Source organism: Microbulbifer zhoushanensis, from assembly GCF_021729055.1.
GTDB lineage: Bacteria > Pseudomonadota > Gammaproteobacteria > Pseudomonadales > Cellvibrionaceae > Microbulbifer > Microbulbifer zhoushanensis.
In genome coordinates this window covers 115343-172709 of record NZ_JAJSAO010000007.1, presented here as the reverse complement: position 1 = coordinate 172709, position 57367 = coordinate 115343, and the positions used below count along the sequence as shown (strand labels likewise).

Annotated in this window: 53 protein-coding genes (1 of these 53 only partly in view); 17 read left to right on the top strand and 36 right to left on the bottom strand. The window is 63.3% G+C overall.

Annotation, left to right across the window (positions count from 1 at the left end; genetic code table 11):
* The first annotated feature begins 19 nt into the window (after positions 1 to 19).
* Positions 20 to 481 carry an EVE domain-containing protein gene (locus tag LVD10_RS15435; protein ID WP_232940769.1) on the top strand — a complete coding sequence of 154 codons (462 nt, stop codon included), beginning with the start codon at positions 20 to 22 and terminating at the stop codon, positions 479 to 481.
* Positions 482 to 513: 32 nt separating this feature from the next.
* On the opposite strand, the gene LVD10_RS15430 is transcribed toward LVD10_RS15435, so the two are convergent.
* From LVD10_RS15430 to bioD, 5 genes are all read right to left on the bottom strand, one after another.
* A complete protein-coding gene (locus tag LVD10_RS15430; protein ID WP_232940768.1) occupies positions 514 to 768 on the bottom strand; it encodes a hypothetical protein in 255 nt (84 codons plus the stop codon).
* Between the two features lie 70 nt (positions 769 to 838).
* Positions 839 to 1507: a nitroreductase family protein gene (locus tag LVD10_RS15425; RefSeq protein ID WP_232940767.1), complete on the bottom strand. Its 669-nt coding sequence runs from the start codon at positions 1505 to 1507 to the stop codon at positions 839 to 841.
* The gene (locus tag LVD10_RS15420) at positions 1507 to 1692 is read right to left on the bottom strand and encodes a DUF3094 family protein (protein ID WP_232940766.1); all 186 of its coding nucleotides are present in this window, start codon (positions 1690 to 1692) and stop codon (positions 1507 to 1509) included. The genes LVD10_RS15425 and LVD10_RS15420 overlap by 1 nt, the downstream gene beginning before the upstream one ends.
* 175 nt (positions 1693 to 1867) lie before the next feature.
* A complete protein-coding gene (locus LVD10_RS15415; protein WP_232940765.1) occupies positions 1868 to 3649 on the bottom strand; it encodes an acyl-CoA dehydrogenase C-terminal domain-containing protein in 1782 nt (593 codons plus the stop codon).
* A 181-nt stretch (positions 3650 to 3830) separates the two neighbouring features.
* The gene (gene bioD / locus LVD10_RS15410) at positions 3831 to 4514 is read right to left on the bottom strand and encodes a dethiobiotin synthase (RefSeq protein ID WP_232940764.1); all 684 of its coding nucleotides are present in this window, start codon (positions 4512 to 4514) and stop codon (positions 3831 to 3833) included.
* 324 nt (positions 4515 to 4838) lie between these two features.
* Between bioD and LVD10_RS15405 the strand changes: the two genes are divergently transcribed.
* Positions 4839 to 5324: a L,D-transpeptidase family protein gene (locus tag LVD10_RS15405; RefSeq protein ID WP_232940763.1), complete on the top strand. Its 486-nt coding sequence runs from the start codon at positions 4839 to 4841 to the stop codon at positions 5322 to 5324.
* A gap of 16 nt (positions 5325 to 5340) precedes the next feature.
* Here LVD10_RS15405 and bioC read toward each other — a convergent pair whose 3' ends face one another.
* From bioC to bioB, 3 genes are read right to left on the bottom strand one after another with little or no spacing between them, the layout of a single operon-like run.
* On the bottom strand, positions 5341 to 6948 hold the full coding sequence (gene bioC, locus LVD10_RS15400; protein WP_232940762.1) for a malonyl-ACP O-methyltransferase BioC: 1608 nt from the start codon (positions 6946 to 6948) through the stop codon (positions 5341 to 5343).
* Positions 6945 to 8168: an 8-amino-7-oxononanoate synthase gene (gene bioF / locus LVD10_RS15395; protein ID WP_237064201.1), complete on the bottom strand. Its 1224-nt coding sequence runs from the start codon at positions 8166 to 8168 to the stop codon at positions 6945 to 6947. The genes bioC and bioF overlap by 4 nt, the downstream gene beginning before the upstream one ends.
* On the bottom strand, positions 8165 to 9229 hold the full coding sequence (gene bioB / locus LVD10_RS15390; RefSeq protein WP_233006714.1) for a biotin synthase BioB: 1065 nt from the start codon (positions 9227 to 9229) through the stop codon (positions 8165 to 8167). Before bioB ends, bioF begins: the two co-directional genes overlap by 4 nt.
* 150 nt (positions 9230 to 9379) lie before the next feature.
* Between bioB and LVD10_RS15385 the strand changes: the two genes are divergently transcribed.
* The 6 genes from LVD10_RS15385 (at position 9380) to LVD10_RS15360 (ending at position 14912) form a co-directional block, all read left to right on the top strand.
* A complete protein-coding gene (locus LVD10_RS15385; protein ID WP_237064199.1) occupies positions 9380 to 10042 on the top strand; it encodes a ComFC family protein in 663 nt (220 codons plus the stop codon).
* A gap of 162 nt (positions 10043 to 10204) precedes the next feature.
* Complete coding sequence (locus LVD10_RS15380) at positions 10205 to 11350, top strand: beta-ketoacyl-ACP synthase III (protein WP_237064197.1); 1146 nt, start codon at positions 10205 to 10207, stop codon at positions 11348 to 11350.
* Between the two features lie 364 nt (positions 11351 to 11714).
* The gene (alaE, locus tag LVD10_RS15375; protein WP_232940758.1) at positions 11715 to 12233 is read left to right on the top strand and encodes an L-alanine exporter AlaE; all 519 of its coding nucleotides are present in this window, start codon (positions 11715 to 11717) and stop codon (positions 12231 to 12233) included.
* Positions 12230 to 12934: an aspartate/glutamate racemase family protein gene (locus LVD10_RS15370; RefSeq protein WP_237064196.1), complete on the top strand. Its 705-nt coding sequence runs from the start codon at positions 12230 to 12232 to the stop codon at positions 12932 to 12934. The genes alaE and LVD10_RS15370 overlap by 4 nt, the downstream gene beginning before the upstream one ends.
* Before the next feature lie 180 nt (positions 12935 to 13114).
* Complete coding sequence (locus LVD10_RS15365; protein ID WP_232940756.1) at positions 13115 to 14467, top strand: response regulator; 1353 nt, start codon at positions 13115 to 13117, stop codon at positions 14465 to 14467.
* A 79-nt stretch (positions 14468 to 14546) separates the two neighbouring features.
* Complete coding sequence (locus LVD10_RS15360; RefSeq protein ID WP_232940755.1) at positions 14547 to 14912, top strand: DUF4870 family protein; 366 nt, start codon at positions 14547 to 14549, stop codon at positions 14910 to 14912.
* Between the two features lie 80 nt (positions 14913 to 14992).
* Here the strand turns inward: LVD10_RS15360 and LVD10_RS15355 are convergent, their stop codons facing one another.
* The 8 genes from LVD10_RS15355 to LVD10_RS15320 all read right to left on the bottom strand — a co-directional run bounded on the left by LVD10_RS15355 (position 14993) and on the right by LVD10_RS15320 (position 24681).
* Positions 14993 to 16249, bottom strand: a complete 1257-nt coding sequence (locus LVD10_RS15355) for a DUF945 family protein (RefSeq protein WP_237064195.1) — start codon at positions 16247 to 16249, stop codon at positions 14993 to 14995.
* A gap of 90 nt (positions 16250 to 16339) precedes the next feature.
* Positions 16340 to 17236 (bottom strand): hydroxymethylglutaryl-CoA lyase, encoded by an 897-nt coding sequence (locus LVD10_RS15350; RefSeq protein ID WP_232940753.1) that lies wholly within the window; start codon positions 17234 to 17236, stop codon positions 16340 to 16342.
* A 2-nt stretch (positions 17237 to 17238) separates the two neighbouring features.
* On the bottom strand, positions 17239 to 19236 hold the full coding sequence (locus tag LVD10_RS15345) for an acetyl/propionyl/methylcrotonyl-CoA carboxylase subunit alpha (protein ID WP_232940752.1): 1998 nt from the start codon (positions 19234 to 19236) through the stop codon (positions 17239 to 17241).
* A gap of 68 nt (positions 19237 to 19304) precedes the next feature.
* Positions 19305 to 20099 carry an enoyl-CoA hydratase/isomerase family protein gene (locus LVD10_RS15340; RefSeq protein WP_237064194.1) on the bottom strand — a complete coding sequence of 265 codons (795 nt, stop codon included), beginning with the start codon at positions 20097 to 20099 and terminating at the stop codon, positions 19305 to 19307.
* A 63-nt stretch (positions 20100 to 20162) separates the two neighbouring features.
* Complete coding sequence (locus LVD10_RS15335) at positions 20163 to 21770, bottom strand: carboxyl transferase domain-containing protein (protein ID WP_232940750.1); 1608 nt, start codon at positions 21768 to 21770, stop codon at positions 20163 to 20165.
* Between the two features lie 90 nt (positions 21771 to 21860).
* On the bottom strand, positions 21861 to 23030 hold the full coding sequence (locus LVD10_RS15330) for an isovaleryl-CoA dehydrogenase (protein ID WP_232940749.1): 1170 nt from the start codon (positions 23028 to 23030) through the stop codon (positions 21861 to 21863).
* A 25-nt stretch (positions 23031 to 23055) separates the two neighbouring features.
* Complete coding sequence (locus LVD10_RS15325) at positions 23056 to 23487, bottom strand: MerR family transcriptional regulator (RefSeq protein ID WP_232940748.1); 432 nt, start codon at positions 23485 to 23487, stop codon at positions 23056 to 23058.
* 132 nt (positions 23488 to 23619) lie between these two features.
* The gene (locus LVD10_RS15320) at positions 23620 to 24681 is read right to left on the bottom strand and encodes a hypothetical protein (protein WP_232940747.1); all 1062 of its coding nucleotides are present in this window, start codon (positions 24679 to 24681) and stop codon (positions 23620 to 23622) included.
* A 159-nt stretch (positions 24682 to 24840) separates the two neighbouring features.
* Between LVD10_RS15320 and serB the strand changes: the two genes are divergently transcribed.
* Positions 24841 to 25902, top strand: a complete 1062-nt coding sequence (serB, locus tag LVD10_RS15315) for a phosphoserine phosphatase SerB (protein WP_237064193.1) — start codon at positions 24841 to 24843, stop codon at positions 25900 to 25902.
* A gap of 27 nt (positions 25903 to 25929) precedes the next feature.
* On the opposite strand, the gene LVD10_RS17975 is transcribed toward serB, so the two are convergent.
* The 5 genes from LVD10_RS17975 to epmB all read right to left on the bottom strand — a co-directional run bounded on the left by LVD10_RS17975 (position 25930) and on the right by epmB (position 33656).
* Positions 25930 to 26055, bottom strand: a complete 126-nt coding sequence (locus tag LVD10_RS17975) for a hypothetical protein (RefSeq protein ID WP_255701128.1) — start codon at positions 26053 to 26055, stop codon at positions 25930 to 25932.
* Positions 26056 to 26373: 318 nt separating this feature from the next.
* Complete coding sequence (locus LVD10_RS15310) at positions 26374 to 28356, bottom strand: M1 family metallopeptidase (protein ID WP_237064192.1); 1983 nt, start codon at positions 28354 to 28356, stop codon at positions 26374 to 26376.
* A gap of 139 nt (positions 28357 to 28495) precedes the next feature.
* Positions 28496 to 30583 carry a GGDEF/EAL domain-containing response regulator gene (locus LVD10_RS15305; RefSeq protein WP_232940744.1) on the bottom strand — a complete coding sequence of 696 codons (2088 nt, stop codon included), beginning with the start codon at positions 30581 to 30583 and terminating at the stop codon, positions 28496 to 28498.
* Between the two features lie 160 nt (positions 30584 to 30743).
* Positions 30744 to 32453: a cyclic-di-GMP receptor FimW-related protein gene (locus LVD10_RS15300; RefSeq protein ID WP_232940743.1), complete on the bottom strand. Its 1710-nt coding sequence runs from the start codon at positions 32451 to 32453 to the stop codon at positions 30744 to 30746.
* A 165-nt stretch (positions 32454 to 32618) separates the two neighbouring features.
* Entirely contained in the window at positions 32619 to 33656 is a 1038-nt protein-coding gene (gene epmB / locus LVD10_RS15295; protein ID WP_232940742.1) for an EF-P beta-lysylation protein EpmB, read from the bottom strand.
* A gap of 114 nt (positions 33657 to 33770) precedes the next feature.
* Here epmB and efp point away from each other — a divergent pair, with 114 nt between their 5' ends.
* Positions 33771 to 34343, top strand: a complete 573-nt coding sequence (gene efp, locus LVD10_RS15290; protein WP_232940741.1) for an elongation factor P — start codon at positions 33771 to 33773, stop codon at positions 34341 to 34343.
* 106 nt (positions 34344 to 34449) lie between these two features.
* Entirely contained in the window at positions 34450 to 35403 is a 954-nt protein-coding gene (gene epmA, locus LVD10_RS15285) for an EF-P lysine aminoacylase EpmA (RefSeq protein ID WP_237064191.1), read from the top strand.
* Between the two features lie 15 nt (positions 35404 to 35418).
* Here epmA and LVD10_RS15280 read toward each other — a convergent pair whose 3' ends face one another.
* The 11 genes from LVD10_RS15280 to acs all read right to left on the bottom strand — a co-directional run bounded on the left by LVD10_RS15280 (position 35419) and on the right by acs (position 45569).
* Entirely contained in the window at positions 35419 to 36219 is an 801-nt protein-coding gene (locus tag LVD10_RS15280) for a GNAT family N-acetyltransferase (protein WP_237064189.1), read from the bottom strand.
* A 161-nt stretch (positions 36220 to 36380) separates the two neighbouring features.
* Complete coding sequence (cysE, locus tag LVD10_RS15275; protein WP_232940738.1) at positions 36381 to 37211, bottom strand: serine O-acetyltransferase; 831 nt, start codon at positions 37209 to 37211, stop codon at positions 36381 to 36383.
* 49 nt (positions 37212 to 37260) lie between these two features.
* Entirely contained in the window at positions 37261 to 38247 is a 987-nt protein-coding gene (locus LVD10_RS15270) for a serine/threonine protein kinase (RefSeq protein WP_237064187.1), read from the bottom strand.
* Between the two features lie 77 nt (positions 38248 to 38324).
* A complete protein-coding gene (locus LVD10_RS15265) occupies positions 38325 to 38717 on the bottom strand; it encodes a DUF6632 domain-containing protein (RefSeq protein ID WP_232940736.1) in 393 nt (130 codons plus the stop codon).
* A 97-nt stretch (positions 38718 to 38814) separates the two neighbouring features.
* Positions 38815 to 39747: a DUF6999 family protein gene (locus LVD10_RS15260; protein ID WP_232940735.1), complete on the bottom strand. Its 933-nt coding sequence runs from the start codon at positions 39745 to 39747 to the stop codon at positions 38815 to 38817.
* On the bottom strand, positions 39747 to 40427 hold the full coding sequence (locus LVD10_RS15255) for an iron-containing redox enzyme family protein (RefSeq protein ID WP_232940734.1): 681 nt from the start codon (positions 40425 to 40427) through the stop codon (positions 39747 to 39749). Before LVD10_RS15255 ends, LVD10_RS15260 begins: the two co-directional genes overlap by 1 nt.
* Before the next feature lie 4 nt (positions 40428 to 40431).
* Entirely contained in the window at positions 40432 to 41559 is a 1128-nt protein-coding gene (locus LVD10_RS15250; RefSeq protein ID WP_237064185.1) for a 3-oxoacyl-[acyl-carrier-protein] synthase III C-terminal domain-containing protein, read from the bottom strand.
* A 123-nt stretch (positions 41560 to 41682) separates the two neighbouring features.
* Complete coding sequence (locus LVD10_RS15245; protein ID WP_232940732.1) at positions 41683 to 42060, bottom strand: VOC family protein; 378 nt, start codon at positions 42058 to 42060, stop codon at positions 41683 to 41685.
* Between the two features lie 160 nt (positions 42061 to 42220).
* Positions 42221 to 42760, bottom strand: a complete 540-nt coding sequence (locus LVD10_RS15240; protein WP_237064184.1) for a GNAT family N-acetyltransferase — start codon at positions 42758 to 42760, stop codon at positions 42221 to 42223.
* Between the two features lie 66 nt (positions 42761 to 42826).
* Complete coding sequence (locus LVD10_RS15235) at positions 42827 to 43246, bottom strand: hypothetical protein (RefSeq protein ID WP_232940730.1); 420 nt, start codon at positions 43244 to 43246, stop codon at positions 42827 to 42829.
* A 385-nt stretch (positions 43247 to 43631) separates the two neighbouring features.
* Entirely contained in the window at positions 43632 to 45569 is a 1938-nt protein-coding gene (gene acs, locus LVD10_RS15230; RefSeq protein ID WP_232940729.1) for an acetate--CoA ligase, read from the bottom strand.
* A 318-nt stretch (positions 45570 to 45887) separates the two neighbouring features.
* Between acs and LVD10_RS15225 the strand changes: the two genes are divergently transcribed.
* A complete protein-coding gene (locus LVD10_RS15225; RefSeq protein ID WP_232940728.1) occupies positions 45888 to 46241 on the top strand; it encodes a cupin domain-containing protein in 354 nt (117 codons plus the stop codon).
* Between the two features lie 19 nt (positions 46242 to 46260).
* On the opposite strand, the gene LVD10_RS15220 is transcribed toward LVD10_RS15225, so the two are convergent.
* From LVD10_RS15220 to panC, 4 genes are all read right to left on the bottom strand, one after another.
* On the bottom strand, positions 46261 to 47184 hold the full coding sequence (locus tag LVD10_RS15220) for a histone deacetylase family protein (protein WP_237064183.1): 924 nt from the start codon (positions 47182 to 47184) through the stop codon (positions 46261 to 46263).
* A 50-nt stretch (positions 47185 to 47234) separates the two neighbouring features.
* On the bottom strand, positions 47235 to 49058 hold the full coding sequence (locus tag LVD10_RS15215) for a GNAT family N-acetyltransferase (protein WP_237064182.1): 1824 nt from the start codon (positions 49056 to 49058) through the stop codon (positions 47235 to 47237).
* A gap of 313 nt (positions 49059 to 49371) precedes the next feature.
* Positions 49372 to 49758 (bottom strand): aspartate 1-decarboxylase, encoded by a 387-nt coding sequence (panD, locus tag LVD10_RS15210; RefSeq protein ID WP_232940725.1) that lies wholly within the window; start codon positions 49756 to 49758, stop codon positions 49372 to 49374.
* A 14-nt stretch (positions 49759 to 49772) separates the two neighbouring features.
* Positions 49773 to 50621 carry a pantoate--beta-alanine ligase gene (gene panC, locus LVD10_RS15205; RefSeq protein WP_232940724.1) on the bottom strand — a complete coding sequence of 283 codons (849 nt, stop codon included), beginning with the start codon at positions 50619 to 50621 and terminating at the stop codon, positions 49773 to 49775.
* A gap of 322 nt (positions 50622 to 50943) precedes the next feature.
* Here panC and LVD10_RS15200 point away from each other — a divergent pair, with 322 nt between their 5' ends.
* From LVD10_RS15200 to speB, 5 genes are all read left to right on the top strand, one after another.
* Entirely contained in the window at positions 50944 to 51717 is a 774-nt protein-coding gene (locus LVD10_RS15200) for a DUF6515 family protein (RefSeq protein ID WP_237064181.1), read from the top strand.
* 434 nt (positions 51718 to 52151) lie between these two features.
* Positions 52152 to 54074: a biosynthetic arginine decarboxylase gene (gene speA, locus LVD10_RS15195; protein WP_232940722.1), complete on the top strand. Its 1923-nt coding sequence runs from the start codon at positions 52152 to 52154 to the stop codon at positions 54072 to 54074.
* Between the two features lie 145 nt (positions 54075 to 54219).
* Entirely contained in the window at positions 54220 to 55413 is a 1194-nt protein-coding gene (locus LVD10_RS15190) for a saccharopine dehydrogenase family protein (protein WP_232940721.1), read from the top strand.
* 81 nt (positions 55414 to 55494) lie between these two features.
* On the top strand, positions 55495 to 56688 hold the full coding sequence (gene nspC / locus LVD10_RS15185) for a carboxynorspermidine decarboxylase (RefSeq protein WP_237064180.1): 1194 nt from the start codon (positions 55495 to 55497) through the stop codon (positions 56686 to 56688).
* A 73-nt stretch (positions 56689 to 56761) separates the two neighbouring features.
* On the top strand, positions 56762 to 57367 hold the 5' portion of the coding sequence (speB, locus tag LVD10_RS15180; RefSeq protein WP_232940719.1) for an agmatinase. It continues 270 nt past the right edge of the window; the window shows 606 of its 876 coding nt (coding positions 1–606); it begins with the start codon at positions 56762 to 56764; the stop codon falls past the right edge of the window.

Genomic DNA, 57367 nt, shown 5'->3' with positions numbered 1-57367 from the left:
GACTGCCGCAGGAGCCCCCGTGAACTACTGGCTTTTCAAGTCCGAACCCGATGAATACAGCCTGCAGGACCTGGCCGCTGAGCCGGACCGCACGGGACGCTGGGACGGGATCCGGAACTACCAGGCGCGCAATTTCCTGCGGGACCGGGTGCGGGAAGGGGACGGGGTGCTGTTTTACCACAGCGCCTGCCGGGTGCCGGCCGTGGTGGGCACCGCCGTGGTGGTCCGGGAGGCCTACCCGGATCCGGCCCAGTTCGACCCCGAATCAGCCTATTTTGACCCCAAGGCGACGCAGGAAAAACCGCGCTGGTTTTGCGTGGATATACGCTGGCAGGGAGAATTCGCGCGGCCGGTGCCGCTGGCGACGATCAAGGCCGACCCCGACCTGCAGGAAATGGTGCTGGTAAAGCAGGGACGCCTGTCGGTGCAGCCGGTGGCCGCGGGTGAATGGCGCCACCTGCTGCGAATGGGACGGGGCTGATCCCCGGCGCCGCTTATTGGGCAGGGGCCGGTTCAGCGGGGGCCAAGGACATCCCCCGGTGTGGGTTGCTGGTTGGAGGGACCGTCGCAGGAACAGCCCCGGCGGCCGGTTGAGGTCTCCCACTCGCGGTAATTCTCCCCGCGACACTGCATACGCAGGCTCTGGCAATGGGAGCTGTAGCGAATCCGGCTGTCACTGGCATTCTCCAGGAATATCTGTGCCAGGCTGCTACAACCGCCCAGGCCCATCACAAGGCCCAGCGTGAGAATAAATTTTCTTATTTTCATAGTTTAAAGGCCCATTATGCTCTTGCCAGCTGACTATAGCCCGGCCGGGGCACCGCAGACCAGCAGTGGGCTAGACAAAGTCCGCGATTTCCCCCAGCGGCTTCTTGTCGATGGCCGGCACCTCCGCCCCCTCGGCCGGCAGGCCCGCCACCAGGATCATATACGGCTTTTCCGTGGCCGGGCGCCCGAGGATCTGGTTGAGGAACCTCATCGGGCTGGGTGTGTGGGTGAGTGTCGCGACGCCGGCGTTGTGGAGGGCGGCGATCAGCATACCAGTGGCAATGCCCACCGATTCGGATGTGTAGTAATTCTTGCGCCGCTCGCCGTCCCCGGCACTGGTGAATTTTTTCAGGAACACCACGATCAGGTAGGGCGCCGTCTCCAGGAAGGGTTTGTGGGCGTCGGTGCCCAGCGGCTCCAGGGCCTGCAGCCACTCCTCCGAGGCACGACGCTGGTAAAATTCACGCTCCTCCTCTTCCGCCGCCAGGCGGATCCTGCGCTTGATCTCCGCACTCTCGGCCACCACGAAATGCCAGGGCTGCATATTGGCCCCGCTGGGGGCGCTGCCGGCAGTGCGGATCGCATCCTCGATGACCGCACGGGGCACCGGCGCGGCACTGAAGTCGCGCACCGTGCGCCGCCGGCGCATCAACTGGTAAAACGCGCTGGCGCGGCTGCACATCTCTGTCTCACCCAGCGGCTCAAACTGCAGCGGCACAAACTCACCCGGGGCCCCCATCAGACCACCCCCTTGGTGCTGGCAATAAAGAGGCTGAGCAATGAGAGCAGGGTCAGCACCCCCACGATCACACCGAGCAACAGCAGCGGGCGGAACGGCTTGCGCTCAGTCTCGTTGACGCCGCTGTGGAGGAATCTGTCGACCCGTGCCTGGTCCTCGTCGGAAAGTTTTTTCTTATCGTTCATGGGATATTTCGCCTGTTGTTATGCCCCCGGGTCCGCGCGGAGAGTTCAGGAGCAGTTTAGGAGAAAGCCGCTGACGGTAAAAGCGGCCGGCAAGCAGGCAAAAAAAAGCCCCGCTGGGCGGGGCTGGCAAGGCTGCTTGGAAACAGGTCGAGGGGGCCGCTTACAGCGGGGCTGCCTACAGCAGCTCCTCCTCGATATCCATCAGGCTGTGGCTGCCGGCATCGACACTGGCGGCCAGTCCGCGGGTGCGCGGCAACAGGCGCTGGAAATAGAAGCGCGCGGTCTTGACCTGTCCTTTGTAGAAGCTGTCCCCATCCACTTTAGGCAGGGCCACGGCGGCAGCCTTGGCCCACATAAAGGCGTAGGCCACGTAACCGAACAGGTGCAGGTACTCCACCGAGGCGGCGCCCGGCGCGTGGGGGTCGGCCTTGGCGGCCTCGATGATCTTTCCGGTGACATCCCGCAGCCGCTGGAGCTCTTCCGCCAGCGGCTGTACGAACTCGGCCAGGTGTTCGTTATCGATGTGCGTGTCGACGAACGCCTGCACGTCGTCGGCAAACAGGTTGAAGAAGGCCCCGCCGTTGGCGACGGTCTTGCGGCCCACCAGGTCGAGAGCCTGGATACCGTTGGTGCCCTCGTAAATCTGGGTAATGCGCACGTCGCGCACCAGCTGCTCCTGGCCCCATTCGCGGATATAGCCGTGGCCGCCAAACACCTGCTGGCCGGTCACGGTGCAGTCCAGGCCCATATCGGTGAAGAAGGCCTTGGCTACCGGGGTGAGCAGGGCCACCATCGCTTCCGCGTTTTTCTTCTCATCACCCTCACCGAACTTGGCGATATCCAGCCACTGCGCCACGTAAGTGGACAGGGCGCGGCCGCCACCGATCAGCGCTTTCTGGGTAAGCAGCATGCGGCGCACATCCGGGTGTACGGTGATCGGGTCAGCGGCCTTGTCGGCCTGCTGCGGGCCCGCCGGGGAGCGGCTCTGGATACGCTCGCGGGCGTACTCCAGCGCGTTCTGGTAAGAGCGCTCGGAGGCGCCCAGGCCCTGGATGCCCACACCCAGGCGCTCGTAGTTCATCATGGTGAACATGGCCGCCAGGCCCTTGTTCACCTCGCCCACCAGCCAGCCGGTGGCGCCGTCGAAGTTCATCGCGCAGGTGGCGGAGGCCTTGATGCCCATCTTGTGCTCGATGGAACCGCAGTTGACCGCGTTGCGCTCGCCCAGGCTGCCGTCCTCGTTCACCAGGAACTTCGGCACCAGGAACAGGGAGATCCCCTTGGGTCCCTTCGGCGCATCGGGCAGCTTGGCCAGCACCAGGTGGATGATGTTCTCGGACAGGTCCTGGTCGCCGCCGGTAATAAAGATCTTGCTGCCGGTGACCTTGTAGCTGCCGTCGTCCTGCGGCTCGGCCTTGGTACGGATAATGCCCAGGTCGGTACCGGCGTGGGGCTCGGTCAGGTCCATGGCACCGGACCAGGTACCCTCGTACATCTTCGGCAGGTACTTCTGCTTCAGCTCCTCACTGCCGTGGGCATCGAGCGCCAGGCAGGCACCGGCAGTCAGCACCGGGTAGAGGGCGAAGGAGATATTGGCGGAGTTGATCATCTCCTCGACCTGTGCGCCCAGCATTTTGGGCATGCCCATGCCGCCGTATTCCGGGTTGCCCAGCAGTGCGCCCCAGCCGCCCTCACAGAAAGTGGCATAGGCTTCCCTGAAGCCCGCCGGAGTAGTGACCACGCCGTCGTCCCACTGGCAGCCCTCTTCGTCGCCGGAGCGGTTGATCGGGTCCAGGGTGTTGGCGGCGAGCTTGGCCATTTCCTCGAGAATCGCGTCAGCGGTCTCGCGATCCACCGCGCCGGCCAGCCCGGGCAGGCGTGCCCAGAGCTCATCCGCAGCAAAAACTTCGTGCAGCAGGAAGTTCATCTCCCGCAGGGGGGCCTTGTAGTCAGCCATGCTCCGTGTGCCTCATTCAGTTGTTTCAAACAGCCGTTTGAATCTAGGCGCGCAGCAGGGACTTGTCAACTGTCTTTGCATGCACCGGAGGCGCGGACAGGCAGATGGGGGGATGCGGGCTCTCGACCGGATACCCGCAGCCCGGGCCAGTGGACTCCAGCGGGAACCCACTGGCCCGTGCTCAGGAAAGGAGCGGATCCAGGCCCAGGTGCTCCGCAGCGACACGGTAGTCGGCCGCCTCATCGAACGGCACCACCCCGAGCAGCGGGGCCGGCAGGAGGTGGTGCAGTGTGGCCAGGTTTTCTTCCGGGCGCGCCATGCCCTCGCGGGCAAAGTTGGCCACCCAGCCGGCCAGCTGCAGGCCATCACGGCGTATCGACTCTGCAGTCAGCAGTGCGTGATTGATGCAGCCCAGCTGCATTCCCACCACCAGGATCACCGGGATATCCAGCTCCCGCGGCAGGTCGGACAGGAACCCGCGCGGCCCCAACGGGGTGCGCCAGCCCCCCGCCCCCTCGATCAGCACCAGGTCGGCACCGCTATTCATGACCCCGCGGCACACGCCGGCCAGGCGCCCCACGTCCAGGCGCTTGCCCGCCTCCATCGCAGCAATATGGGGGGCGATGGCCGGTTCGAGCGCGATCGGGTTGACCTGCTGGTAGGGCAACTCCATGGTCATCGCTTCCTGCAGCAGCAGCGCGTCGGCGTTGCGCAGGCCCTCATGGGTGCACTCACAGCCGGAGGCCACCGGCTTCACCGCTGCCGTCTGCAGCCCGCGAGCGGCAGCAGCGGCCAGCAGGGCCGCGGTCACATGGGTTTTACCGACCTCGGTGTCGGTGCCGGCAACGAAAAAGGATCTGGCCACTGGTACCCCTCCTGAATTTGCAGTTTTTTTCTTGACGCCTCTTTAAACGCCGTCTACTTGCTGATAAATTACCCACTTAGAGTAATTATTAATCAGCCGGCCGCTGTATATAGCCCCGGGTTAGGATAATTTCTCCAATGAAAGTCCCGGGTTTACCGGGCTGGCAATCAAGGACAGCGCTGTCACCCAGCATTGCCATCAAAGTCGCACCGTATGTGCCGTGCCGCCGGAGCCACCCAGCGTGACTCCTGACCGCCGCGCCATGCGATAGCAGGGAAGCTGACACAACCGGAACCTTGACCAACCAGACGCGTTACCGAGATTATGCGATACATTGCTTTTGCCCTGTTGCTGCTTGCCCCGTTCTTTGCCTCCGCCGCTGTGACCAAGGCGGACGAGGTCGTCGTGTACAAATCCAAGGCGCTGATGCAGCTGAAGAAAAATGGCCGCGTGCTCAAGAGCTACAAGGTCTCTTTTGGCGACAACCCCCGTGGTCACAAAATCCAGCAGGGTGACGAGCGCACGCCGGAAGGCCGCTATACCCTCGACTGGAAAAACCCGCAGAGCCGCTTTTACCGCTCGATCCACATCTCCTACCCGAACCGGGCGGACAAGGCCCGCGCACGGCGCCTGGGTGTCAATCCCGGTGGCGATATCATGATCCACGGCATCAAGCCGCAGTGGACCGGTATGGAAGATTACCTGAAAAGGATGAACTGGACCGACGGTTGTATCGCGGTGAACAACCGTGAGATGGACGAGATCTGGGCCATGGTGGATACCCCCACCCCTATCTCCATCTACCCCTGATCCCCTCCGGGACCAGCTAGATCATCCGACGGGCGCCCGCTGTACAGCCGGCGCCCGTTTTGTTTTTCGACGCCTGCCCGGCCTCGAGATCCAGGTAGAGCAGCTCGTAACTGGCCGGCAGGCCGGCGGGCGTCCGCCACTGCTCATAGGCTTCCGCCAGGGCCTGCAGGCGCGCGCGGCCGGTCAATCCGCGCCCGGCATCGCGATTGACGTTATGGGCACCGATGGTTTTCAGCTCCCGCATCAATTCCATCACGGTATCGAAGTGCAGCACCCGGCCCTCGGACTTCAGCGCACCGGACAACCCGGCCCCCCTCGCAGCCGCCAGCCAGTCACCGGCGGGGAGAAAACGATTGACGTGCACACCGCCATCCACGGCGGCCCAGCTGCGCCGCAGTTCATCCAGGGTCCCCGGGCCGAGTGTTGCCACCTGGCAGCTGCCATTGTCCGCCAGCACCCGGCGCAGCTCGGCAAACAGCCCCGGCAACCGGTAACACCACTGCAGCGCCATGCTGGAGAACACCAGGTCGACACTGGCGTCCGCCAGCGGCAGGAATTCCGCGTCGGCGGCAATATAGTGGTCTGCCACCGGGCGTTCGCGACGCGCGTAGTCCAGCATGCCCTCGGCCAGGTCCAGCGCGATGATCTCGGCGTCGGGATATCGCCGGCGCAGCAGCTCACAGCCGTAACCGGTGCCGCTTCCCAGGTCGAGAATCCGCTGCGGTGGCCGGCTGGTTTCCAGGCGGCCCAGCAGCTGCCGGCACACGGCCCGCTGCAGGTGGGCTGCCCGGTCGTAACTGCTGGCGGCGCGCCCGAAGGAGCGCGCCACCGCGCGCTTGTCGAAGGGCGCCCCGTCGCTTTCGGTTTCGTGGATTCCCTGGAGAAAAACACAGAGTTGCTTCGCCACCAGTCCGGGGCAGGAGAGCTGCGGCATATGGCCAGCCCCCTCCAGCACCCGCGCATCGGCGCCCAGCGCCCGCAGCTCGGCCGCTGCTGCCACGGGCACAAGCGCGTCACCCTCACCGAGCAGGTGCAGGGCGGGCACGCGCGAATCCTGCCAGCCGGCTATCAGGGCGCGATTATCCCAGCGCCCCAGAACCTCCAGGGCCCGCCCCCAGGCGGGCCCGGTCACGGGCTGTATCCACTGTTTCAGTTGTTTCATGACTGGCCGCATCGCCCGGTCGCCCCGGGCCTGCAGGCCACAGAACTGCGCCTGCGTCGCCGCCGGATCCGCGGCAAAGCCGCGGCAGAACTGTTCGAATACCCGCGGCTCCATCCCCGGCCACTGCTCGCGCCCGACAAAACTGGCGTTGGCTCCGATGGTGCACAGGCCACGGATTTTGCCGTTGCCGTCCCGGGCCTCGTGCGCCGCCAGCCGCAACGCCAGCATGCCCCCCAGGGAGTGCCCCACCAGCACACAGGGCCCGGGTAAACGGGCGGCGATATCGGCGAGCAGGGTTTCGTCATCGGGCCAGGGTTCGCCGGCGCGACTGCCGAAGCCCGGCAGGTCGATGGTGACTGTGGGCAGGCCGGAGGATTCCCCCAGCTGCGTGCACAGTGGCTCCCAGATGCGGCTGTCACCGCCCCAGCCGTGCAGGAATACCAGCGAGAGGGACTCATTCACGATTGCTCTCCCGTGGTCACATCGCGGGTAACGCCACCGGGCAGTGCCGCGGCCAGGGCGGCGAGCAGGCCCTCGACCTGCGCTGCGCTGTGGGCGGCGGACAGGGTAATTCGCAACCGCGCGGTACCGGCGGGCACCGTCGGTGGGCGGATGGCACCTACCAGGTAGCCCTGTGACTGCAGCCGGGCGGCGACCTGCACCACAGTTTCCTCGCACCCCAGCTGCAGTGGCTGGATGGCGCTGGCGGAGGGCATGAGAGGCAGCCCGAGCTCGCCTGCCCGCTGGCGGAACTGGTCGATACGTGCCTGCAAACGGCGGCGGTGGGCGGGCTCGCCCTGCATCAGCTCCAGCGCGGCGATGCTGCCGGCGGCCACCGCCGGCGGCATACCGGTGGTATAGATATACGGGCGGGCGAACTGCACCAGGAAATCCACCAGTTGCCGCGAACCGGCAATAAAGGCACCAGCGTTGCCCGCCGCCTTGCCCAGGGTACCCATCAACACCGGTACCTGCTCCGGTCCCAGGCCCGCAGCCGCCGCACTGCCGGCGGCAGGCAGCTCATCGCTGCCCATGACCCCGAAGCCGTGGGCCTCGTCCACCATCAGCCAGGCGTCGTACTGCCGGCACAGCGCGGCAATCCCGGCCAGGGGGGCACAGTCGCCGTCCATGCTGTAGACACCGTCCACCGCCACCAGGATATTGCCGCCGTTGCGCTGCGCCCGCTGCAACTGGCGCTCCAGTGCAGGCAAGTCGCTGTGGGCAAAACGCAGGCTCTCGGCGCGGCACAGGCGCGCGCCGTCGATCAGGGAGGCGTGGTTGAGCTTGTCGGAGATGATGTTGTCGCCGCGCCCCACCAGGGCACAGATGGTGCCGACATTGGCCATATAGCCGCTGGAGAATACCAGCGCCGCCTCGCGGCCGGTAAGTTCGGCGATTTTCTGCTGTAGCTGCTCGTGCACCTGCAGGTGCCCGTTGACCAGGTGGGAAGCGGTCGCACCGGCGCCCAGCCCGGCCCCGGCCTGCTGCGCGGCAATGACCGCCGGATGGGTCGCCAGGCCCAGGTAGTCATTGCTGCTGAAAGCCACCAGCGGAGCGCCGTCCACTTCCGCTTCCGGCCCCGGCGCGGCGGCCAGGGTTTTCAGCTGGCGGTAAAGCTTGCGCTCGCGGCGCTCATCGAGGCGCTGGCGGAGCATATCCGCCAGCGGACTGGCGGCAGTCATTTTGCGGCGTCGTAGAAGTAGGGGTCGTTTTCCTGTTCGGCGATGCGGGCACCGAGGTCTGCCTCCACCTCGGACTCATCCGCGTACTGCTGGTACTCCTCCGGCTGGATGCCCAGGCGGGCGAACAACTGCATGTCCTCGTTGGCCTCGGGGTTACCGGTAGTGAGCAGCTTCTCACCGTAGAAAATCGAGTTGGCACCCGCCAGGAAGGCCAGCGACTGCATCTCGTCACTCATCGCCTCGCGCCCGGCGGACAGACGCACGTGGGACTTTGGCATCATGATGCGGGCCACGGCGATGCAGCGGATAAACTCGAACGGGTCCAGGTCCTTCTCATCTTCCAGCGGGGTGCCGGCCACTTTCACCAGCATATTGATCGGCACCGACTCCGGGTGCTCCGGCAGGTTGGCCAGCTGCATCAGCAGCCCGGCACGGTCCTTCTCGCCCTCTCCCAGGCCGACGATACCGCCCGCACAGACTTTCATGCCCGCGGCGCGAACCCGGTCGAGGGTTTCCAGGCGGTCCTGGTAGGTGCGGGTGGTGATGATCTCGCCGTAGTACTCCGGCGAGGTATCCAGGTTGTGGTTGTAGTAGTCGAGCCCCGCCTCGGCCAGTTCGCGGGCCTGTTCGTCCTTCAGCATACCCAGGGTCATGCAGGTCTCCAGCCCCAGCGCTTTCACTTCCCGCACCATGCGGGTGACATACGGCATGTCCTTTTTCTTCGGTGAGCGCCAGGCGGCCCCCATGCAGAAACGGGTGGCGCCACTGGCCCTGGCCGCACGCGCCTCCTCGACCACCTTTTCCACCTTCATCAGTTGCTCCCGCTCCAGCCCGGTATCGTAGCGGGCGCTCTGTGGGCAGTAGGCGCAATCCTCGGGACAGGCGCCGGTCTTGATGGAACAGAGGGTGCTCACCTGTACCCGGTTGGGATCGAAGTGCATGCGATGCACCTGCTGGGCGGTAAACAACAGGTCATTGAACGGCAGCGCGAACAGGTCCAGGACCTGCTGGCGGGTCCAGTCGTGGCGCTCCCCGGCGTACAGGGAGGAGGCGTTGGTCATTTGCTGGGCGGCGGTCACAGGGGTAGTCTCCCATCGATTATTGGCGGCGGCTTGTTATGGATGGCACCGGTAAAGTCGCCAGTTTAGCGGTGGCCGGACCGCTGTCAACCAAATGGCCAGGGAATGGTTTACAGACTGATTTCACATTTTTTGTCACGCAGGCTGGCACTGTGCCTGCTGTGCAGCCGCCCTGCGGGCACTGCCGCCGGCATCTGCCATGCCTGCAGCGCGGATCTGCCGCAACTGCAATGCGCCTGCCCCCGCTGCGCCCTTCCCCTGCCGGTGGCGGCCACCTGCCCCCGGTGCCTGCGCCGGCCTCCGGCCTTCGACGCGGCACACTGTGCCTGGCACTACGCGTACCCGGTGGCGCAGCTGGTGCGACGCTTCAAGGACCGGGGGGATATGGCGGCGGCGCACAGTCTCACAATGCTGGCGGCTGCACAGCTCGGCCCCCCGGCCCCACCGCCCGATATCCTGGTCCCTGTTCCCCTGCACTGGCGCCGCTACTGGCAGCGTGGCTTCAACCAGGCCCAGGTGATCGCGACAAAGCTGGGGGATGCGTGGGGGCTCCCGGTCCATACCGGCAAGCTGCGCCGGGCCAGGGCCGGCGCCAGCCAGCGGGGACTCGACCGGCGGCAGCGGCTGCGCAACCTGGAGGGCTGCTTTGTCGCCCGCGGGCGATTCGATGGCCTGCATGTGGGGCTGGTGGATGATGTGATGACCACCGGCGCCACCCTGGAGGCGGCGGCGCGCACCCTGCACTCCGCCGGTGCCGTGTCTATAAGCGCCTTCGCACTGGCCAGAACCCCCTGACACTCCGTCCTCAACGGAAATAGACCGGAAAACGACATCCCGTCAGAATAGCGCCCCACGCCAGCCTGGCACCGGAGTCTCAATCCGGGGGCAGCGCTGCTAACGTTATACCTAGTGACCAGCCGCTCGCACGCCGTCGAGCGCCAGACGGGAATCCCAGCGATGAGTGACAACAAGCTGCCGCGCAGTGTGGTGATCAGCGGCACCGGCCTCTGGACACCGCCCCATTCGATCAGCAACGAAGAGCTGGTCGACGCCTACAACCGCTTCGCCGAGCGCTTCAACGCCGAACATGCGGATGCCATCGAGGCCGGAGAGATAGCTGCCAGGCCGCTGTCATCGGCGGAGTTCATCGAGAAGGCGTCGGGTATCAAGAGCCGTTTTGTGGTCAGCCGCGAAGGTATCCTCGACCCGGAACGCATGCGCCCCTACCTGCCTGAGCGCGCTGACGACGAGCTCTGCCTGCAGGCGGAGATGGGCCTGGCCGCCGCCAGGGACGCGCTGGCCGCCGCCGGCAAGAAACCGGGGGATATCGATGCGGTGATCGTGGGCGCATCCTACCTTCAGCGGGCCTATCCCGCGATCGCCATCGAGATCCAGGGTGCACTGGGCATCGACGGCTTTGCCTTCGATATGGAAGTCGCCTGCTCATCCGCCACCTTCGCCCTGCAGCGCGCGGTGGATACCGTCTGCTCCGGTGCGGCGAAAACCGTGCTGGTGATCAATCCGGAGCTGGCCTCGCCCCAGGTCGACTACACCGACCGTGACAGCCACTTCATTTTTGGCGATGTGGCGGTGGCGAGTGTGGTCGAGAGCGCCGAGACCTGTACCGCCGACGATGCCTGGGAGATTCTCGGCACCCGCGCAAAGACGGTGTTTTCCAACAACATCCGCTCCAACTTCAGCTACACCTCCCGCGCCGCGGATGTGGATCCGTTCGGCGATGGCAAGCTGTTCCGCCAGAACGGCCGCAAGGTGTTCAAGGAAGTCTGCCCCATGGCCGCCGCGCACATTGAGGAACATGTCCGCGAAACCGGGGGCGACCCTGCCGAGCTGGCCCGCTACTGGCTGCACCAGGCCAATATCAACATGAACAACCTGATCGCGCGAAAGCTGATGGGCGATGGCGCCAGTGAAGAGCGCGCCCCGGTGGTACTGGACCGCTATGCCAACACCGGCTGCGCCGGCTCGGTCATTGCCTTCCACCTCTATCGCGACGACCTGCAACCGGGCGACCGGGGGGTCATCTGCTCCTTCGGTGCCGGCTATTCCATTGGCAGCCTGGTAGTGGAAAAGGCCCGCCGCTGATCGCGGCTCCTGCCGCTGGAAACGGGTGGTCCGGCGACCACCCTGCCCCCTCAATTGCCGCTCAACCCCACCTTTCGCCCCTTTGCCCCTTTGCCCCTTTGCCCCCACCCGGCACCCGCGGGCCCGCACCCTCTTCACTGCCCACCCCGGTTGTCCCGATCAGTGATGACCAACCTTACCCGAAGACCGGCCTGAGGGTGATATTTGCCCCAATAAAAAGCATAGATCGAGATATACAGTTTATTTTTTACATGTTCTTAATATATGCAGACTAGATTTTATCCGAACTGTAGATATAATCGCCGCCTCATCCAGTGATTGAACCCAACGGCCCGCTTAGCGGCCCCTGAAATCCAGAAGTACCATGTCAACTGCCACCACCATTACTCCACCGGAGATGCCCGCCATTGAGGCGCCCCCCGGCCACACCCTGTGCCGGCGACGGGAGCTAGTGCTGGACATCTTTGCCATGAACAGCTTCTCCTGGGCCGTTGCCATCCCGATCGAGCTGCTGCTGGCCGGCATGAGCCTGCAGGAGCATATCCAGGTACGCCTGATGGCGGTGGTGTTCAATACCCTGATCGCGCGCCCGTTCGGGGTCTATCGCCACTGGGTGGCGGACCGCTTTGGCGGGCGTGGGCCGGTCAATGCCTACCTGCTGGACACCTTTGTTTTCCTCAGCTTCCAGTTCCCGCTCTACGTGGGCAATATGTTGCTGGGTGGCGCCAGCTGGGCCGAGATCGCCACGGCCAGCGCCACCTTCCTGGTCATTGCCGGCGCCCTGGGCCGGCCCTACGGAATTTATCTCGACTGGCTGCGCCGGATGTGGATAAATAGGCGGTCCCGCGGCATCGACGCCACCATGACGCTGGATCCGCAATGAGGTCAGTAGTGCTGGAAAACGAGATAAAGAACAGTGACCTGACCATCGGCATCGTCGCCGGCACCGCCACAGACACCCAGTTCGGGCTCACTTTCCTTGCCGAGCGCCAGGTCCGGGGTATCGGCCTGTCCCTGTCCGCATCTCCCCAGGCCCAGACCAACCTGCAGGCCCTGGATCGCAACGCCCTGACCAGCCAGCTGGTGGATGCAATTGTCGAGCTGCACCGGGCCGGCGCCGATGCGGCCATGATCTACTGCAACTCCCTTTCCGGTGCCGTGGACCTGGAAAAGATGCGCGCCTCGGCCCCGATCGAGGTGATTTCCCCACTCGATGTCTATGCCGAACTGACCGGGCGCTATCGCAACTTCGGCCTGCTGGCGGCCAACTGCCAGAGCTGTGCCAATATCGAGCGCGAGATCCTTTCGCGCAACAATACCGCCAAGGTCATCGGTATTGGCAACCTGCAGATCGTCGAGGACATCGAGGACCAGATCCCGCCGGAGGTGATCGTGCGCCAGCATGCCCTCGACGACCTGGCCGCCGCCCTGGTCAAGAGCGGTGTGCAGATCCTGATCCTCGGTTGCACTCACTTCGATTATTTCTATCCGGAGCTGCTGCGTCACTGCGAGGGCATCCACCTGTTCCTGCCCTCTGAGCGCATGCTGCAGTTGTTGCGGCAGAGGCTGCCCTGCGCCGCCTGACAGGGCGCCTCAGTTAGTACCAACGCACCCCAAACTGTCCGGTTTATCCCCCCATCTCGCTTGTATAGTGCAGACTTTTGCATTATCTAGTATTGAAGATTGAACCGCAGGGTGGTTACGACCGCCCCAATACCCCCGGACCGCAGGAATTGGTCCGCTCCACAGCGAATGGTTACAAGGATGATAAATACCATGGATCGCGCTGGCATTCCCGTGCGCGCCGCCCTGGCGGTGCTCGCCTTCGCCGGTGCCGCCCCCGCCTCCGCTGCCCCCCTGCCGGAGTTGTTTACCGATACCCAGGTGGCACTCGTATGGCCAGTGTTGCTGGCCACAGCGCTGGTGGCGACAGCGGTTGCCGCCCTTTTTATACGGCAGCGCGCCGGGCACGCCGCAATGCAATCGAGCGCCACTATCGAGCGCCTCAAGTCCGACAACACCAAGTTGTACCGGCGCCTGCAGGCCACCAACAACGAGGTCGCCCGGCGCGACGTACAGCTGAGTGAAACCCGCGACACCGTTGAGCTGCTCCGGCAGGAGCGCAACGATGTGCACGCCACCATCAACCACCGGCTCCAGCGCCCCCTGGAAGCTGTGCAGGGTACCCTCAACCTGCTCCTGCGGGGTGGCGACCCCGAGTCGGCCGGGCTGGCGGAAATGGCACAGCGGCAACTGGAAGCCGCCCTGCAGGCCCTGTCCCAACTGCGGCGACGCGGCGGTGCAGATATCCCGGTCGCAGAGCCCGGCACCCAGCCCGCCCGCTCGTCGGGCAGCCTGTCGGTATTACTGGTGGAGAACGAAGAGCAGGACACCCTGCTGGGGGCGCTGGAGCAACGGGGACACCGGGTCGTGCGTATGACCAATGGCCTCGACGGCGCCGAGGCCGCGGGCCGGGACAAATTCGACCTGGTGCTACTCGACTGCGACCTGGGCCAGCTGGATTGTGTCGAGGTGACCCGCAAGATCCGGCGGCATTCCGGCCGCGACCTGCCGATTTTTGCGCTGGTCAATGCCCTGCTGGGCGGCGAGAAGGAGCGCTACCAGGCCGAGGGGCTGACCGGGGTGCTCGCCCGGCCGGTGATGGATACACAGCTGCAGCAGCTGCTCAACTGGGTCTCCCGCCGCGCCCGGCAACAGCCGCGCCGCCCGGCCAAGGCGGACACCTCCCGCCTGCTGAACCCCGCCACGCTGGAGCGCCAGCGGGACACGCTGGGCCACCTGGCCTTTGCCGAGTTGCTCAGCAGCCGCATTGCTGCCCTGCCCAAGCGCATCACCTCCCTTACCAGCGCCCTGACTGGCCGCCATTGGCTGGATGCGGAACAGCAGGCGCGCTCCGCGGCCGCCAGCTCCGAGGAAGTCGGCCTCGAGGCCATCGCCTCTCGCCTGCGCACGCTGGCCGACTCTCTGGGCACCGACAGTGAGCGCGAGTACTGTCGCCACCAACGCACGGAAGTACTGAATATGATGCGCTCTTCCATCCAGCAGCTGAAGGCCTGGCGGGACCGCAACGTGCACACCGCCTGGGCGTTAAAGTGAGCCGCGCACGCGGCGGTGCGAAATGGGGTCCGGCTTGAAAAGCGGTATCGGGGCCGCACTATAATGGCCGGAACCCCTTGTGAGAGAAGCGATGACCGAGCAATACCCGATCCAGAACCAGGAAGCACGCGAGCAGTCCGGGCGTGACCTTGCCACCCTCGTTTACCTGATCCAGGCCATCAGCCTGTTTACCGCGGTGCCCTTCTTTGTCGGGGTGCTGATCAACTACGTCAAGCGCGGCGACGTGCGCGGCACCATGGCCGAGTCGCATTTCCGCTGGCAGATCCGTACTTTCTGGTTCAGCCTGCTGTGGTTTGTGATCGGCTCCCTGACCTGGTGGATCATGGGCCTCGGCTTCCTGATCCTGGGCATCAGCTGGGTGTGGGTGGTCTACCGCGTGGTACGTGGCTGGCTGACACTGGCAGACAACCGGCCCGCTTACTGACCGGTAACCGACCTCGCATACCAGCCCGCTGCCTTGCTGGCGGCGGGCGACATTATCCCCTCCAGCGCCAATTGCACCGCCTAGAAACCGCCGCCCAGGGCCAGCATAAAGAGGTCCGGTGGCAGTTGCTGGCCGTTTACCCGCAGGTCACCGCGATTGACCTCCAGGAGCATCTGCAGCTCATCACCCTCCTGCAGCAACAGGCCGTATTCCCGCAACGCGATGGCCTGCCCCACCAGCGGCGACTGCATCAATGCCTGCTCGGCGGAAGTGAACGTCATGGTCCCCACCAGCGGCTGCAGCCACTGGCCGGGGGCCTGCTTTGCCGGCCGCATCCCCGCCGGCATGCCACGCCAGTCCATATCCAGGTCCATCAGCATGGGACCATTGGCCGACTGGATTGCCGCCTGTTGCTGGAGCTGCAATGGCCTGCGCATGATCTCGGGCCAGTCGCGCTCTGCCGCGGGCACCAGCAACAGGGCATGGAGGAAATGCCCCAGGTCCGCCAGCGCAATATCCGGCAGGGTTACCTGCTGCTGCAAGGATGAGACCGGGGTGGCAGACTGGACCTGTGGCACCTGTAGATCGGAGTGGACTTCGAGGTTCCCGGTATCGAGCCGCCGGGCCCGCAGCGCCAGCGTAGCCTCACGGATTTCCACCGGGCCGGCATCGGAGTCGGCCTTCAGTTCCGGCAGCGACAGGGACAATTCCCCGGATTCGCCCGGAATAAAGCTGAAGCGACCTGTCACTGCAGCGGACGAAAACTTGTCCAGCGCGAACTGGCGACGCTGCACAGCGCCGATCTCCAGCGTACCGGCGACCGCAGTGCCGGCATAATCGCTCTCGACCACGATTTCGGCCCCGCCGAAACTCAGCTCACCGCCGCTGTCGCTGCGGGTGAAGGGCTCCAGCCTGAGCACATTGCGGACCCTGTTGTCGGCACCCACCAGTGATTCCAGCACCGCCGGGCTGTGGTCGAGGCGCCCGTAAATTTTTTCCAGCTGGGCCCGCAGCGCCGGTGCCAGTTGTTCCACCGACAGGCGGGTCTCGCTGTAGAGCAGGCCCACCCGCGGGCCTGCAGCCGTAAACACCACCGGGCCGTGCTGGATCTCGCTGCGCAGTCGGGTGTCACCGTCACGACCACTGACCCGTGTGCCCGCCTCGGCTCCGAACCAGCCCCGCTGGTAGCCGGTGTTATCGGCCCCCTGCAGGCGCGCGAACTGCTGCTGCCACTGCTGCTCCACCTGAGGACCGATAAATCCGGGGGCGGCGAGGGCAACAACAACCAGCAGGAACGTGAGGGCGAGGAGGGAAATCTTCAGCAGTTTCATCGGCATTGCAGTTTCGGTGACTTTGCGCCGATGTTAGCAGATTCTGTATGGCAGGGGCCGCCCGAAGGGGCTCAGGCAGCCCCCGGGCGGTGGGGATCAGCCAGTGATGGCCCGGGCAACACGGGAGTTACTCTCGCGGCCCAGCTCGGCGGAGATGAAGTTTCCGGCCGCAACCAGCTTGTGCAGGTCGACCCCGGTGTCGATATCCAGGCCATTGAGCATATAGAGCACATCCTCGCTGGCCACATTGCCAGAGGCACCGCGGGCATAGGGACAGCCTCCCAGCCCGGCCACGGCCGAATCCACCACCGTCACCCCGGCCTGCAACGCCGCATAGATGTTTGCCAGCGCCTGGCCGTAGGTATCGTGGAAGTGCACCGCCAGCTTCTCCATGGGCACGCACGCGGCCACCGTCTCGACCATTTTGCGTGCGGCCTCCGGGGTGCCGACGCCGATGGTGTCACCCAGTGAAATCTCGTAACAGCCCATCTGCAGCAGCGCGGCGCTCACCTCGGCTACCTTTTCCGGAGCGATATCGCCCTCGTAGGGGCAGCCCAGCACACAGGACACGTAGCCGCGCACCCGGATACCGTCAGCGCGCGCCTGCTCCAGCAGCGGGCGAAAGCGCTCCAGGCTCTCGGCGATGGAGCAATTGATATTCTTCTGCGTAAACGACTCGGACGCGGCACCGAACACCGCCACCTCGTCGGCGCGGGCCTGCAGGGCCCGCTCGTAGCCCTTCATGTTTGGGGTCAGCGCGCTGTAAGTAATTCCGGGGCGGCGCTCGATCGCAGCCAGAACTTCCTCACTGGCGGCCATCTGCGGCACCCATTTCGGGCTGACAAAACTGCCCGCCTCAATCACCGGCAGGCCGGCGGCGCTGAGACGGTCCACCAGCGCCACCCGCGTGGCCACGGAAATTTCCTGTTTTTCATTCTGCAGGCCATCGCGCGGGCCCACCTCAACCATTTTTACTTTTGCTGGCAGCGACACGCTTATTCCTCCGCGACAAAATCAATCAACAGGCTGCCGCCGTCCACCAGTTCCCCGGCGGCACAGAAATACTGCTGCAGGGTACCGGCAGCCGGCGCGCGCAGGGTGTGCTCCATTTTCATTGCCTCCATCACCAGCAGCGGTTGATCCTTTTCCACCGCACTACCGGGTTCCACCAGCAGGGAGACAATGGTGCCGTTCATGGGCGCTTCCAGTCCCAGCGCATGTTCGCCGCCCTCACCGATATCCGGCGGCAGCAGGCGGTACTCTACCTGCCCGCCATCGAAGAAGACCGAGCCGCCCTCCACGGTATCCACACTGGTCAGTGTCACGCGGCGGCCGTCCGGCAATGAAATATCTTCGCCGGGTAACAGGCGCAGTTCGCCGTCCAGGTCTTCCGCATCGTCGGCGGAGCATTGCCATTGCAACCGGTCACCCACCACCGAGAAACTGAGCTGTGCGTGCAGGCCGTGGTAGTCGACCACATGGTTGCGCTGGCTGGTCAGGTTGCTGCGCCAGTTATCCCCGGCATGCCATGGCGAATACTGGTCCCCGGCCGGTGCCCGCCCACGCATCTCGCGCACTTCGCGGCGATGGATCGCCACCGCCATAGCTGCGCACTTGAGCGGCGTGAGGCTCCGCTGCGGCTGCAATACCTCATCGGCATGGTCGTCGATAAAGTGGGTGGTGACACGACCTTCGGCAAAGTCCGGCTGGTTGATCACCCGGCGCAGGAATTCAATGTTGTGGCGCACCCCGGCGATCTGGTATTCCCCCAGCGCGCGGTCCAGCTTCGCCAGGGCTTCGCGGCGATTGCGGCCATGGCAGATCAGCTTGGCGATCATCGGGTCGTAATGCACGCTGATTTCATCGCCGTCACGCACACCGGTATCCACGCGCACGGAATCGGTCTCGCTCGGCGGGCGATGACGCAGCAGCGTGCCGGTAGCCGGCAGGAAATCGCTGTCCGGATCCTCGGCATAAATCCGCACTTCCATGGCGTGGCCATCGATCTGCAGGTCGTCCTGCTCCAGGGGCAGTGGCTCGCCCGCGGCCACTGCCAGCTGCCAGGCCACCAGGTCCTGGCCGCTGATCATCTCGGTCACCGGGTGCTCAACCTGCAGGCGGGTATTCATTTCCATGAAATAGAAGTCGCCGCTGGCATCGAGCAGGAATTCCACCGTGCCGGCACCCACATACCCGATGGCATGGGCCGCGCGCAGGGCCGCCTCACCCATTTCACGACGCAGGTCCTCGTCCAGGCCCGGCGCCGGCGCTTCCTCCACCACCTTCTGGTGGCGGCGCTGCACGGAACAGTCGCGCTCGAACAGGTAGACACCATTTTCCTGCCCATCACAGAAAACCTGGATTTCCACATGGCGCGGGCTCAGAACATAGCGCTCCACCAGCATCAGGTCGTCCCCGAAGGCGTTCTGGGCCTCGCGCTTGGCCGCTTCCAGCGCGTCATGGAAGTCCTTCGCACTGTCCACCCGGCGCATGCCCTTGCCGCCGCCGCCGGCCGCCGCTTTCAGCAGCACCGGGTAACCGATACGCTCGGCGTGTTCGGCCAGGGTCCCGGCATCCTGGTCGTTGCCGTGGTAGCCGGGCACCAGCGGGACATTGGCTTCCTCCATAATCCGCTTGGCCGCGGACTTGGAGCCCATCGCTTCGATGGCAGAAGCCGGCGGCCCGACAAAAATAATGTCCGCCTCGGCGCAGGCACGGCAGAACACGGCATTCTCGGACAGGAAACCGTAACCCGGGTGAATGGCATCGGCGCCAGTCTGCCGGGCGGCCCCGATTACCTTGTCGATATCCAGGTAGGATTCCCGTGCCGGGGCCGGCCCCAGGCGCACCGCCTCGTCGGCCAGCTGCACATGCAATGCGTTGGCGTCGGCATCGGAATACACGGCCACAGTCGCCACACCCAGGCGACGGGCAGTGCGGATTACGCGGCAGGCGATCTCGCCGCGATTGGCAATCAACAGTTTGCGAATCATGCTTTGCTCTTCATTCACTGTGGCCGCCAGCTATCGGCCCGGCAGCCTGTCTTGCTGTTAAAGGGCGCTCAGTCGCTGCCTTTCATCCACTCCGGGGCACGCTTGTCGAGGAACGCCTGCAGGCCCTCCTGCCCCTCCGGGGAAACGCGCACCGCGGCGATCAGGGCACTGGTCTGACCCTGCAACTCCTCGTTCACCACGCGGTTGGACATGGACATCGCCAGCTGCTTGGCCATCGCCACAGCGCGGGGGCCATTGTCGGTGATCGCGTTGACCAGCTTCTGCACGGTCAGGTCCAGCTCGCCCTCGGGGCAGACCTCGGATACCAGGCCGATCTCCCGCGCACGTTCGGCGGAGAAACGTTCGGCGGTGACAAAGTAGCGGCGCGCCTGGCGCGCACCGATGGCGTTGATCACGTAAGGGCTGATGGTGGCCGGCAACAGGCCGATCTTGACCTCGGACAGGGAGAAGCTGGCACGCTCGCTCGCCACAGCGATATCGCAGCAGCTCACCAGCCCCACGGCACCGCCGAAAGCTGCGCCCTGGACGCGGGCGATGGTGGGCGCGGGGAAGTTATCCAGCTTGTACAGCATCGCCGCCAGGCCCGCGGCATCGCGGCGGTTGTCCTCCTCGGAATAGTTCGCCATGCGCTTCATCCAGTTGAGGTCGGCACCGGCGGAAAAGCTTTTGCCCTCCGAAGCCAGCACCAGCGCGCGTACCCCGGGCTGCTGCGACAGGCGGTCGAAAGTTTCGCCCAGCTGGTGGATGAGGTCATCGTCGAAGGCGTTGTGAATTTCCGGTCTGTTGAGGGTAACCGTAGCCACACCTTCGCTGTCGACTTCGCTCAGCAGCTTGTCACTCATAATCGGGTCCTTGTCTTCGGGCGTGTTTCAATTTCTTGCAGGAGCAGCCACCGGCCGCCCCATTTACATCCGGAATACGCCGAACTTGGTCTCTTCCGGCTCGCGATGGGTTGCGGCAGCCAGGCACAGGCCGAGAACACGCCGGGTATCCGCAGGGTCGATCACCCCATCGTCCCACAACCGGGCGGATGCATAATAGGGATGCCCCTGGTGTTCGTAGTCATCGACGATCGGCTGCCGGAATGCCTGCTCCTCATCGGCGCTCCATTGCTCGCCGCGGGCCTCCATCTGGTCGCGCTTGACCTGGGCCAGCACCCCGGCCGCCTGCTCACCGCCCATCACCGAAATACGGGCGTTGGGCCACATGAACAGGAAATTGGGGTCGTAAGCGCGGCCGCACATGCCGTAATTGCCGGCACCGAAAGAGCCGCCGATCAGGATGGTGATCTTCGGCACCCTGGCAGTGGCAACCGCGGTCACCATCTTGGCACCGTGCTTGGCGATGCCGCCAGCCTCGTACTGCTTGCCTACCATAAAGCCGGTGATGTTCTGCAGGAATACCAGCGGGATATTGCGCTGGGCGCACAGCTCAATAAAGTGCGCGCCTTTCTGGGCGCTTTCGGCGAACAGGATGCCGTTGTTGGCGACGATACCCACCGGGTAGCCATGTATACGGGCAAAGCCGGTCACCAGGGTGGTACCGTACAGGGCCTTGAACTCATCGAACTCGGAACCATCCACCACGCGCGCGATAATTTCGCGCACGTCGTAGGGCTGGCGCGAGTCGGCGGGAACCACACCGTAGATTTCCTCCGGCGGGTAAATTGGCTCCACCGGGCGCTGCACATCCAGGCCCGGTTGCTTCATGCGGTTGAGGCGGCTGACCGAGCGGCGTGCCAGCTCCAGCGCATGCACGTCATTGTTGGCATAGTGGTCGGACACACCGGAGGTCCTGCAGTGCACCTCGGCCCCACCCAGCTCCTCGGCCGAGACCACTTCCCCGGTTGCGGCTTTCACCAGCGGCGGGCCGGCCAGGAAAATGGTGGCCTGCTCTTTTACCATGATCGACTCGTCCGCCATCGCCGGCACGTAGGCGCCGCCAGCGGTACAGCTGCCCATCACCACGGCAATCTGCGGAATATTTTTCGCCGACAGGTTGGCCTGGTTGAAGAAGATACGGCCAAAGTGCTCGCGGTCCGGGAAGACATCATCCTGGCGCGGCAGGTTGGCACCGCCGGAATCCACCAGGTAAATACACGGCAGGTTATTCTGTTCGGCGATGGCCTGGGCCCGCAGGTGTTTTTTCACCGTCAGGGGGTAATAGGTCCCCCCCTTTACCGTGGCGTCGTTGGCGACAATCACACATGGCTGGCCGGACACTGTGCCGATCCCGGTGATGATACCGGCCGCCGGCACTTCCTCGCCGTAAACATCGTGGGCGGCGAGCTGGGAAAACTCCAGGAAAGGGCAGCCCGGGTCCAGCAGCGCGTCAATGCGATCCCGCGGCAACAGCTTGCCGCGGGCCAGGTGTTTTTCCCGAGCGCGCTCACCGCCGCCCCGGGCAATGGTTTCCACTTTGTCGCGCAGGTCCGCGACCAGTTTTTCCATCTGCTCGCGGTTTGCCGTGAAAGCCCCGTCGCGGGTGTTAATTTTGCTCTGTAGCTGGTTCATAAACTCTGATTCGCCTTTGCAGGTAAACCTTGTCTGGGCTGTAGGGGCGGCCCGGGGCCGCTCCTACGACAATTTTGCGGTGGTGACCGGTCAGCGGGTCTCGTTAAACAGCTCGCGGCCGATCAGCATGCGGCGCACCTCTGAGGTGCCGGCGCCGATCTCGTACAGCTTGGCGTCGCGCAGCAGGCGTCCGGTGGCGTACTCATTGATATAGCCATTGCCGCCCAGGGTCTGGATTGCCTGCAGGGCCATCTGGGTAGCGCGCTCGGCGGTAAACAGGATCACCGCAGCAGCATCCTTGCGCGAGTCTTCACCGCGATCACAGGCTTGCGCCACCGCATACAGGTAGGAGCGGCTGGCGTTGAGGTCGGCGTACATGTCGGCGAGCTTGCCCTGCATCAGCTGGAACTCGCCGATCGCCTTGCCAAACTGCTTGCGTTCGTGCACATAGGGCACCACGACATCCAGGCAGGCCTGCATGATGCCCACCGGGCCGCCGGAGAGGATAGTGCGTTCGTAGTCGAGGCCGCTCATCAATACCCGCACGCCGCCGTTCAGCTCGCCGAGGATATTTTCTTCCGGCACTTCACAGTCCTCGAATACCAGCTCACAGGTGTTCGAGCCACGCATGCCCAGCTTGTCGAGTTTCTGCGCCTGGGAGAATCCCTTGAAGCCGCGCTCGACGATAAAAGCGGTGATGCCACCGGAACTGATGCCCGGTTCGGTGCGCGCATAGATCACGTAGGTATCGGCATCGGGACCGTTGGTGATCCACATCTTGTTGCCATTGAGGATAAAGCGATCGCCTTTCTTCTCCGCGCGCAACTGCAGGCTGACCACGTCAGAACCGGAGTTGGGCTCGCTCATGGCCAGGGCGCCGACATGTTCGCCGGAACAGAGCTTGGGCAGGTATTTCGCCTTCTGCTCGCGGGTACCGTTCTTGCGGATCTGGTTGACGCAGAGGTTGGAGTGGGCCCCGTAGGACAGGCCAACGGAAGCCGAGGCGCGGGAGATCTCCTCCATCGCCACCGCATGGGCCAGGTAACCCATGTTGGAGCCACCGAATTCCTCCTCGACGGTCATCCCCAGCAGGCCCAGCTCGCCAAACTTTTTCCACATGTCGGCCGGGAACAGGTTGTCCTCGTCGATCTGTGCCGCCCGTGGCGCCAGTTCTGCCTGGCAGAACTTGTAGACCATATCGCGCAGCATATCGATCTCTTCGCCGAGGCCGAAGTTGAGGGTGCGGTAGGCGGTATTCATAGCGACTCCGTGTATCTGTCTCTCATCAGTGTTCTCTGGTTTTTGCCAGCGAGGCCCGGGTACGGGCCTCCGCTTCGTCCAGTTCGCCCATCAGGCTCTGGATATCGCGCAGCTGTTGCTGCAGCTGCGCGCGTTTCTGTTTGATGTGTTGCAGCAGTCGCTGCAGCTGTTCGACATTGCCGTGTTCGGGGTCGTACATGTCGATGATTTCGCGGCTCTCATCCAGGGAGAAACCCAGTCGCTTGCCGCGCAGGATCAGCATCAGCCGTACCCGGTCCTCGGGGCGGTAGACACGGGTCTGGCCGCGGCGGGCCGGGCTGATCAGGCCCTTGTCCTCGTAAAAGCGGATGGCGCGGGTAGTGATACCGAACTCGCGGGCCAGGTCGGAAATGCTGTAACTGCTGGGTTCGGCACCCGCCACGGATTCCGTTTCGGGTTTGCTCTGCTCGGACTTCATAGTGGCTTCCTGAAAGAGTGTCAGGAGCCTAGCAGAGGTTTACGTTAACGTAAACGTAAAGGGAGGAGGTAAAACCGACCCAGGCAGATCCGCCAGTCACACTGGCGGGCCGGGCGGTAAGGAAAAGAGGAATCAGGCGCCCTGCAGTTGCCGCAGTTGGCTGTCCAGCAGCTTCTGGTAGGTGTCATCCAGGCCGGTAACCGCGGCACCCCAACTGGCGGAGTGCACCGCGATGCGCCCTTTCAGGGACGGTGCCTCGAGCAGGTCATCGTGCAAGGCCAGGTCGCGGGCCTGGCCCAGCAACGGCTCACCGCCGAAATCCGCCGGCTCCAGCGCTGCCGGCACCACAGCGGTGGCCAGCTGCAGGCCACTGGAGCGGCCGCCGGCCTGTAACTCGCGCAGCAACAGGCCACAGCAAACGGCCCGGAAAGCGGCATCGTCACCGCAGAAGCCCAGTCCCTGCTGGGGACCGGCATGCTTCAGCGGCCGCGCATCGTAGATCCTGCCCAGCAGGGCCAGGCGTTCCCGCAGCTCATCCTGCAATCGCTCCAGCGCCGAGCGGCTCAACTGGTTACCCAGCTGGCTCCAGTTCAGCGGGCGCAGGTAGAGTCCCACCAGGACCTCCGGCTCCGGTTGCGGCGCCGGGCGGGCCGCCACCACCGGCGTGCGCCGGGCCGCCAGGCTGCCGACCGCCAGGGCCGCCGCCGCACTGACCGGCAGCGCGAACACCAGGCTCAGTAACAGGCTTGCCCAGGGGTAGCGCACGCCCTCGCCCGGCTGCAGGTGGACAATCACGTTGCCGGCGATACTGTCGTGCAACACCACTGGTGCGCTGACGGTCTCCCCACTATCCAGGTCGCCCCCCTGCGCCAGCGCGCTGGACTCCACGTCCTGGATCGCGATCCCGGAGATCACCGGCATTTCCAGCATATTCCTGGCCAGCAGCTGCAGGCTGATGCGATCACCAGCGACGATACTCTCGAGGCTCTGGCTGGCCACGAAGGCCGCGGCCACCTCCGCGGTGACCCGGTCGCGGGCGATCGCCGCGTCGCGCTGGCCGGCATAGTAGTTGCTGAGCGCCACCGCGCAGAAACAGGCCAGCACCAGCCAGATACCGGCGGCAATCAGCTGCTGGCGGAGGTGCCGCGGCATCCCGGCGTAAACTCGCTGGATTTCTTTTTTCAGGGCATTCATGGATAGGGCGCGTATTCTTGGGTTTATCACGTTGCCGTGGATTTTAGCGAATAAAGTCCCGGGGGCTATAATGCCCGCCCCGCAAAAACCAAAACACGGAAGGGCACTATGGGCGCAACGCCAGACTACCGGGAATTCCGGCTCCCCCTGGAAACACTGATGGAACCTGCAACGGACTGCCCATTGCACTACCTGGATTACCAGGGCGGCGCAGCGCGGGTCGGGATCGGGTACCGGGACACCCCACCCTTCGACGCCAGCCCGTCGGACACTGTCGCGATGCCCGACACCGCCGCCGCGGTCACGGCCCCCTGGTGCGTCACCCTGCTCTCGCCTGCGGCGACCCTGGAGCAACTGCGCGCCCTGCTGGGATTTTTCCGCGAGCAGGGCTGGGCCCTGCAGGCCGCAGACACCCTGTCGCGAGCGCGGGAGCGCACGGTGATCCGCTTCCAGTTGCAGGCGGAACTGGAATTCAACCCGGCGCGGCACGCCTGCCTGCAACTGGCGGAAAGGCTTGGCGTGGACCTGGTGCTGCAGGCCGGCGTTACCCAACAGCCACCGCGACTGGCCGGCTTCGACATGGACTCGACCCTGATCGACGCCGAGGTAATCGACGAGCTGGCCCGGATCACCGGCATTGGCGATCGCGTGGCTGCCATTACCGAGGCTGCCATGCGGGGAGAACTGGATTTCCGCCAGAGTTTCAAAAAGCGCATGGCCCTGCTACAGGGTTTCTCCGAGCAGCGCCTGGCTGACATCGCCCCGCAGCTGCCGATCAAGGAGGGCGCGCGCGAACTGCTGCAGGCCCTGCGGGCCCTGGGCTGCAAGACGGCAATCCTCTCTGGTGGGTTTACCTATTTCGCACACTACCTGCAGCGGGAAAAGCTGGCGGTGGATTTCGTCCACGCCAATGAGCTGGAGTTCGCCGACGGTGTACTCACCGGGGAAGTCATCGAACCGATCGTGGACGGCCAGCGAAAGCGTATCCTGCTGGAGCAGATGGCCGCGGAACATGGCCTGGCACTGGAGAGTGTGATTGCAGTGGGAGACGGGGCCAACGATATCCCCATGCTGAACCTGGGGGCACTGGGCATCGCGATTCACCCCAAACCCAAGGTGCGCCTGGAAGCCCCCCAGGCCATCACCCATTTCGGGCTCGATGCGGCTCTTTACCTGTTTGGCCTCAACGACCAACAGATTGCCCTGCTGCAGGCCGACTGAACTGCAGCAGTGAGCTGCCGCTACGAATCAGCTGACGGCGAAGGCGTGCGGGAAAGGCAATGACGGTGGCTTGCCGCGCTCGAAGCACGCCTGCTCACTGCAGCCGGCAAAGGCCAACAATGCGAATAAACCAAAAATTTTTAACCAGCGCATCGTCCCGCGGCTCCTGTGTGTTTCTGCCTGAATCGCTCGTCCGTGAACGGGCCCGGATAGCCGGGGGAACAGGCCAAAAATAATCCGTCCCGACCACCATATCTGACCACTTTACTGTACTTCCGGTTTCCGCGGGTAGCCGCCCGGATGCCAAGGTGGCAGCTGATTCTACAACTCTTTCAATCGCTGTGAACCCCTGCGCGGATGGGCGGTGCCCGGCCGGGCATTGGCAGGTTACCGGTGTCCGCGTTACCGGCACTGGTGACTGAGGTTCCCGGCCGGGCACCGCGGGTGGCGGGCCAGCCGGGATCGCGGCTGTTACTGGGCGTCGTCGCCGTAAATGATGCGGCTGTTCACCTTGACTGTCAGCGGGTGATAGCCGGGCTTGGCCTCTTCAAAAATCTCCGCCGCCATTTCCTGCTTGCCGCTCTCCACCAGGTTGCGATACAGCGGGCGCAGGAACTTATTGCGACCGATTTCGGTGAGGAAGCTCTCCAGGCGCCCGAAGGCGGGCTGGTAGTCGTTGCGCACGGCAATCATCAGCCAGCTGAAAGCGATCTCGTTGTTTGTTGACTCGGTCAGGTTGAAGGCGCTGTCCAGCTCCTCCAGCTGCTCGTCACTGAGCTCTTCCGGCATACCATCGAGGAAATACTTCCACTGGTGATAGGTCCACTCCCCGGTATCGATGTCCTTCGCGGCGATCTCGCCGTCCAGCCACTGCTGGCGCACCGGGTCGATCTTGCTGAAGGCATCGGACTGCGGCTGCGGCGCACCCTCGGGGATGCCCGGTTCAAAAATCCACTCGCGGATCCGCGCCTCATCGAGCTTGTCCGGGTACTGCTTGAGCAGGGTCTGCTGCAGGTACTCGATAAAGTCCTCAGTGGTGATGCTCTCGAACGCGAAGTTGTTGAAGTACTCCAGCAGGAACTGGTCAAACGCCTCGCGGCCAATCTTCTGTTCCAGCTCGTACAGGAACAGGGAGCCCTTCTCATAGGGGATATTGGAAAACACCTTGTCCGGGTCGCGACCACGCAGGTCGATGGCCATGATCTCGTCGCGGCTGTCCAGGTCTTCCAGGTCCGCCTGCAGGTCGTCATAGCCCAGCGCCATCTCCATACGATAGCGCTGGTCACCGTAGATATTCTGCATGATGCGGTTGGTCAGGTATGTGGTGAAACCCTCGTTCAGCCACAGGTCGCGCCAGCTGGCATTGGTCACCAGGTTGCCGGACCAGGAGTGCGCCAGCTCGTGAGCAATCAGGGCCACCAGGCTCTTGTCGCCGGCGATCACGGTCGGGGTAATAAAGCTCAGGCGCGGGTTCTCCATGCCGCCGAAGGGGAAACTGGGTGGCAGGATCAAGAGGTCGTAGCGGTCCCAGCGATAGGGGCCATAGGCCTCTTCGGTCGCCTCGAGCATGGACTCGGTATCCTCAAATTCCGCTGCGGCGGAATCGAGCAGCTCCGGCTCGGCATAGACGCCGGTGCGCTCGCCCATGGGCTTGAACTCCAGGTCGCCCACGGCCAGCGCCAGCAAGTAAGACGGGATCGGCTGCGGCATTTCAAACTCGTAAACGCCGTCTTTCTCCGTCTTTGGGTCATTGTTCGCACTCATCACCGCCAGCAGCTCTTCCGGCGTGCGGATGGTGGCGTTGTAGGTGATGCGCACCTGCGGTGAATCCTGCAGCGGCACGAAGCTGCGCGCGTGAATGGCCTGCGCCTGGGTAAACAGGAACGGGTGTTCACCGCCGGCGGTCTGCTGCGGCTCCAGCCATTGGACACCGGAAGCGGCCGGCGAGGTCTGGTAGCGGATGGCGACACGGGTGGCATTCTTGGGCAGCTGGATGTTCAGCGGCGTCCCCAGGTCCGGGTCGGTTTTACCCATGGAGAACTCTACCGGCTTCAGTTCCCCGCCGTGGCCGGCGCGCACCGCCTCAACCTTGATGTCGCGGGTATCCAGCACCATCGGCGGATTCTTTTGCGTCAGGCGCTTGAAGTCGAGTACCGCTTCGCCCTCGAGTACCTTGCGGTCAAAATCCACCGTCAGGTCGAGGTCCAGGTGCCGTACACGGTAGTCACCGGTGTTGGCGAAAGAGTGATAGTCCACACCCGATTCCGGCGCCTGGGCACTCCCCTGGTCCTCCGCGGCGGGCGCTGCATCGGCACCATTCGCGGTAGGCTGGGTTGCTTCGACCTCGGGTTTTGCGGGCTCGCCCGCCGCGCCGTCGGATTCCGGTTTGGAGCAGCCGCTCGCAAGGACGAGGGCGCTGCAGAGCAAACTGCTACAGAGTATGCGGGGCAACATAGGATGACTCCAGGTCAATTCTGCTTATTCGTGCTGTAAGGGAAAATCCGGCAAAGCATACCCAAATGACTGCCCGCCGGGAAATCTGTGTCCTGCGGGCCTGTGGGCCCGGCAGGACGAGGGAAGCATCTGTGGCGGGTCAATCGAGACTGAAATCGAAATTCAGGTGCTCGGCGGGCGCCTGCACATAATAGCCCTGGATATAGTCGGTGCCGCTCTGCCAGAGGGTCGGTAACATACTGGCCTGCTCCACATGGGGCACAATCACCCGCGTATTCGCCTCGGCCAGCTGCTGCACCATGTTTACCAGGGTATCGCTGTTCTCCCCCTCATCCTGTACTTCCCGGACAAAGGACGGATCCACCTTGGCGATATCCACGGTGACATGCTCGAGGGTCTTGAAAGGATTGAGACCGGCGCCGAAGCGGCTCACCACTACCCGGCTGCCGAACTCACGCACCTGCTTGATGAAATCCCGTGCCGCATGCAGGTTACTGTTGATATCGCCCTGGCTGACCTGGAATGACACCGATTTCGGTGCCACCTTGGCCGCCTTGAAGGCAACCTTCAGCCAGGCGGTCAAGCCGGAATCCTTCAGCGACGCCGCGGAAATATGTAGCAGCAGGGAAACATCCTTGCCCCGGGCGCGCTGGGCGGCAGCCGCCTTGATTGCGGTCAGGATTATCCAGCGGTCCATCTTGATCGCCAGGCTGTCGTCTCCCAACCCCTCGAGGAATGACAGGGGTGAGAGTTCCTCCTTGCCATCCACCATGCGCACCAGCACCTCGTACATCTGCTCGCCGGTGCCCTGCAGGCTGAGCACCGGCTGGTACAGCAGTTTGAGGTTGCCGGCCTCCAGCGCCTGGATTACCCGCGCGCGGTGGTAGGTATCGGCATCGCCCTCCTGGTCGGCGCCCGGCTCGAACAGCGCGAAACCATTGCCCTGCTCGCTGTCCTGCAGTGCCTGCTCGTGGGCCTGGAGCGCTTGGTCAAGAACCTTCTGGGCATTAACGGAGGCTTCGCTGAGCAGGGACACGCCAATCGATGCGGTGACCTGTACCGTCTTGCCGGCAGCATCGAAGATGGTGTCGGCGATTTTCTTCATCAGCTCCCGGGCTCGGTGCTCGGCACTGTCCGGGGTGGTCTCTGCCATCATCAGGCAAAAGCTCTTTTCGCCGTAGCGGGCCACTACGTCACCGCGACGCACGCTCGACTGCAACAGCTCCGCTATTTTCTTCTGCAGCGCATCGGCACCCGCGACGCCGACCGCTTTCTGTACAGTTTCCTCGAAACGATCCACTTCGATATACATCAGGCCACCGGTACGCTGGGAGCTGGCGGCGGCCTTGATCGCGGCGTCGAGCATGCGCAGGAAATGCTGCCGGTTGTAGAGGCCGGTGAGGGGGTCACGGCTCTTGATGTCGCTGAGCTGTGCTTCCAGTTCCTCGGTATTGCCGGAGCTCGCCGCGATACGGACCTGCAGGCAGTTCTCCTCATCGTAGACAGTGGAGAGCACCTCGGCGCGCACCGGCACTGGCCGGCCGGAGGCGGACCTGGCGGTGAATTTCCACTCCTGCGCCTCGACATCGTTATTGTCGATTGCACATTGGCGCAGGAAGGCGCGAGCGTCTTCTTGCTCCCCCTCGGTCACCATATCGATCAGCGGTTGGTACTCCACATCGTCCCGGTCCTTGTACCCGAGGCGCTCGGCCAGGGACTGGTTGGCATAGACGATCAGGCCGTCGGAAATGTAGGCAATGGCGTCCTTGGAGCTGTCGAGCAGCTCCTGGGCCCGGGCCAGCCCGGCGTGATAACGGCGATCATGCATGCGCGCCTGGCGCCGGTTGCGCAGCGCGGTGATCTCCCGCTGGATCACCATCAGCAGGTGCTGGTCCTCATCCACGGTCACCACATCCCGGGCCCCGAGCTTGAGGCCCTCCACCACCGGCTGGGCGCCGCTGCGCTCGGTGAGCAGCAGGACCGGTACATCTTTCTGCAATTTGCTGATGGTGCGCAGGGCCACGGGTGGCGGCACCTGCTTGCTGCTTTCCGCGGCAATCAAGAGATCCCAGGTATTGTCCTGGAGCAACTTTGTCAGTGCTGGCTCACTGGGCACGTGTTGGGCACGATTGGGGCGGCCGGCATTGTGCAGCATGCTGACCAGGCGCTGGGCTTCAGAGGGTGTGTCGTGAATCAGAAGGAGACGAATCGTGTCGTTGCTGCTCATTTATTATGCTCTTGATACTTACATCTGCGGTCCCGGGACGGTGTTACGGGCCGTCAGTGCGCCGCCGCTGGGACAGCGGCGCAAGAGCGCTAAGTGTAGGTCGCGGCGTCGGTGGCTTACAAGAGCGGGTAGCCACCGCACACGGGTATGGAGATAGACCTCACACAAAATCGAACCGGGCAACGGAGGGGGTTGCCACCGTCTGTCGCTGCAGGCTAACCGGGCGGGTCACACTGCCGGTAATCACCTCGACCTCGTCGTAGGCCTTGAACAGGGGGACTGGCAGGACCAGGGCAACACACTTGCCGTCACCCTCGCGGGTCAGCAGGGCCGGGATTGGCGCCGAAGCGCGACCGGCGGAATTGCGCCGGCGAACCTCCACCGGCGCCACGTGGCGAGCCAGGATCTCGACACCGGCATCGCTGTAGTCCACCCGGCTGAGGTGCCAGCGGATCACCCCCACCTGCCAGCCATTTGGCATGCGCACGCCGACCAGCTCACCAACCCGCAGGCGCTCTCCAGCGGCCGGCGAGAGCCTCAACCCCAGACCGCGGGCACTGCGGTTGAATACCTCGGCGACTTCGGTCTGGTAGTGGCGGGCGGCGCCGCTGGTCCCCGCACTGCGCTCGCTCCTGAGACTCGGTGCGCAGGGCAGGCTGACATCGTATTCCGCCATGGTGCGGCCGGACTGGTAATCCACCGCTGCCGCCTCCAGGCATACGCGCTCCTCTTCCCGGTCTAGCCAGGCAGTCATATCGCCAGTACCCGGCCCGCTGCCATCCTTTTCCCGCAGGTTGAAACAGGTAGCCCCGAGGCCGATGCTGACCACGCACTCCGCCTGCCCCGGCTTGCGCTCCTCGCCACGGCCCGTGGCACCGCCCCATGCATCGCGGGCACGCTCCACCAGGGGATCGAAATTCTTTTCCAGGTGCTTTTCCACCCGCTGCAGGACCGCTGACAGGCCCAGCCTCCAGCCCCGCGGCGCACGGAACCGGTCGCTGTCGACCGCCCTGGCGGACAGCCTGCCCGCGGGCAGGGGCGCCTGGTCGAGCTCCGTGGAGGCCACCAGGCTATCGCCCGTTTCGGTGTAGTTCTCCTCCAGCGTGCCGAGGCGGCACCAGTCCCGGGTCCGGCACCAGAACGCATCCTGCTGCTCGCCGTCCAACTGGCCGGGATTGGCACTGAAAAACAGCGCCGCGCTGATATAGGCATCTACCGCACTGGTGCGGCCGCGGGATTCCAGTGGATCCGACACCCGCCGCCACGCCACCTGCTGCGGGAAGCCGCGCTGCAGGAGCAGATGCAGGTTGCGCCAGCAGTTCTCCGGGGGCGCCAGGCCGAACAGGGAAGTGACCCGCAGCAGCCGGCCGCCGGCATCGACGGCCCGGTGCAGGGTCCGGGCACGTTTTTCCCGCATCAGGAAAGGAACACCGGCGGTGTCCTCCAGCTGCACCCACAGGCTGGCGTAGGCCACAAAGAGTTTCTGCAGCAGCCCCACCACCGGTTGCAGGCTTCGGCGCAGCTTTTCCAGTTGCGTGGCACTGAGCGCACTGCGCTGGGTGACGATGGCATCGCCGCAAGTGACGGCATGCTGGCGCAGCAGTTCCAGGATTGGCAGGCGGGTGGCTGCCGGTGCGCGCCACTGGGCAACTTCCTCCACCAGCCCTGCCAGCAAAGTCACCAGCCGCTGCTGGTCGGAGGGGTGGAAAGGATGCAGCTCGTACTGGCTCAGCCACCGGTCCAGCTGGCTTTCGCTGGCGCAGCCGCAACTGAGGGCGGGCAGCGCACGTGAGGGCAATCCGAGCTTGCTGGCAAAGCTCGCGGGGGCGCTCGCCCGGGCCGGGGCGGCGGCATCTATATCATCCATCATTATTACTGTAACCGTCCGTTGGGTTACAGCAGTATAAGAAGAGCGAAATTAGACTCACAAGCCCATAAAGAAGCTTTATGCGACAATATTGAGACAACGATCACGCCAAAAGCGCCAAACAGGTCTAACCCGACATGCTTCTGCCAGCGCTGTCACCCAGCTAAACTAGATTGGCGTTTTCGACCTTTCCCCGGGTATCTCCCGCACCAGTCTCGGCACCAGGTAACCGGGCAGGCTCTCCCTCAGGCCTCGCACCAGGTCCCGCGCAGTCCCATCATCCACCTCGAAGTGGGCCGCGCCACGCACCCGGTCCAGCTGGTGCAGGTAATAGGGCAGCACCCCGCTGGCGAACAGGGCCTCCCCCAGTGCCGACAGGGCCGCCACCGAATCATTGACGCCCCGCAGCAGCACCGCCTGGTTAAGCAGGGTGACACCTGCAGCGCGCAGCTTCCGCAGTGCCGCCCGGACTTCATCGTCGATCTCGCGGGCGTGGTTGCAGTGCAAAACCAGCACCGGCCTGAGGCGCGAACCGGTGAGCCATGTCACCAGCTCATCGGTAACCCGGCTGGGCGCCACCACCGGCAGGCGGGTGTGCAGGCGCAGCTTGTCCAGGTGCGGTACCGCGGCCAGCTCTTCCACCAGCCGTGCCAGCTGGCGGTCATTGAGCACCAGCGGATCACCGCCGCTGAGGATGACCTCACGCAGCTCGTCCTGCGCGCGAATATAGTCGAGCGCCCCCTGCCACTGGCTGCGGGTCAGGTGATTGTCGCTGTAGGGGAATTCACGGCGGAAACAGTAGCGACAGTTGATGGCGCACTGGCCCGCGGCGATCAGCAGCAGGCGCCCGCGATACTTGTGCACCACGCCCGGCACCGGGTTGGCCTGCGCCTCCGCCAGCGGGTCACTGGTGAATCCCGCCGCCGGCTCCAGTTCTGGGGCCCCCGGCAGCACCTGCAACAACAGGGGGTCGCGGGGGTCCCCCGGGCGCATGCGGCGCAGATAGGGCCGCGGCACCCGCAGGGCAAAGCCGTCGGCGGCGCGCAGGGCGGCGGGGAGCTGTTCCGGGTCCAGCCCGAGCAGCTTCACCAGCTCGGCGGGGTCCGTGACCAGGTCGGTCATCTCTTCCTGCCAGCGGCGGCCGGAGGCAGCGGGAGCCTCCTCCCGGGCAACGATTTCACTGGCGGCTGGGACGTGCTGTATCATAAGCGGCTATTCTGTGGCGCAAAGCGCGCAAATTTTAAGCAGTTACAGTGAAATTTAAAGAGCGGGCGGTGCTTTTTATGCGAACCGCACCGTTTTTCTGATTTAGAGGAACTCATGGCTAGTTATTCCACCAACGAATTCAAGGGCGGTCTGAAAGTAATGCTGGACGGCGATCCCTGCTCCATCGTGGAGAACGAATTCGTCAAACCCGGCAAGGGCCAGGCATTTAACCGGGTCAAGCTGCGCAACCTCAAGACCGGCCGGGTCTGGGAGCGCACTTTCCGTTCCGGCGAGAGCCTCGAAGCCGCCGACGTGATGGACCGGGAAATGGAGTACCTGTACAACGACGGTGAGTTCTATCACTTCATGGAGCCGGACACCTTCGAACAGCACCCGGCCAGCGTCGAAGCGGTGGGTGATGCCGCCAAGTGGCTGAAAGAGCAGGATATCTGCACCGTCACCCTCTACAACGGCTCCCCGCTGGCAGTGACCCCGCCCAACCATGTAATCCTGGAGATTACCGATACCGACCCGGGCCTGCGCGGCGATACCGCCCAGGGCGGCAACAAGCCCGCGACCCTGTCCACCGGCGCCGTGGTCAAGGTACCGCTGTTCCTGGAGATTGGCGAGACCATCAAGGTCGACACCCGTACCGGCGAGTACCTGGGTCGCGCCAAGGACGACTGATTCCGGCACACTATTTCCTGTATGGGCGGCCGCTGGCCGCGATTGAGGGTGGCCCGGGCCACCAGCGGTCGCGGCCAGCGGCCGTTCCTGCATGAGGCCCCGCACAATGACCGAACATACCTGGCAACCTACAGCGTCCCTCGCGGCACTGCGCCAGCGCGCCGCGCTGCTGGCCCGGGTGCGGCAGTTTTTCGCCGAGCGCCAGGTGCTGGAAGCGGAAGTTCCGGTGCTCTCCCGCCGCGCCACCAGCGACCCCCATATCGATTCCATTACCGCCCTGCTTAACGGCGACGCGGCCTATCTCGCCACCAGCCCGGAATTTGGGCTCAAGCGCCTGCTGGCGGCCGGACTGGGCGACTGCTACTACCTGGGCAAGGCTTTCCGCGAGGGAGAGGCCGGCGGTCGCCACAACCCGGAATTCACCATGCTGGAGTGGTACCGCTGCGGCTGGGACGACCGCGCCCTGATGCTCGAGGTGGGCGAGCTGCTGCGCACCCTGCTGGATATCGAAACGGTGGAATCCCTCAGCTACCGGGAGTTGTTCCTGCAACACCTGGGGCTGGACCCCCATACCGCCGGCATCGAACCGTTGCGCGAGTGTACCGCCGAAAATGTGGAACTCTCATTCGCCCCTGCCGATCGCGACGAATGCCTGGACCTGCTGATGAGCCATTACCTGGAGCCGCGGATGGGACCGGGCATTACCCTCCTGTACGACTTTCCCGCCAGCCAGGCGGCACTGGCCAAGGTGCTGCCCGATGATACCGGCAGGCCGGTGGCGCGGCGGTTCGAGGCCTACGTCGGCGGACTGGAACTGGCCAACGGCTACTGGGAACTGACCGATGCCGAAGAACAGTTGCGGCGCTTCGAGGCCGATCACCGCTACCGCGGCGCGCACAAGCTGCACGTCTATCCCTATGAGGAACGGCTGGTGGAGGCGCTGTGGGCGGGCATGCCCGAGTGTGCCGGTGTGGCCCTGGGTATCGACCGGCTGCTGATGCTGGCCGGCGGCTACCGGCGGATCGAGGAAGTCATCGCCTTTCCGGTCGGGCGCGCCTGAGCTGCTGGCGCGGACTCAGGGCTCGAACAGGTAGCGGCTGACCTGGCCGACCGCGAAAAAGCCGGCGTCCAGGTACGCACTCTGGCGGTTCTCCGGGGTCAGTGCCACCGCATATTTGTGGTGGCTGTGCAGGGCCTGGGCCAGCAGGTGGTTGAACAGCGCACGGCCGATGCCCTTGCCACGATGAGCCTCGACCGTTTCCAGGTCATAGATCCCCAGCGCATCGGCCGAGGCAAACAGGCAACCCGAGGCTACTGCCTCGCCATCCAGGCGGGCCAGGTAAAACTTCAGGCGGCTGCGCTTCTGCTCGGGGATTTCCGCCAGCTTCTGGTAGAACTTGCGCACCTGCGGCGCCTCCCGGGTGCCGCCAAAGGGCTGGGCCTGCAGGTCGCCGTATTCCCCCAGCTGCTCAGCGCCCACAGCCACTATCTCCAGCCGGTCGCGCAGCTCATCCGGCAGATTCTCGTCCGCCGCCAGCCGCTGTATCTCAATGGCCATCGCCACCAGGGTGTCACGGTGGGCCAGCCCCAGCTCTGCCAGTTCCGCCTCGTCCATCGGCTTGCTGGCACAGTGCCAGAGGGTGAACGGGCTGTGGCGCTCGGCAAAATAGTCCACCACAAAGCGCTTCAGGATCATCGCCGGGACCACCGCATTGGTGACCGCCTGGTTGAAGTTATGCGAAAGCAACCCGCTGTCGCTGCGCACAATGCTGGTGATTTCCCGGGTCTGGTCCGGGTTGGTCAGCCCGGCGCAATAACTGGCGCGTGATTCCAGGTTGCGGCAGACAAGGTTTTTGGCGCTGAGACTGTATTTCATGGCTATCAGGATAGTTGTGTTTACCGATCACCCGTGCCACCGGCGTTCCCCCGGCCGGAGCCGGGCAGAACAACGGTTGCGCATAGTCTAGGCACAGGAGGAAGCAATTCCGACAACAAACGGGAACAATTGATCCAGGCGGGTCACTTTGATGGCAGTAATCAGGGCAGCTGCCGGTCCACCTGGGTCAGGGCGCAGTGGTCCATGGAAAGGGCCGGCGCGTCGCAGCTGGCATCGCAGATCACCCGGGCCGGCACGCCGGCCACCAGCTTCTTCGCCGGCACTGATTTGAGTACCACGCTGCCCGAGGCCACCTGCGCACAGCGCCCGATCTCGATATTGCCCAGCACCTTGCTGCCGGCGCCAATCAGCACACCCTCGCGCACCTTCGGGTGCCGGTCGCCGCTCTCCTTGCCGGTACCGCCGAGAGTTACCGACTGCATGATGGACACATTGTCCTCCACCACCGCGGTCTCGCCGATCACGATGCCGGTGGCGTGGTCCAGCAGGATGCCCTGCCCCAGCGTCGCCGCCGGGTGGATATCCACGCTGAACACCACCGAAATACGGTGCTGCAGGAACAGCGCCAGTGAGCGCCGCTGCTGCTGCCACAGCCAGTGGGCCACCCGCCAGGCCTGCAGGGCGTGGAAGCCCTTGAAGTAGAGAAAGGGCTCATACAGCGAGGAACAGGCCGAGTCCCGCTGCTGTACCGCCTTCAGGTCGGCCCGTGCGGCGCGGCCGATGGCCGGGTCACTGTCGAGCGCCTCGTCGATCACTTCGCGGATCAACAGCGCCTGGGCTACCGGGCTGTCGAGCTTGTTGGCCAGGTGGAAGCTCAGTGCGGATTCCAGCGTGCTGTGGTTGAGGATCGTGGCATGCAGGAAGCTGGCCAGGATCGGCTCGCGCTCCACCTGCTGCGCCACGTCAGCGCGGATCTGCTGCCAGAGTGCATCGCCCTCCCGGGCGGCGGTATTGAGCTGATGGGCTTCCATCGGGTATCGCTCCTTGGCGGCGCAAGCAACCGCGCCGTTCGCTGTGGATTCAGATCGCGCCGAGGGTCAGCGGCGGCTCCAGCAGGGCCGACTGTTGCTCGCGCAATGCCAGTATATGCTCCGCCCAGTAACGCGGGCTGTTGAACCACGGAAACGCCAGGGGGAACGCCGGGTCTTCCCAGCGCCGCGCCAGCCACGCCGCGTGATGCATCTGCCTCAGGCAGCGTAACGGTTCAACCAGTTGCAACTCTTGAGGGTTGAAGGGAGAAAAAGTTTCATAGCCCTCGATCACTGTGTCCAGGTAAGCGGTCTGGTCGGCACGGTTGCCCGAGAGCAGCATCCAGATATCCTGGATTGCGGGCCCGGTCAGGCAATCGTCCAGGTCCACAAACCAGGGCGTGTCGTCGCGCCACAGGAAATTGCCCGCGTGGCAGTCGCCGTGCAGGCGCAGCGTCTCCCAGTCTCGCTCGAACAGGGGCGCTATCTCGTCGATGATATGCCCGGTCACCGTGGCATAGGCGTCGCGGTTTTCCCGCGGCAGGAAATCCCCGGCGAGGATGAATTCGCGGCTGTCGATGGCAAAGTGCTGCAGGGACAGTGCCGGCCGGTGCTCAAAGGGCCGCGCCCGCCCAACGGCGTGAATCCGGCCGAGCATGGTCCCCACCTGCTCCAGGTGCTCGAAGTTATCCAGCTCCACCTGGCGCCCCCCGCGGCGCGGGAACAGCGCGAAACGAAAGCCGTGCGCCTCCATCAGGGTGCGGCCATCGAACTCCAGCGGCGCCACCACGGGGATCTCGGCCGCGGCCAGCTCCAGTGAAAAGCTGTGCTCCTCGCGAATCTGGGCATCGCTCCAGCGACCCGGCCGATAGAACTTGGCAATCAGCGGCTCACCGTCCTCGATTCCCACCTGGTAAACGCGGTTTTCATAGCTGTTGAGCGGAAATATGCGCGCATCGGACAGCAGCCCGGTGGTCTCCACGCAGTCGATGACCACGTCGGGTGTCAGGCCATCGTAGGGATGTGGGTTTGCGGACATATCGGCAACCGGCTTGATAATGGGCAGCTATGCTAACGCGCCGCCCCGGCCGCGCACAAACCTCGCAGGCGGCCTGCCTAGCCGGCGGGCGCGGGGCTGGCCCGGCGCATCAGGTAGCCCAGCACCGCAGCCAGGATCAACAGCGCCGGCACATCCCCCAGCAGGTTGGCCCGCTCGGTACTGTCGACAATGGCCTGTACCAGCATGATCAGGCCATGTACCAGACTGGACCAGACGGTAAACCAGATCAGGCTGGCATTGGCCAGCGGGTCCCGCGCGGCGAGAACTAGGAACACGCCCAGGGTGGCGTAGATACCCATGATCATCTGTTCATACTCGGGCTGCCTTGGCGTCCAGCCCCAGCCCTCGGGCCAGACCCACATCATCATGGCGTAGATGCCAAAGATGAAAAACAGCCCGGTAATAACCAGGACAATCCTGAGAACACTGAGGGCAGCATGGGGTCGCATGGCGATATCCTTGTAGTTGATGCTGGAAGCCCAGCCAATCCTGTTCCGGAGCAAGGCGAACCTGTCGCCCCGGCTCCGCGTTCATCACTGCCGCCAATCAGGTCCCGGCAACGGCATGTTCGCGTCCCTCATCACTCACCTGCTCCGCTGCCCCAGACTGGCCCGCCCGTTTCAGCTGTCGCAGGTAGCCGTGCAGGATCTCTGCATCCAGGCCATGTAGCATCAGGCGGAACCCCGCCTGCAATGTTGTGTGGGGGACCATAGGGTGGCGATTATTGACCAGCGACAGGGCCGTACTGTCGTTTAGCAACTTACCAATATAGATCGAAATGGTTTCGTCCAGCTGCAGGGAGTTACTGGCACGCCAGAAATCGTGATCCGAAAGGAAAAGAGCGTAAAGGGGGGTGTACAACTCGATCGCCGTCTGCAGGTCCAGGACGCTGGTGGCATACTGCCCGCCCGGCTCAAGGTCAAAATCCCCATCGGAGATGGCACTGAAGTCCAGCTCAGTTGCCGGCAGGATCTCGCGCCCCTGCTCCGCCAGCTGACTGTTCAGGTCGCCGATAAAATTATAAATATTGAGGTCATGGACCAGGAATGTATCATCCAGCAGGTCTGCCAGCTCCCGCGGCCGCAACGGGCGGGTACTGCCGATCTCAACGCCGCCGACATTGTCGGCAATAAACTGCAGCAGTTCCGTGCCGATATTGAAGTGGCGCAGGATTAGGTAGTTGGCGTCCGCACGCACAAAGTACCGCAGTCCCCAGTAAATGGTGCGATGTAATATCCGCGAGGAATGCCAGCGCTCCGGGATCAGCAGGCGGAGCAATTGCACCAGCACAATGGAGAGACGGGCCAGCGGCCGCACCACCGGCAACAGCAGCCGGCGCGACCAGGTATTGTGGCCGGCCAGCAAGGCGCGCTTGGCACCGTCATGGATTGGCAGGCTGCGATCGAGGTAGAGCACCAGCCAGGGATTTGGATCCGAATGGTTCAGGTTCGACTGTTCAAAATCGCTTTTCCAGCCCATCAGTAATTCCCCAGCTCTTCCAGCTGCAACAGGTAAAGACGACCAGTCACCCGCGCGGTGTGCGCAATACGCCCCGCCATTCCCGGCACCTCCAACAGGCCCGAATCGAACACGTCGTGGAGCTGCTGCAGGTGATCTTCATCATGTGCGGCGTGGTAGCGGTAAAAACTCACCTGGCTATCCTGCAGGTTCAGGTGCTGCTGAAGGGCGCGGGCAAAAATACCGGCGAAATGCTTGCCGAGCCCCTCGATGATAAACATGGCCCCCAGCAGGTCCAGTGGATCCGGCTGCGAAGCCCGTTGCATCATCCAGGCCGAAAGTGCAGTGGCCCCGATGTTCTTCTGCCCCTCTCGCAACTGTCGCAGTTCACCACCGACTTCCTGGTAATCCCGTTCCAGCATCTGGTAATCCCGGTGTTCGGTGCCCGCGTGGCGCAGGAACTGCGAGCGCAGCTCGAGATGCTCGCGGCCAATTGAGGAGGCCGCCCGGGATATCCAGCAGGCGCCGTCAATAACCTGCTGGTAGTGATCGTGCAGTAACTGGCGGTAATCCTCCAGGCGAATGGCCCCCCTTAGCGCCCGTGCGATAATGGGCACCTGTACCAGCTGGCTTTCAAACTCCGCCCAGGTCTGCCCCAGCTCGCGGACCAGCCTCTGGGCCTCGCTCAATTCGCTTCCCATATTTTCATACCACCGTCAGGCACATAAATGCGGCCAGGCAACGGCCGCTCTCCGGGACAAAGCACAGGACCCTGTCCCCCTCCTGTAGCTGCTCTTCCCTTAACAGGCGGTCGAGCAACAGGAAAATTGAAGCACTGCCCACATTACCGACCTGGTCCTGGTGATTGCGCCATCGCTCTTCCGGAATCATCGCCCCGGCACTTGCAAGCAATTGTTTCATGCGCTCCCCCAGGGCCCGGGCCGAATAGTGGGGCAGGAAATATTTCACGCGGGCGGGATCAATTTCCCGGCGTTCCAACACTTCCAGGTAATAGCCAACCCAGACCGGGAACATCTGTTCCAGCAGGGTAAAATCCTGGCGCAGCGGGAAAGCCGCCCCTTCGATGGCACCGGCCGGGGAGCCGAAATGCGCCCAGGGACGGTGATTGCCATCTGGGCCGGGGGAACTGCCAGCGGACATGCAGGAGGGGAAACGGTGGGCAAAGGACTTTTGTTCGATCCAGTCGATACGCAGGCAGGGCACACCGGGCTGTGGTTCCGTCTCCATCAACAGTGCGCCGGCGCCGTCGGACAGTGTCCAGCGCAGGAATTCATACTGGAAAGCTTCCCCGGTCCCCATCGTGGAAAAGTCAACTGAATCGTAAAACCCGGGCTGGAACCAGCGACTCGAGAACTCGCTCCCGCAGGCGGCCGCGCGCCGGTGCTCCCCTGCCTTCACGCCGAGGTACGCTGACTTGATCGCCATCATGCTGCTGGCGCATACGCTCTGGAACGACCCCAATTCCAGCGCGCCATTGCCCAGCTCACCATGAACGGCACAGGCATGGCCGGGCACCAGCATATCCCCCTGGGTGGTGCTGGCGGCGAGGTAGTCCAGGCTGCTGCTGTCCACCCGACCCCGGTCACATGCAGCCTCGACCGCCCGCGCAGCCATTTCCGCATTGGTAAACAGGTAGTCGCCACCTGCACCTATTGCATAGTGTCGCTGCCGAATTCCATTCTGGCGCAGGGTCGCCGACTTGAGGCGACGGCTGTGGGGGCCGAGCAGGCCAATGCGCCCTTCCATTTCCCGGTTATCCACCGGCAAACCGGGCAGGAAGCTGCCACTGCCGGTAATAAATACATTCTGCATGGTTGCTGGTTATTTATTGTTAATATTGGTGACCAGGCAGGATACCGGAAAAGAAAAGAGGCTGCCCGGACCGCATTACCGGGCCGTCGGCCCCCGGCGCAACCCGGGGGCTAACCCTGCGGCTCAGGGCTCGGACAGTTCCGGCAAGTGGCAAACCACTTCCACATTGTTGCCATCCGGATCCAGTACGTATGCCGCATAATAATCTGCATGCTGTTCCGGCCGCAGGCCGGGCTCTCCATTGTCCTTGCCGCCTGCCTGCAGCGCGACCCGGTGAAATTCCCGCACCGCGTCGCGGTCTTCGGCCCGGAAAGCCAGGTGCAGGGCCGGGGTCATGCTGGTCCCGCCCCGGATCCACAGGCTTGGCCGGTCGGCCCAGCCAAAGCCGGCCCAGCCCGCATATTCCAGGATCAACTCGTAACCCAGCGGCGCCAGGGCGAGGCGGTAAAATTCCTTGCTGCGTTCATAGCTGTGCACATGCACGCCAACATGGTCGAGCATTAACGACTTCCTCCGGCGAATCGGGAAAAAGGGAACAGGGCTTCAACGATATGCCGGAAGTGTAGTCAATCTCTCCCGCCCTGAAGGCGGGCATGGGATACATGCAGGGGGCCGGGCACAGGGGGAACCGACAGCTGCCTGCACCGGGTGACCCGGGTCACTATCTACCGACAGGCTGTGAATCCGTGGCGGGTATTCCCTGCCACTCCCGCGCCAGCAGCCCGTAGATCAGGGCATCCTGGTAACCGTCCTGCTCCCGGTAGCGCTCCCGCAGCAACCCCTCTCGTGCAAACCCCAGTTTTTCCAGCAGTCGGATGGAGGCGGTATTGCGCGGGTCCACATCTGCCTCGATACGGTGCAGCGCCAGGAAGCGAAAAGAGAAGCCAAGCAGTGCCCGGGTGGCACGTGCCATCAGCCCGCGCCCGCGATGGGCGCGCTCCAGTGCAAAGCCGATCTCCGCATGCCGGTTGTCGCGGTCGATACCCGCCAGGGTACAGGTCCCCACGAGCTGCCCTCCCGCTTCCAGGCCCCACTGGTACAGGCTGCCCTCGAGAAACCCCTCGACAATGGACTCCAGGAAAACCTCTGCCTGGGCTCGTGTTTCCAGGCGGGACAGGGCCATGAAGCGCACCACCTCGTCATCACCGAAAAGCCGCTGTAATACAGGAAGGTCCGCCGGTTCCAGCCACCGTAACTGCACACCGTCCCCATTTAGTGTGGGCAAGCGGGATTGAAAGCCATCCGGGTTCAAGGTGATTCCCCCGATTTATACCAGCCACTGCCAGAGGCCGTAAAAGGCCACTCCGGCACCGAAAATAAACTGCGCTGCCAGTAACGCGCGGATCGCAAATGTGAACCGCACCAGCCCGCCCCGTTCCTCGCTGTCGCGGGTAAATATACGCGCTGCCGGCGGCAGGTCTGCCTCCAGCAGTTTCAACCCCGGTTTGGCCATGGCCAGCAGTTGCCGGCTGCGGGCGTCCACCAGCCAGAAAACACAGCACAGAATCAGCACAAAGCCGCCCAGCAGGGTAAGGATCAGAGGGTGGAAGCCTTTCTCAACAGCAGTAAAGATACCGCCCTCGGCAAAAATCGACAGGACAACAAAGAAATTAAACCCCTTCAGGCGCTGCTCCGCATTAAAGCGATAGTGCTCACAGAGATATTGCTGCTGGTTCAATGGTGTCATGTCTTCGTTCGCGGGGCTATCGGGGGACATGCAGGACATACTACCCGACAAAATAATCGAGCACACCAGTGCTCCTGGTTTTCGGGCAGCGATACACTTCAGTGTGAATGCACCGGCAGCGGGGTACCGCGATCAGTTGAAGCGTGAGGGCACCGAAATTTTTTAAGGCGCGCTGCCGGCAGCGCGGATCCCGTCGACGTCCTGTTTTCTGGTCGGTAGTTCCCGCAGGCCTTCTTGATACCTTCCCTGCCTCCGGGCACAGGAATGCAATTCCGCTGCATCCCTCGATTCCGGGCACCGACCCCCAGCCGGGAAACAAAAAAAGCGAACCCCTGGGGTTCGCTTTTGCGGCCGGGCTACTGCCGGCAGGTAGCCAGCGCCAGTATCAGCGGTTGGCTCGCTGCTCGATCAAGTCCTCCACCACCGAGGGGTCCGCCAGGGTGGACGTATCCCCCAGCGAATCCAGCTCGTTGCCGGCAATCTTGCGCAGGATGCGGCGCATGATCTTGCCTGAACGTGTCTTGGGCAGGCTCGGGGCCCACTGGATGATATCCGGCTTGGCGATGGGCCCGATTTCCTTCACACACAGGTCGATCAGTTCCTGCTTGAGCGCATCGGAGGGTTCGTGGCCGGCTTTCAGCGTCACATAGGCGTAGATGCCCTGGCCCTTGATATCGTGGGGATACCCCACCACCGCCGCTTCGGCAGTGTCATCATGCAGGACAATAGCACTCTCGATCTCTGCCGTGCCCAGGCGATGGCCGGACACATTCAGCACGTCGTCGATACGCCCGGTGATCCAGTAATCGCCATCCGCGTCGCGGCGCGCGCCGTCGCCAGTGAAGTAGTAACCGGGAAAAGTGGAAAAATAGGTATCGATCATGCGCTGGTGGTCACCGAACACCGAGCGGATCATGCTGGGCCAGCTGGCCTTCATTACCAGGGCACCCTCGCCCTCCCCGTCGATTTCCCGGCCCTTTTCGTCCAGCAGTGCCGGCTGCACACCGAAGAACGGTCGGGTGGCGGAGCCGGGCTTCATATCCATGGCCCCCGGCAGCGGGGTAATCAGGTGGGCACCGGTCTCGGTCTGCCACCAGGTATCCACGATCGGGCAGCGGCCGTCGCCCACCACCTCGTAATACCATTCCCAGGCCTCCGGGTTGATGGGCTCCCCCACCGTACCCAACAGCTTGAGGGAGCCGCGGTCGGTTTTTGTCACGAACTCATCGCCGGCCCCCATCAATGCACGAATAGCAGTGGGCGCGGTATAGAAAGTATTGACCTTGTGCTTGTCCACCACCTCCCAGCAGCGGGAAGCATCCGGGTAAGTCGGCACACCCTCGAACATCAGCGTTATGGCGCCGGCACAAAGCGGGCCGTACACGATATAGCTGTGGCCGGTGATCCAGCCCACGTCCGCGGTGCACCAGAACACTTCCCCTTCCTTGTAATCGAAGGTGAACTTGAATGTCATGGTGGCCATGAGCAGGTAGCCGGCGGTGGTATGCAGCACGCCTTTCGGTTTGCCAGTGGAGCCGGAGGTGTAGAGGATAAACAGCGGGTCTTCCGCGTTCATTATCTCGGGCTCGCACTCTGCTTCCTGCTCCGCCACTGATTCCGCATACCAGATATCGCGCTTGCTGTCCCAGTCCACATTGGCACCGGTGCGCTTGACCACGATGGCAGTGTGCACATCCGGGCAGCTGGACAGCGCCTTGTCCACATTGGCCTTGAGAGGAATCTTGCGCCCCCCGCGAACACCCTCGTCGGCGGTGATCACCAGGCGGCAGTCGCTGTCGAGAATGCGGTCTTTCAGTGAATCGGGGGAGAAGCCGCCGAAGACCACCGAGTGCACAGCCCCGATGCGGGCGCAGGCAAGCATGGCATAAGCGGCCTCGGGAATCATGGGCATGTAAATACAGACCCGGTCGCCCTTTTTGACGCCGCGGGCCTTGAGCAGGTTGGCCAGGCGGCATACCTGCTCGTGCAACTCGGCATAGGTGATGTGCTTGCTGTCAGCGGGATCGTCACCCTCCCAGATGATCGCAGTCTGTTCTGCGCGCGCGGGCAGGTGCCGGTCGATACAGTTGACGGTGACGTTCAGCTCGCCATCGGCGAACCAGGCCGCATGGCCTTTCTTCAGGTCCTCTTCCACCACCCGGGTGAAGGGTTTTTCCCACTGCAGGAAATCCTTGGCCTGCTGTGACCAGAACCCCTCTGGGTCTTCCACGGACTGTCGGTATAACTCCTGGTAGTCCTCCGCACTGATATGCGCGTCGGCGGCAAATTCCGGGGGTACGGGATGAGTATGGACTTCGGACATCGTTTTCTCCCTTATTAGAATTATCGGGCTGTTGGCGTACGCCCTGGCTGACATGTCTCCAGAGGGTAGCGCATTGGCCGGCGGCAGAGCGGCTGCTGGGCACGCCGGCCAGTATCCCGACCTGTTATACCACTGGCAACGACAGAATGACAACGCTGTCAGCCAGCCTTCCAATTCATCATAACGCGCAGACAAAAATGAATCCCGGTCGCCCACGGATTCACGTGCCATTTTTGCCGCTCGCTGGCACAATAAGCACCCATAAAAAAGTGATCACATTTTTGTGATTGGAGAATCATAAGAAGGAGTACCGGCAACATGGCCGTTAAACTGTTGCGAATCGAAGAGGGCGCCGGGGAGCGCGAGGCGGGCCCGGTGGCACCGGACAAATTGCTGGCGGGACAGCCGCAGCAACTTACCGAGCACTTTTTCACCAATTCCAGGGATAATTTTTTCTGTGGCATCTGGTCGTCCGATGCCGGTAAGTGGGAGCTCACTTACAGTGAGGACGAGTATTGCTACATCATCGAGGGGGAGGCAGTGATCACCGACAGCGATGGACACAGCGAGCGCGTGGCCACCGGTGATGCCTTCTGCATACCAGCAGGCTTCAGGGGCACCTGGGAGACCCTGGGATCGGTAAAGAAGTTCTACGCCATCTACGAGGAATAGCCCGCCCCTGGCGCCGGGCTCAGTTGCCAATCAGCCCCTGCAGGTGGGCCGCGACGCTGCGCCCCAGGGCACCCAGTGCGTAGCCGCCCTCCAGGGTGGATACAATGCGTCCCTGCGCATGGCGCCCGGCCAGTTCCCGCACCCGGTCGGTTACCCAGCGGTAATCCTCCTCGACAAAACGCAGTTGTGCCATGTCGTCCTCGATGTGGCCGTCAAAGCCGGCGGAGATGAATACCATCTGCGGCCGGAAAGCCTCCAGTGCCGGCAACCAGTCTTCTTCCACCACGCGACGCAGCTCTCCCCCCCCGGCACCGGGTGCCAGTGGTGAATTGATGATATGTGCCGGGAGGTCGCCGGTACCGGAAAACGGGTAGAACGGGTGCTGGAAACTGGAGCAGAACAGGTAGCCCTGCTCACCGCGCACGAAATCCTCGGTGCCGTTGCCATGGTGCACATCGAAATCGACGATCGCCACGCGCTCCAGGCCGTGGTGCTGGCGGGCATGGGCCGCGCCGATGGCGATATTGTTGAACAAGCAGAAGCCCATGGCGCGATCGCGTTCGGCATGGTGCCCCGGGGGGCGCACGGCACAGAAAGCAGAGGGTATTTCGCCGGCCATAACCCGGTCCACCGCCGCCACTGCCGCACCGGCGGCGTGCAATGCGGCCTCCAGGGAATCCGGGCACATGGATGTATCCGGATCCAGGATCTCGCGGCCATCACTGGGCGCCCGGGCGAAGATGGACTCCACATAGGCGGGCTCATGTACCCGCTCCAGCTGCGCCCGGGTGGCCGCCGGGGCCTCGAAGTGGCGCAGGACAAAATCCAGCCCGCTGCTCAGCAGCTGGTCCTGGATCGCGGCCAGTCGGGCGGGCCGCTCCGGGTGGCCCTCACCCATCTCGTGCAGGGAGCAGGCCGGGTGGGTAAAGAAACCGATGGACATGCTGCGCTCCTGGCGGTTGCTGCCTGAGGCCAAACGGGAAGAGGACCCCACTATGCCGGTTTTTCCCCACCGAGATCCAGTGCCAGCGTGACCTCATCCAGGTCTTCGCCGCGTATGGCCTGGAAGCCGCGATTCTCGAATACCGCCAGCATCGGGTGATTGTCCCGGCGCACACAGGCCACCATGCGGTCTATCCCGCGACTGCGGGCAATGCCCTCCATCTCCTCCAGTAGCGTGGTGGCTATCCCCTTGCCCCGGCGGCTCTCCTTGATCACGAATGCCACTTCGCAGCTGTTGTCGGCAGCAATGTAGTAATAGCGCCCCACTCCCTGGATCACCTCGGCCTGCCCCTGGCGATCGGTAAAACACAGCGCCAGGTCGCGGCGCTGGTCAACGCTCACAAGGCTGCAGGACTTTTCCCGCGACATCTGCGTCACGTGGTGGTTGTAGCGCATCAGCAGGGTCTCCTTGTTGTGGGTGTAGAAGAATTCCTGCAACAGGCGCTCATCCGCAGGCCGCAATGGGCGCAGGGTGTAGCGGATACCGTCAAAGGTAAACCGCTTCGATTCCACCGGCCCCAGTTCCGGCACCGAGGTGGGCGCCAGCTCCTGGTATTCAGGTACCCAGTAAAATTTCCGCACTTGCTCGAGCAGTTCGCGGCGGAACCTGGGGTGGGCAATGCGGATCAGCTCCAGGGCGCGCTCGCGGATACTCTTGCCGTGCAGCGACGCAATGCCGTACTCGGTGACAATGTAATGCACGTGGCCGCGGGAGGTAACGACCCCGCCACCGGGAGTAATAGTGGTCACGATACGGGAGTGCTGCCCGTCACGGGTAGTGGACGGCAGGGCGATAACCGGTTTGCCACCGCGGCTGAGGGCCGCACCGCGGATAAAATCCACCTGGCCGCCGATACCACTGTAGAACTTCCGGCCAATGGAATCGGACACCACCTGCCCGGTCAGGTCTACTTCAATGGCACCATTGATGGAAACCATTTTGTCATTGCGGGCAATCCTGGTGGGGGAATTGGCATGTTCCGCGGGGTAGAACTCCACGTGCGGATTACCGTCAACAAAATCGTAAAGGCGACGCGTGCCCATGCAGAAAGTGGTCACGGCCTTGCCGCGGTGAAAGGTTTTCCTGCGGTTATTGATCACCCCACTCTGCATCAGGTCGATAATACCGTCGGATATCATCTCACTGTGCACCCCCAGGTCGCGGTGGTTGCCCAGGTAACGCAGTACGGCATCGGGGATCTTGCCGATACCCAGCTGCAGCGTGGCCCCGTTATCCACCAGCAGCGAGACGTACTGGCCGATCTGCTCGGTTACCTGGTCCAGCTCCGGCGGCTGTATTTCCGGAAGCTCCTGCGCCTGTTCCAGCCAGGCATCAATCTGCTGCACGTGCACGAAACTGTGGCCACTGGTGCGCGGCATCCGTGGATTGACCTGGGCCACCACCCTGCGGGCAAACCTTACTGCGGCCGAAACCACATCGACACTGACCCCGAGCGAGCAGTAGCCGAACTCATCCGGGGGGCCGACCATCACCAGCGCCGCGTCCAGGGGCAGGACCTGCTCACGGAACAGCTGTGGGATTTCCGACAGGAAACAGGGCGTGTAGTCGGCACGGCCCTCGGCAATCGCATCGCGCACCTTCTCGCCACCGATAAACAGTGAATTCACCTTGAACAGGTCCCGGTAGCGGGGTTCGGCCCACACGTTGTCGGACAGCGTGAGGATATGGGTGACCTCGATGTCGTGCAGGCCACGGCTGTGATCGATCAGGTCCGCCACCAGGGCGTTGGGAACAGCGGCATTGGAGCCGATAAAGATCCGGCACCCGGATTTCAGCAGGTCTGCCCAGGGCACTGCCTTTCCGGATTTCGGGCAGGTAAGCATGACGGTGCCTGTCGGGTTGCGGGCAACAGGCAGATGGTAGGCTGGGGATTGCCGGCTCCCAAGGCCCCCAGATGGGCGGCGTGACTGGCGAATGGAACCCGCCGTGTATCCATTAGCTCTGGGGAATATGCCGCAGGAGCGGATCTTGTCTCCGCCCGTTCCCGCCCACCACCCCGGCGAACACAGGGCTCGCCCCTACAGGGGCGGGGAGCAAATAAAGTTCAGTGGAGACGGGCCCGGGGGAGATCCGGGTGCTGGTTGATCCCCGGTCGCTTGCGGTGACTCAGGCCTCGGCCAGCTGCACCGGGATAGTGTTGGTACTGCGCTCGACGCGGTTGTGCTCGTCGAGGTAGACCAGCTTCGGCTTGAAACTGTCCGCCTCGGCTTCGCTCACCTGCGCATAGGAAGCGATGATGATGCGATCGCCCACCTGTACCCGGCGCGCGGCCGCACCGTTCATGGAGATGATGCCGGAGCCGCGCTCCGCCAGGATCACATAGGTATGGAAGCGTTCGCCGTTACTGACGTTGTAGATATCGATTTTCTCGAACTCGCGCAGGCCCGCCAGCTCTACCAGGTCCTGGTCGATGGCACAGGAACCGTCGTACCAGAGTTCAGCCTGGGTCACTGCCGCCATGTGCAGCTTGCACTTCAACATTTCGATCTGCATCGGGCTACCTCCCCTCAGAGTTCCAGGGAAACATTGTCGATCAGGCGCGCGGCACTGGTGTACATGGCGCCCAGGATGGTGATTTCGGTATCGTCGTGTGCGGCCGGCTCGAGGTTACGGCTGTTGCAGATGGAGAAATAGTCCACCTTGAAACCCGACTGCTCGATGCGTTTCCACGCCTCTGCCTCGAGATCGGCAAAATCGCGGCGCCCGCCCTCGATCTCCTCCTTTACCCAGTTCAGACACTGGTTGAGCACCGGTACCCGCGGGCGCTCCTGTGCCGTGATATAGCTGTTGCGGGAGCTCATGGCGAGGCCGTCGGGCTCCCGGTGTACCGGTGCCGGGACGATTTCCACCGGGATGCACAGGTCCTCCACCATGCGGCGGATCACCGCCAGCTGCTGGAAATCCTTGATCCCGAAGACCGCCTTGTGCGGCTGTACGATATTGAACAGCTTGGCCACCACCGTGGTGACACCCTCAAAGTGCCCGGGGCGGCTGGCGCCACAGAGCACATCGGTCATGGCCGGGCAGACGACGCGGGTCTGCTGGTCCATGCCGTTGGGGTAGATCTCGCTCTCCTCCGGGTGGAACAGGAAGTCGCACTCGGCCGCCCGCAGGCGCGCCATATCGTTTTCCAGCGTGCGGGGATACTTGTCCCAGTCCTCATTGAGGCCGAACTGCAGCCGGTTGACGAAAATGGATACCACCACCACGTCACAGTGCTGCCGGGCGGTCTCGACCAGCTGGATATGGGCATCGTGGAGGTTGCCCATGGTGGGCACGAAACCGATGGTCTTGCCGGCGCTGCGGGCCTCGGCCAGCGCCTCACGCAGGCTGGCCACATGGTGGAATACTTGCATCGCAATCACTTCAGGGGTAGCGAAAGGGGTCTCGAATAGCGCCGCATCATACTCGCTGGCTATCCGTTGGACAATATAAGCAGCGCCACAGAATCGCCCATCTCCGCCAAAAACGCGGCGAAAACACCCCTAAAAGCCGGCAGATTCGCCAAACCAGAACAATTCCTCGGTTTTATCCCCCGGTCCGCGCTGCCGCACCGCGGCAACCTGAATGGAAATCTGTGCATCGGTTCAGGAAAGATTCAGTCGCATCCCGTCACACTGTGCCCCACAGTACGAGAGGTGGCCCCCTGCGCCTCGATCGCACGATGGAGACAGAGCCATGAAAAAACTGATTACTGTAATCGCAGCCACCAGCCTGCTTCTGGCGGGCCCGGCGTTTGCTGACCGGGAAGGCCGTAGCGGTTTCCGCGGTTACCAGAAAGACTCCCAGCTGTCCGGGTCGGCCTTTGACGACGCCATGCGCAAGCACCGCCGCGCCGAGCGTGAGGACCACGGCAAGCGCCGCGGTGACCACAAGCGCAAGCGTCACGACCGCGGTGACTACGACGGTGATCGCCGGGGTCGCGGCCGGGGTGATTACGACGGCGATCGCCGGGGCCACGGTGATCGCTACAAGCATACCGGCAGGGGCCACGATGGCCACCCGGGACGCGGACACGACAAGCACTGGAAAAAACACGAGCGCAAGCACTGGAAGAAACACGAGCGTAAGCACTGGAAGAAACGCCACTACAAAGAGCGCCATTACAAGGACCGCTATTACACCAAGCGCCACTATCGCAAGCACCGCCACCACTGGCGCCCGTCACACTACCACTACGGTTACCGCTGGCGCCACCTGCCGCGCAACTATGTTCGCATCAGCCTGGGTGGCATCGGCTTCTTCTACAGTGACGGGATCTTCTATCGTCGCCACGATCACGGCTATGTAGTGACCCGCCCGCCCATCGGCGCGGTGGTCACCAGCCTGCCCGGCACAGCGATTTCCCTGACCTTCGGCGGGCTTAATTACTACGTGGCCTATGACACTTATTACGTCTGGGATCACAGACACCGCGGTTACCGGATTGTCGAGAACCCCGGGTTCTATTGATCCCCCAGGCGACTCCATCAGCAGACCTGTAGCGGCCCCCGGGCCGCTTTTTTATGCCTGCCCGCTGCCCCTACCAATCCAGTCACCGATCCCTCCCGGCATTAATTTGCCCGGCGCCATAAAGTAACCAGCGCCACAAAACTGAAACTTCATTCATTTCTTGTCGGCGACCCGCAGCCCGGCGAAAAGATGCCGGCAGCTTGCCGAAGTGCGCTGTGTTTCACGCTCCTGTGCGCGCAAACCGGGCAGCATGGAGCCTATCCAGGCTCCTCCAGGGAAAGCTTTTCACGCCGACAAAACCGGCCGCGAAAAAACCGAATAAAAATTTAATTTTTCCGCTGTAAAAAAGCGGTTTTTTTGAATCTATAGTTATTGCTTTCGGAAAGCGATGGGCCCAAGATTCGCGCCCGAACAAACGCAACAGATAAGACGCCATGAAGCAGCAGCAGATAATAGACTGGACCCGGGAAGATTCCGCGGACCTGTATGGTATCCGCAACTGGGGGGCAGGATATTTCGACCTTAACGAGGCAGGCGAGATTACCGCGCAGGCACCCACTACTGATGGCAACACGCAGTCCGTGTCCATGCTGGAAATTGCACGGGGCGCCATGGAGCGCGGCCTGGGCATGCCGCTGCTTTTGCGCATCGAAAACCTGCTGGACGCCCAGGTTGCGCTGATCAACACGTCCTTCGCACGGGCCATCGAGCAGTGCGGCTACAACAATGTGTTCCGTGGCGTCTTCCCGATCAAGGTGAACCAGCAGTGCCAGGTGATCGAGGAAATTGCACGCGCTGGCAGCCCGTTCAATCATGGCCTGGAGGCGGGCAGCAAGGCTGAGCTGATTGCGGCGCTGTCGACACTCGACAATACCGAGTCCCTGATTGTCTGCAACGGCTACAAGGATGAGGAATTTATCAATCTGGGCCTGCAGGCGCAGCGCCTGGGCGTGCAGGTATTTTTTGTGGTGGAGACACCATCGGAAGTGGCCACCATTATCGCCTGCGCCGAACGGGAGCAGGTGCGCCCCAATATCGGCGTGCGCATCAAGCTGGCCTCCAAGGTGGGCGGTTACTGGAATGCCACCAGTGGCGACCGCAGTATTTTCGGCCTGGGCAGTAACGACCTGATCGCCATGGTGGACCAGTTGCGCCACCACGATATGCTCGACTGCCTCAAGCTGCTGCACTACCACCTGGGTTCACAGGTACCGAACATCCGCGACATTCGCACCGGCGTTCTGGAAGCGTGCCGCTATTATGCGGACCTGGTGGAAGAAGGCGCCGCGATGGGCTACCTGGACCTGGGCGGAGGCCTGGCAGTGGACTATGACGGCTCCAAGACCAACTACACGCACAGCAAGAATTACTCCCTCGACGAGTACTGCGTGGATGTGGTGGAAGCGATCATGGGCACCCTGGACAGCGAGGGCGTGGCCCACCCGGTGATCATTACCGAATCGGGCCGCGCCACCGTGGCCTACTCCTCGGTACTGCTTTTCGACATCCTCGACACCACCCGCTTTGAGCCGGTGGAACTGGAACACACGAAAATCACCGAAGACGACCACCCGATGCTGCGTTATCTCCAGGATGCGGCTAACAATGTGACCGCAAAGAACCTGCAGGAGAGTTATAACGATGCCCTGTACTACCGCGATGAAGTGCGCTCGCTCTATCTGCACGGGCAGGTGAGCCTGCGCGAGCGCGCCAACGCGGAGAACCTGTTCCTGCAGGCGGCGCAGAAAATTCGCGCCCTGCTCGACGAGGCCGAGGAAATCCCGGTGGACCTGCAGGCGCTACCCGAGGTGCTGTCTGATATCTATTACGCCAATGTGAGTGTGTTCCAGTCACTGCCGGACATGTGGGCCATCGACCAGGTCTTCCCGGTCGTACCGATTCATCGCCACGATGAGGCGCCTACCCGCTCGGCGATCATCGCGGATATCACCTGTGACTGCGACGGCAAGATCGACCGCTTTATCGGCCGCCAGGAAGAACAGAAAACCCTGCCGCTGCACCCCCTGAAAGACGGCGAGGACTATATCCTGGGCGCCTTCCTCGTGGGCGCCTACCAGGAAACCCTCGGCGACCTGCACAACCTGTTCGGCGACACCAATGTGGTCAATGTACGGATCAACGGCGACGGCAGCGTCGATTACAACCGTGAAATACAGGGTGACAGCATTGCCGATGTGCTGAGCTACGTTGAGTACCGCCCGCAGGACATGTTCGAACGGTTCCGCAAGCTGGCGGAAAAGGCAGTCAAGGACGGCCGCATCAGCCCGCAACAGCGCAAGCAGATACTGCACACTTATACCGCCAGCATGAGCGGTTATACCTATTTTGAGAAATAGCCACGGGGCTTTTGAAAATAGCCATGGGCGCCGCCTGGGAAATAACCCCGGGCGCTCCCTGAATTAAGGCCTTTTTTAGTAACCGGGTAGCGGGCTACCAGAACAATTACCGTTACCCGGGCACGGAAATTAACGGAGGATTTGCATGGCCAACGTATTGATTGTCGGCGCCGGCGGCGTCGGCCAGGTAGTGGCACACAAGTGCGCCCAGGTCGAGGAAGTGTTCGAGCACATCACCCTCGCCAGCCGCACCAAGAGCAAGTGCGACAAGATAGCCGGGATGCTGCCGCGCAAGATTGATACTGCAGAGGTAGATGCGGACAACGTGAAGGAAATGGTCGCCCTGATCGAGAAGGTCAAGCCGGACATGGTGATCAACGTTGCATTGCCCTACCAGGACCTGCATATCATGGATGCCTGCCTGGAAACCGGCGTGCACTACCTGGACACCGCCAACTACGAACCACCCGAGGAGGCCAAGTTCGAGTACAAGTGGCAATGGGCCTACCAGGAAAAATTCGAGAAGGCCGGCCTGATGGCCTTGCTGGGCAGCGGTTTTGATCCCGGCGTCACCAGTGTGTTTACCGCCTATGCAAAAAAACACCATTTTGACCGCATCAAGACGCTGGACATCATCGACTGCAACGCCGGTGACCACGGCCTGCCGTTTGCGACCAACTTCAACCCCGAGATCAATATCCGCGAGATTACCGCCAACGGCCGCTACTGGGAAAACGGCGAGTGGATCACCACCAAGCCGATGGAAGAGAAGCGCGTGTTCGACTTCCCTGCGGGCATTGGCGAGAAGGACATCTACCTGCTCTATCACGAGGAGCTGGAGTCGCTTTCGAAGCATTTCCCCGAGATCGAGCGCGCCCGTTTCTGGATGACCTTCGGTGCCAGCTACCTGAAGCACCTGGAGGTGCTGCAGAACGTGGGCATGACCAGCATCGAGCCGATCGAGTTCCAGGGCCAGGAGATTGTGCCGATCCAGTTCCTCAAGGCGCTGCTGCCCGACCCGGCCAGCCTCGGACCGCTGACCAAGGGCAAGACCTGTATCGGCAATATCGTCCGCGGCAACAAGGACGGCCAGGAAAAGATCTACTACGTCTATAACATCTGTGACCACCAGGAGTGTTACCGGGAGGTAAAATCCCAGGCCATTTCCTACACCACCGGTGTACCGGCAATGATCGGTGCCAAGATGATGCTGGAGGGCAAATGGATGAAGCCCGGGGTGTGGAACCTGGAACAGCTGGACCCGGATCCCTTTATGCACGACCTGAACCAGTACGGCCTGCCCTGGCAGGAAACCTGGCTGGACGAGCCATTCCAGTAACGCCCTCCCACACACCAGCCGGGACCGCCGCTGTCGCCCCGTCACAGGGGGGCGGCGCCCGGCATGTAACAATGAGCACCTATGGACCTGACGCCCCGCAAAGATTATTTCGGTAATTTCGATCCCTCCCGGGTTCCCTCCCCCTGTTTCGTGGTGGACGAGGCGGCACTGCGGGACAACCTCGCTGTGCTGGCCGATGTGCAGGAACGCAGCGGCGCCAGAGTGCTGGCCGCGCTGAAGGCTTTCTCCATGTTCCGCACCGGGCATCTCATCGCCGAGTACCTGAGCGGCACCTGTGCCAGCGGCCTGCACGAAGCGCGCCTCGGTTACGAGGAGTACGGCGGTCGCGACCAGGGTCGTGAGGTGCATGTTTTCAGCGCCGGCTACAAGGAGGACGAGCTGCGCCAGATCCTTGGCATTGCCCACCATGTGATCTTTAACTCCTTTTCCCAGTGGAAGCGCTACCGTGCGCTGTGCCTGGAGGCACAACAACAGCGCCCGGAGCTACGCTTCGGCCTGCGGATCAACCCCGAGCACTCCGAGGGCACCAACGCCCTCTACGATCCCTGCGCGCCCTGCTCGCGGCTGGGAATCCCGCGTGCGCTGTTCGAGGACGAGGACCTGGCCGGTATCAGCGGCCTGCACTTCCATACCCTGTGTGAACAGGATTTCGCCCCGCTGGCGCGCACGATTGCCGCGGTGGAGGAGAAGTTCGGCGAGCTGATACCCCGGATGGAGTGGATCAACTTCGGCGGCGGCCACCACATTACCCGCGGTGACTACCAGCTGGATGCGCTGGTGGATGCCGTGCGGGCCTTCTCGGCACGCCATGGCGTGCAGGTCTACCTGGAGCCCGGCGAGGCCATCTCGCTGTTTTCCGGTGTGCTGGTGGGCGAGGTAGTGGACCTGGCATGGAACGGCGTCGACCAGGCAATCCTGGATGTATCTGCCACCTGCCATATGCCCGACACCCTGGAAATGCCCTACCGACCCGACATCACCGGTGCGGCACGCCCGGGGGAACTGCCGCATACCTACAAGCTGGGCGGCCAGAGTTGCCTGGCCGGCGACAGTATCGGCGAGTACAGTTTCGCCGAGCCCCTGCAGGTGGGCGACCGGCTGGTGTTCGAGGAGATGGCGTACTACACCATGGTCAAGACCAACACTTTCAACGGCATTCCACTGCCAGCCATCGCGCTGTGGAATTCGTCTACCGACGCGCTGGAGATCGTGAAGGAGTTCGGCTATGAGGACTTCAAGGGCCGCCTCTCCTGACTGCCAGTGCGCAGGTGGCCGGCCAGCCCGGCGCAACCCGTTAACCCAATCCGCCCCGAAGGGACGAGCAACAATGCTTTCAGACAAAGATTACCCCATCTTCCTCGGCTCCGAGATCGACCAGCCCCGCGCCGAGGATGCCCTGTTCCATATTATCCCCATCCCCTATGAGGAAACGGTGTCTTACGGTGGCGGTACCGGCAAGGGGCCGGCATCGATCCTCGAGGCCTCCTGGCAGCTGGAAACCTTTGATAATTTTTCCTCACCCTGCGAGCTCGGCATCCATACCCGCTCGCCGGTGAATGTTTCCGGCACACCGGAACAGGTGATGGAAAACATTGCCGCCGCTACCCGCGAGGTGCTGGAACTGGGCAAGATGCCGGTAGGAATTGGCGGTGAGCACTCTGTCACCTGGGGAGTCATCAAGGGCCTGCTGGATGCAGGGGTGGAGGATTTCGGCGTGGTCCAGATCGATGCCCACGCCGACCTGCGCGACCGCTACGAGGGCCAGAAGCACAGCCACGCCAGTGTCATGCGCCTGGTGGTGGAGGCCGGTGTGCCACTGTTCCAGCTGGGCATCCGTGCCTACTGCGAGGAGGAAATGGGGGCGCGACAGAAGTACGGGGTGCACTACCTGGATGCCCACGAGCTGGTACCTGCCAATGTCCAGGAGTTTGCG

Coding starts and splice junctions, on each gene's coding strand:
- LVD10_RS15430 (WP_232940768.1), bottom strand. CDS start 768: ATGAAAATAAGAAAATTTATTCTCACGCTGGGCCTTGTGATGGGCCTG.
- LVD10_RS15425 (WP_232940767.1), bottom strand. CDS start 1,507: ATGGGGGCCCCGGGTGAGTTTGTGCCGCTGCAGTTTGAGCCGCTGGGT.
- LVD10_RS15420 (WP_232940766.1), bottom strand. CDS start 1,692: ATGAACGATAAGAAAAAACTTTCCGACGAGGACCAGGCACGGGTCGAC.
- LVD10_RS15415 (WP_232940765.1), bottom strand. CDS start 3,649: ATGGCTGACTACAAGGCCCCCCTGCGGGAGATGAACTTCCTGCTGCAC.
- LVD10_RS15405 (WP_232940763.1), top strand. CDS start 4,839: ATGCGATACATTGCTTTTGCCCTGTTGCTGCTTGCCCCGTTCTTTGCC.
- bioF (WP_237064201.1), bottom strand. CDS start 8,168: ATGACTGCCGCCAGTCCGCTGGCGGATATGCTCCGCCAGCGCCTCGAT.
- bioB (WP_233006714.1), bottom strand. CDS start 9,229: ATGACCAACGCCTCCTCCCTGTACGCCGGGGAGCGCCACGACTGGACC.
- LVD10_RS15380 (WP_237064197.1), top strand. CDS start 10,205: ATGAGTGACAACAAGCTGCCGCGCAGTGTGGTGATCAGCGGCACCGGC.
- alaE (WP_232940758.1), top strand. CDS start 11,715: ATGTCAACTGCCACCACCATTACTCCACCGGAGATGCCCGCCATTGAG.
- LVD10_RS15370 (WP_237064196.1), top strand. CDS start 12,230: ATGAGGTCAGTAGTGCTGGAAAACGAGATAAAGAACAGTGACCTGACC.
- LVD10_RS15365 (WP_232940756.1), top strand. CDS start 13,115: ATGATAAATACCATGGATCGCGCTGGCATTCCCGTGCGCGCCGCCCTG.
- LVD10_RS15355 (WP_237064195.1), bottom strand. CDS start 16,249: ATGCCGATGAAACTGCTGAAGATTTCCCTCCTCGCCCTCACGTTCCTG.
- LVD10_RS15345 (WP_232940752.1), bottom strand. CDS start 19,236: ATGATTCGCAAACTGTTGATTGCCAATCGCGGCGAGATCGCCTGCCGC.
- LVD10_RS15340 (WP_237064194.1), bottom strand. CDS start 20,099: ATGAGTGACAAGCTGCTGAGCGAAGTCGACAGCGAAGGTGTGGCTACG.
- LVD10_RS15335 (WP_232940750.1), bottom strand. CDS start 21,770: ATGAACCAGCTACAGAGCAAAATTAACACCCGCGACGGGGCTTTCACG.
- LVD10_RS15330 (WP_232940749.1), bottom strand. CDS start 23,030: ATGAATACCGCCTACCGCACCCTCAACTTCGGCCTCGGCGAAGAGATC.
- LVD10_RS15325 (WP_232940748.1), bottom strand. CDS start 23,487: ATGAAGTCCGAGCAGAGCAAACCCGAAACGGAATCCGTGGCGGGTGCC.
- LVD10_RS15320 (WP_232940747.1), bottom strand. CDS start 24,681: ATGAATGCCCTGAAAAAAGAAATCCAGCGAGTTTACGCCGGGATGCCG.
- serB (WP_237064193.1), top strand. CDS start 24,841: ATGGAACCTGCAACGGACTGCCCATTGCACTACCTGGATTACCAGGGC.
- LVD10_RS17975 (WP_255701128.1), bottom strand. CDS start 26,055: ATGCGCTGGTTAAAAATTTTTGGTTTATTCGCATTGTTGGCCTTTGCC.
- LVD10_RS15310 (WP_237064192.1), bottom strand. CDS start 28,356: ATGTTGCCCCGCATACTCTGTAGCAGTTTGCTCTGCAGCGCCCTCGTC.
- LVD10_RS15305 (WP_232940744.1), bottom strand. CDS start 30,583: ATGAGCAGCAACGACACGATTCGTCTCCTTCTGATTCACGACACACCC.
- LVD10_RS15300 (WP_232940743.1), bottom strand. CDS start 32,453: ATGATGGATGATATAGATGCCGCCGCCCCGGCCCGGGCGAGCGCCCCC.
- epmB (WP_232940742.1), bottom strand. CDS start 33,656: ATGATACAGCACGTCCCAGCCGCCAGTGAAATCGTTGCCCGGGAGGAG.
- efp (WP_232940741.1), top strand. CDS start 33,771: ATGGCTAGTTATTCCACCAACGAATTCAAGGGCGGTCTGAAAGTAATG.
- epmA (WP_237064191.1), top strand. CDS start 34,450: ATGACCGAACATACCTGGCAACCTACAGCGTCCCTCGCGGCACTGCGC.
- LVD10_RS15280 (WP_237064189.1), bottom strand. CDS start 36,219: ATGAAATACAGTCTCAGCGCCAAAAACCTTGTCTGCCGCAACCTGGAA.
- cysE (WP_232940738.1), bottom strand. CDS start 37,211: ATGGAAGCCCATCAGCTCAATACCGCCGCCCGGGAGGGCGATGCACTC.
- LVD10_RS15270 (WP_237064187.1), bottom strand. CDS start 38,247: ATGTCCGCAAACCCACATCCCTACGATGGCCTGACACCCGACGTGGTC.
- LVD10_RS15265 (WP_232940736.1), bottom strand. CDS start 38,717: ATGCGACCCCATGCTGCCCTCAGTGTTCTCAGGATTGTCCTGGTTATT.
- LVD10_RS15260 (WP_232940735.1), bottom strand. CDS start 39,747: ATGGGCTGGAAAAGCGATTTTGAACAGTCGAACCTGAACCATTCGGAT.
- LVD10_RS15255 (WP_232940734.1), bottom strand. CDS start 40,427: ATGGGAAGCGAATTGAGCGAGGCCCAGAGGCTGGTCCGCGAGCTGGGG.
- LVD10_RS15250 (WP_237064185.1), bottom strand. CDS start 41,559: ATGCAGAATGTATTTATTACCGGCAGTGGCAGCTTCCTGCCCGGTTTG.
- LVD10_RS15245 (WP_232940732.1), bottom strand. CDS start 42,060: ATGCTCGACCATGTTGGCGTGCATGTGCACAGCTATGAACGCAGCAAG.
- LVD10_RS15235 (WP_232940730.1), bottom strand. CDS start 43,246: ATGACACCATTGAACCAGCAGCAATATCTCTGTGAGCACTATCGCTTT.
- acs (WP_232940729.1), bottom strand. CDS start 45,569: ATGTCCGAAGTCCATACTCATCCCGTACCCCCGGAATTTGCCGCCGAC.
- LVD10_RS15225 (WP_232940728.1), top strand. CDS start 45,888: ATGGCCGTTAAACTGTTGCGAATCGAAGAGGGCGCCGGGGAGCGCGAG.
- LVD10_RS15220 (WP_237064183.1), bottom strand. CDS start 47,184: ATGTCCATCGGTTTCTTTACCCACCCGGCCTGCTCCCTGCACGAGATG.
- panD (WP_232940725.1), bottom strand. CDS start 49,758: ATGCAGATCGAAATGTTGAAGTGCAAGCTGCACATGGCGGCAGTGACC.
- panC (WP_232940724.1), bottom strand. CDS start 50,621: ATGCAAGTATTCCACCATGTGGCCAGCCTGCGTGAGGCGCTGGCCGAG.
- LVD10_RS15200 (WP_237064181.1), top strand. CDS start 50,944: ATGAAAAAACTGATTACTGTAATCGCAGCCACCAGCCTGCTTCTGGCG.
- speA (WP_232940722.1), top strand. CDS start 52,152: ATGAAGCAGCAGCAGATAATAGACTGGACCCGGGAAGATTCCGCGGAC.
- LVD10_RS15190 (WP_232940721.1), top strand. CDS start 54,220: ATGGCCAACGTATTGATTGTCGGCGCCGGCGGCGTCGGCCAGGTAGTG.
- nspC (WP_237064180.1), top strand. CDS start 55,495: ATGGACCTGACGCCCCGCAAAGATTATTTCGGTAATTTCGATCCCTCC.